The 57,017-nt window shown below is 69.5% G+C and carries 48 protein-coding genes and 1 pseudogene (1 of these 49 cut by a window edge); 13 read left to right on the top strand and 36 right to left on the bottom strand.

The window, feature by feature from the left end:
• Both ACZ4RZ_RS14855 and ACZ4RZ_RS14850 read left to right on the top strand, forming a co-directional pair.
• On the top strand, window positions 1-726 hold the 3' portion of the coding sequence (locus tag ACZ4RZ_RS14855) for a 5'-3' exonuclease (RefSeq protein WP_467745057.1). Its footprint begins 204 nt before the window's first position; the window shows 726 of its 930 coding nt (coding positions 205-930); its start codon lies off the left edge, out of view; its stop codon occupies window positions 724-726.
• A gap of 125 nt (window positions 727-851) precedes the next feature.
• Window positions 852-1,688: a siderophore-interacting protein gene (locus tag ACZ4RZ_RS14850; protein ID WP_467744710.1), complete on the top strand. Its 837-nt coding sequence runs from the start codon at window positions 852-854 to the stop codon at window positions 1,686-1,688.
• Between the two features lie 142 nt (window positions 1,689-1,830).
• On the opposite strand, the gene ACZ4RZ_RS14845 is transcribed toward ACZ4RZ_RS14850, so the two are convergent.
• The 3 genes from ACZ4RZ_RS14845 to ACZ4RZ_RS14835 form a co-directional block, all read right to left on the bottom strand.
• Window positions 1,831-2,607 carry an ABC transporter permease gene (locus tag ACZ4RZ_RS14845; RefSeq protein WP_467744708.1) on the bottom strand — a complete coding sequence of 259 codons (777 nt, stop codon included), beginning with the start codon at window positions 2,605-2,607 and terminating at the stop codon, window positions 1,831-1,833.
• Window positions 2,604-3,617, bottom strand: coding sequence for an ATP-binding cassette domain-containing protein (locus tag ACZ4RZ_RS14840; RefSeq protein ID WP_467744706.1), 1,014 nt, complete (start codon window positions 3,615-3,617; stop codon window positions 2,604-2,606). Before ACZ4RZ_RS14840 ends, ACZ4RZ_RS14845 begins: the two co-directional genes overlap by 4 nt.
• Window positions 3,618-3,804: 187 nt before the next feature.
• Window positions 3,805-4,455, bottom strand: coding sequence for a PadR family transcriptional regulator (locus ACZ4RZ_RS14835; RefSeq protein ID WP_467744705.1), 651 nt, complete (start codon window positions 4,453-4,455; stop codon window positions 3,805-3,807).
• A 246-nt stretch (window positions 4,456-4,701) separates the two neighbouring features.
• Between ACZ4RZ_RS14835 and ACZ4RZ_RS14830 the strand changes: the two genes are divergently transcribed.
• Complete coding sequence (locus ACZ4RZ_RS14830; RefSeq protein ID WP_467744703.1) at window positions 4,702-6,240, top strand: amino acid permease; 1,539 nt, start codon at window positions 4,702-4,704, stop codon at window positions 6,238-6,240.
• Between the two features lie 29 nt (window positions 6,241-6,269).
• Window positions 6,270-7,220, top strand: coding sequence for an RluA family pseudouridine synthase (locus ACZ4RZ_RS14825; protein WP_467744701.1), 951 nt, complete (start codon window positions 6,270-6,272; stop codon window positions 7,218-7,220).
• Window positions 7,221-7,421: 201 nt separating this feature from the next.
• Here ACZ4RZ_RS14825 and ACZ4RZ_RS14820 read toward each other — a convergent pair whose 3' ends face one another.
• The 6 genes from ACZ4RZ_RS14820 to ACZ4RZ_RS14795 form a co-directional block, all read right to left on the bottom strand.
• On the bottom strand, window positions 7,422-8,891 hold the full coding sequence (locus tag ACZ4RZ_RS14820) for a cytochrome P450 (RefSeq protein ID WP_467744699.1): 1,470 nt from the start codon (window positions 8,889-8,891) through the stop codon (window positions 7,422-7,424).
• A gap of 73 nt (window positions 8,892-8,964) precedes the next feature.
• Window positions 8,965-9,585, bottom strand: a complete 621-nt coding sequence (locus ACZ4RZ_RS14815) for a GTP-binding protein (protein ID WP_467744698.1) — start codon at window positions 9,583-9,585, stop codon at window positions 8,965-8,967.
• Window positions 9,566-9,991: a DUF742 domain-containing protein gene (locus tag ACZ4RZ_RS14810; protein ID WP_467744697.1), complete on the bottom strand. Its 426-nt coding sequence runs from the start codon at window positions 9,989-9,991 to the stop codon at window positions 9,566-9,568. The genes ACZ4RZ_RS14815 and ACZ4RZ_RS14810 overlap by 20 nt, the downstream gene beginning before the upstream one ends.
• Window positions 9,988-10,395: a roadblock/LC7 domain-containing protein gene (locus tag ACZ4RZ_RS14805; protein ID WP_467744696.1), complete on the bottom strand. Its 408-nt coding sequence runs from the start codon at window positions 10,393-10,395 to the stop codon at window positions 9,988-9,990. The genes ACZ4RZ_RS14810 and ACZ4RZ_RS14805 overlap by 4 nt, the downstream gene beginning before the upstream one ends.
• Entirely contained in the window at window positions 10,392-11,984 is a 1,593-nt protein-coding gene (locus ACZ4RZ_RS14800; protein ID WP_467744694.1) for an ATP-binding protein, read from the bottom strand. Before ACZ4RZ_RS14800 ends, ACZ4RZ_RS14805 begins: the two co-directional genes overlap by 4 nt.
• Window positions 11,985-12,371: 387 nt before the next feature.
• Complete coding sequence (locus ACZ4RZ_RS14795) at window positions 12,372-12,998, bottom strand: TetR/AcrR family transcriptional regulator (protein WP_467744692.1); 627 nt, start codon at window positions 12,996-12,998, stop codon at window positions 12,372-12,374.
• 222 nt (window positions 12,999-13,220) lie between these two features.
• Between ACZ4RZ_RS14795 and ACZ4RZ_RS14790 the strand changes: the two genes are divergently transcribed.
• From ACZ4RZ_RS14790 to atzF, 4 genes are all read left to right on the top strand, one after another.
• A complete protein-coding gene (locus tag ACZ4RZ_RS14790; RefSeq protein WP_467744690.1) occupies window positions 13,221-14,045 on the top strand; it encodes an urea amidolyase associated protein UAAP1 in 825 nt (274 codons plus the stop codon).
• On the top strand, window positions 14,042-14,641 hold the full coding sequence (locus tag ACZ4RZ_RS14785) for an urea amidolyase associated protein UAAP2 (protein ID WP_467744688.1): 600 nt from the start codon (window positions 14,042-14,044) through the stop codon (window positions 14,639-14,641). The genes ACZ4RZ_RS14790 and ACZ4RZ_RS14785 overlap by 4 nt, the downstream gene beginning before the upstream one ends.
• Window positions 14,638-18,165, top strand: coding sequence for a 5-oxoprolinase/urea amidolyase family protein (locus ACZ4RZ_RS14780; protein ID WP_467744686.1), 3,528 nt, complete (start codon window positions 14,638-14,640; stop codon window positions 18,163-18,165). Before ACZ4RZ_RS14785 ends, ACZ4RZ_RS14780 begins: the two co-directional genes overlap by 4 nt.
• Before the next feature lie 102 nt (window positions 18,166-18,267).
• The gene (gene atzF / locus ACZ4RZ_RS14775) at window positions 18,268-19,944 is read left to right on the top strand and encodes an allophanate hydrolase (RefSeq protein WP_467744684.1); all 1,677 of its coding nucleotides are present in this window, start codon (window positions 18,268-18,270) and stop codon (window positions 19,942-19,944) included.
• Between the two features lie 105 nt (window positions 19,945-20,049).
• On the opposite strand, the gene ACZ4RZ_RS14770 is transcribed toward atzF, so the two are convergent.
• From ACZ4RZ_RS14770 to ACZ4RZ_RS14705, 14 genes are all read right to left on the bottom strand, one after another.
• The gene (locus ACZ4RZ_RS14770; protein WP_467744682.1) at window positions 20,050-22,911 is read right to left on the bottom strand and encodes a DEAD/DEAH box helicase; all 2,862 of its coding nucleotides are present in this window, start codon (window positions 22,909-22,911) and stop codon (window positions 20,050-20,052) included.
• Window positions 22,912-22,951: 40 nt separating this feature from the next.
• Window positions 22,952-23,842, bottom strand: a complete 891-nt coding sequence (locus ACZ4RZ_RS14765; protein WP_467744680.1) for a diacylglycerol kinase — start codon at window positions 23,840-23,842, stop codon at window positions 22,952-22,954.
• Between the two features lie 31 nt (window positions 23,843-23,873).
• Window positions 23,874-24,779 carry a twin-arginine translocase subunit TatC gene (gene tatC / locus ACZ4RZ_RS14760; RefSeq protein ID WP_467744678.1) on the bottom strand — a complete coding sequence of 302 codons (906 nt, stop codon included), beginning with the start codon at window positions 24,777-24,779 and terminating at the stop codon, window positions 23,874-23,876.
• 92 nt (window positions 24,780-24,871) lie between these two features.
• Window positions 24,872-25,156, bottom strand: coding sequence for a Sec-independent protein translocase subunit TatA (gene tatA, locus ACZ4RZ_RS14755; RefSeq protein ID WP_101406111.1), 285 nt, complete (start codon window positions 25,154-25,156; stop codon window positions 24,872-24,874).
• A gap of 238 nt (window positions 25,157-25,394) precedes the next feature.
• A complete protein-coding gene (locus ACZ4RZ_RS14750) occupies window positions 25,395-25,589 on the bottom strand; it encodes a hypothetical protein (protein WP_369245378.1) in 195 nt (64 codons plus the stop codon).
• 10 nt (window positions 25,590-25,599) lie between these two features.
• Window positions 25,600-25,926 (bottom strand): hypothetical protein, encoded by a 327-nt coding sequence (locus ACZ4RZ_RS14745; protein WP_467744675.1) that lies wholly within the window; start codon window positions 25,924-25,926, stop codon window positions 25,600-25,602.
• Window positions 25,927-25,946: 20 nt separating this feature from the next.
• A complete protein-coding gene (locus ACZ4RZ_RS14740) occupies window positions 25,947-26,972 on the bottom strand; it encodes a helix-turn-helix transcriptional regulator (RefSeq protein WP_467744674.1) in 1,026 nt (341 codons plus the stop codon).
• A gap of 16 nt (window positions 26,973-26,988) precedes the next feature.
• Window positions 26,989-27,942, bottom strand: a complete 954-nt coding sequence (locus ACZ4RZ_RS14735; protein ID WP_467744673.1) for a helix-turn-helix transcriptional regulator — start codon at window positions 27,940-27,942, stop codon at window positions 26,989-26,991.
• A gap of 199 nt (window positions 27,943-28,141) precedes the next feature.
• Entirely contained in the window at window positions 28,142-28,513 is a 372-nt protein-coding gene (locus tag ACZ4RZ_RS14730; protein WP_467744672.1) for an FKBP-type peptidyl-prolyl cis-trans isomerase, read from the bottom strand.
• Between the two features lie 55 nt (window positions 28,514-28,568).
• Complete coding sequence (locus ACZ4RZ_RS14725; protein ID WP_467744670.1) at window positions 28,569-29,552, bottom strand: FKBP-type peptidyl-prolyl cis-trans isomerase; 984 nt, start codon at window positions 29,550-29,552, stop codon at window positions 28,569-28,571.
• Window positions 29,553-29,700: 148 nt separating this feature from the next.
• On the bottom strand, window positions 29,701-30,369 hold the full coding sequence (locus ACZ4RZ_RS14720; protein WP_467744669.1) for a hypothetical protein: 669 nt from the start codon (window positions 30,367-30,369) through the stop codon (window positions 29,701-29,703).
• A 14-nt stretch (window positions 30,370-30,383) separates the two neighbouring features.
• Window positions 30,384-30,959, bottom strand: coding sequence for a matrixin family metalloprotease (locus tag ACZ4RZ_RS14715; RefSeq protein ID WP_467744667.1), 576 nt, complete (start codon window positions 30,957-30,959; stop codon window positions 30,384-30,386).
• Window positions 30,960-31,489: 530 nt separating this feature from the next.
• The gene (gene pafA, locus ACZ4RZ_RS14710; RefSeq protein ID WP_340382033.1) at window positions 31,490-32,851 is read right to left on the bottom strand and encodes a Pup--protein ligase; all 1,362 of its coding nucleotides are present in this window, start codon (window positions 32,849-32,851) and stop codon (window positions 31,490-31,492) included.
• Window positions 32,852-32,860: 9 nt separating this feature from the next.
• On the bottom strand, window positions 32,861-34,120 hold the full coding sequence (locus tag ACZ4RZ_RS14705) for an MFS transporter (RefSeq protein ID WP_467744665.1): 1,260 nt from the start codon (window positions 34,118-34,120) through the stop codon (window positions 32,861-32,863).
• Between the two features lie 120 nt (window positions 34,121-34,240).
• Here ACZ4RZ_RS14705 and ACZ4RZ_RS14700 point away from each other — a divergent pair, with 120 nt between their 5' ends.
• The gene (locus tag ACZ4RZ_RS14700; protein WP_467744663.1) at window positions 34,241-35,269 is read left to right on the top strand and encodes a LacI family DNA-binding transcriptional regulator; all 1,029 of its coding nucleotides are present in this window, start codon (window positions 34,241-34,243) and stop codon (window positions 35,267-35,269) included.
• A 538-nt stretch (window positions 35,270-35,807) separates the two neighbouring features.
• On the opposite strand, the gene prcA is transcribed toward ACZ4RZ_RS14700, so the two are convergent.
• The 6 genes and pseudogenes from prcA to arc form a co-directional block, all read right to left on the bottom strand.
• Window positions 35,808-36,554 carry a proteasome subunit alpha gene (prcA, locus tag ACZ4RZ_RS14695; protein ID WP_467744661.1) on the bottom strand — a complete coding sequence of 249 codons (747 nt, stop codon included), beginning with the start codon at window positions 36,552-36,554 and terminating at the stop codon, window positions 35,808-35,810.
• A 57-nt stretch (window positions 36,555-36,611) separates the two neighbouring features.
• Window positions 36,612-37,457: a proteasome subunit beta gene (gene prcB / locus ACZ4RZ_RS14690; RefSeq protein ID WP_467744659.1), complete on the bottom strand. Its 846-nt coding sequence runs from the start codon at window positions 37,455-37,457 to the stop codon at window positions 36,612-36,614.
• Window positions 37,409-37,678 (bottom strand): annotated as a pseudogene (locus ACZ4RZ_RS14685) (endonuclease VII domain-containing protein); the annotation flags it as partial. The pseudogene ACZ4RZ_RS14685 and the gene prcB, both read right to left, overlap by 49 nt.
• Window positions 37,679-37,814: 136 nt before the next feature.
• Window positions 37,815-38,033, bottom strand: a complete 219-nt coding sequence (locus ACZ4RZ_RS14680; protein WP_060902297.1) for a ubiquitin-like protein Pup — start codon at window positions 38,031-38,033, stop codon at window positions 37,815-37,817.
• Between the two features lie 155 nt (window positions 38,034-38,188).
• Window positions 38,189-39,700, bottom strand: a complete 1,512-nt coding sequence (dop, locus tag ACZ4RZ_RS14675; RefSeq protein ID WP_369245387.1) for a depupylase/deamidase Dop — start codon at window positions 39,698-39,700, stop codon at window positions 38,189-38,191.
• Window positions 39,701-39,934: 234 nt separating this feature from the next.
• A complete protein-coding gene (arc, locus tag ACZ4RZ_RS14670) occupies window positions 39,935-41,701 on the bottom strand; it encodes a proteasome ATPase (protein ID WP_467744656.1) in 1,767 nt (588 codons plus the stop codon).
• Window positions 41,702-41,954: 253 nt separating this feature from the next.
• Here arc and ACZ4RZ_RS14665 point away from each other — a divergent pair, with 253 nt between their 5' ends.
• A complete protein-coding gene (locus ACZ4RZ_RS14665) occupies window positions 41,955-42,260 on the top strand; it encodes a ferredoxin (RefSeq protein ID WP_467744654.1) in 306 nt (101 codons plus the stop codon).
• A gap of 95 nt (window positions 42,261-42,355) precedes the next feature.
• On the opposite strand, the gene ACZ4RZ_RS14660 is transcribed toward ACZ4RZ_RS14665, so the two are convergent.
• From ACZ4RZ_RS14660 to ACZ4RZ_RS14650, 3 genes are all read right to left on the bottom strand, one after another.
• On the bottom strand, window positions 42,356-42,928 hold the full coding sequence (locus tag ACZ4RZ_RS14660) for a hypothetical protein (RefSeq protein ID WP_467744652.1): 573 nt from the start codon (window positions 42,926-42,928) through the stop codon (window positions 42,356-42,358).
• A 202-nt stretch (window positions 42,929-43,130) separates the two neighbouring features.
• Complete coding sequence (locus tag ACZ4RZ_RS14655) at window positions 43,131-44,033, bottom strand: tRNA (adenine-N1)-methyltransferase (RefSeq protein ID WP_028801621.1); 903 nt, start codon at window positions 44,031-44,033, stop codon at window positions 43,131-43,133.
• Window positions 44,034-44,071: 38 nt separating this feature from the next.
• Window positions 44,072-45,631 (bottom strand): site-2 protease family protein, encoded by a 1,560-nt coding sequence (locus ACZ4RZ_RS14650; RefSeq protein ID WP_467744650.1) that lies wholly within the window; start codon window positions 45,629-45,631, stop codon window positions 44,072-44,074.
• Window positions 45,632-45,805: 174 nt separating this feature from the next.
• Between ACZ4RZ_RS14650 and ACZ4RZ_RS14645 the strand changes: the two genes are divergently transcribed.
• Window positions 45,806-46,825 carry a RecB family exonuclease gene (locus tag ACZ4RZ_RS14645; protein ID WP_467744649.1) on the top strand — a complete coding sequence of 340 codons (1,020 nt, stop codon included), beginning with the start codon at window positions 45,806-45,808 and terminating at the stop codon, window positions 46,823-46,825.
• 14 nt (window positions 46,826-46,839) lie between these two features.
• Window positions 46,840-47,511, top strand: coding sequence for a response regulator (locus tag ACZ4RZ_RS14640; RefSeq protein ID WP_010988071.1), 672 nt, complete (start codon window positions 46,840-46,842; stop codon window positions 47,509-47,511).
• 71 nt (window positions 47,512-47,582) lie between these two features.
• Here the strand turns inward: ACZ4RZ_RS14640 and ACZ4RZ_RS14635 are convergent, their stop codons facing one another.
• From ACZ4RZ_RS14635 to metH, 4 genes are all read right to left on the bottom strand, one after another.
• Entirely contained in the window at window positions 47,583-49,166 is a 1,584-nt protein-coding gene (locus ACZ4RZ_RS14635; protein WP_467745055.1) for an ABC transporter substrate-binding protein, read from the bottom strand.
• A gap of 66 nt (window positions 49,167-49,232) precedes the next feature.
• Window positions 49,233-50,834: an ABC transporter substrate-binding protein gene (locus ACZ4RZ_RS14630; RefSeq protein ID WP_467744647.1), complete on the bottom strand. Its 1,602-nt coding sequence runs from the start codon at window positions 50,832-50,834 to the stop codon at window positions 49,233-49,235.
• 422 nt (window positions 50,835-51,256) lie between these two features.
• On the bottom strand, window positions 51,257-51,958 hold the full coding sequence (locus ACZ4RZ_RS14625; RefSeq protein WP_467744645.1) for an HAD family hydrolase: 702 nt from the start codon (window positions 51,956-51,958) through the stop codon (window positions 51,257-51,259).
• Window positions 51,959-52,166: 208 nt separating this feature from the next.
• Entirely contained in the window at window positions 52,167-55,694 is a 3,528-nt protein-coding gene (gene metH / locus ACZ4RZ_RS14620) for a methionine synthase (protein ID WP_467744644.1), read from the bottom strand.
• Window positions 55,695-55,962: 268 nt separating this feature from the next.
• Between metH and ACZ4RZ_RS14615 the strand changes: the two genes are divergently transcribed.
• Window positions 55,963-56,727: an IclR family transcriptional regulator gene (locus ACZ4RZ_RS14615; protein WP_467744642.1), complete on the top strand. Its 765-nt coding sequence runs from the start codon at window positions 55,963-55,965 to the stop codon at window positions 56,725-56,727.
• Window positions 56,728-57,017: the final 290 nt, after the last annotated feature.

Raw genomic sequence — 57,017 nt, 5'->3', positions numbered from 1 at the left:
CAGTGGCGGGTCGACCTGATCCCCTCCTACAAGGCGCACCGGGTGGCCGAGGAGCACGAGGTGGGTCCGGACGAGGAGGAGGTGCCGGACACGCTCTCGCCGCAGGTGCCGATCATCGAGGACGTCCTGGACGCGCTCGGCATCGCGCGCGTGGGGGTCGAGGGATACGAGGCGGACGATGTGATCGGCACGTTCACCGGGCGGGCCACGGGCCCGGTCGACATCGTCACCGGCGACCGCGACCTCCACCAACTCGTGGACGACAAGCGGGGGGTGCGCGTCCTGTATCCCCTCAAGGGCGTCGGCACCCTCCAGCTCACCGATGAGGCCTGGCTGCGCGAGAAGTACGGCGTGGACGGCCCGGGTTACGCGGATCTGGCGCTGCTGCGCGGCGACCCGAGCGACGGTCTGCCCGGCGTGCCCGGCATCGGCGAGAAGACGGCCGCCAAGTTGCTCGCCGAATTCGGCGACCTGGCCGGAATCATGGCCGCGGTCGACGATCCGAAGGCCAAGCTGACTCCTTCCCAGCGCAAGCGCCTCGACGAGTCGCGGCCGTACGTCGCGGTCGCGCCCAAGGTCGTCAAGGTTGCCGGTGACGTCCCCCTGCCGGACGTGGACCCGGCACTGCCGCACGCGCCGCGCGATCCGGCCGCGTTGGACGAACTCGCCGTACGCTGGGGCTTGGGCGGCTCGCTGCAGCGGTTGCTCGCGACCTTGCAGACATAGTTGCTCTCGACCCTGCAGACATAGCTGAACTCTTCAGGCACAGGCAGTACCGCTGCACGCATAGGTCGCGCAGAGCGAGGGGTGCTAACTTAGGTAAGCCTAAGCATGTAATCCTGGAGGTTGTCATGGCAGAGCGCCCGGCACGCAAGCCCCGGAAGCCCCACTCCGCGCAGGTGGTGCGGACCGAGCGACTGACCCCGCACATGCAGCGGGTCGTGCTGGGCGGCGACGGCCTGGCCGAATTCACCGCGGGCAGCAGCACCGACCACTATGTGAAGCTGTTGTTCGGCGCCGAGGGTGTCACCTATCCCGAACCCTTCGACATGCAGCGCATTCGCGAGGAGTTCCCGCGTGACCAGTGGCCCGTGACACGGACGTACACCGTGCGTGCCTGGCACCCCGAGGTGCGCGAGTTGACTTTGGACTTCGTGATTCACGGCGACGAGGGTCTGGCCGGTCCGTGGGCCGCCCGGGTCCAGCCGGGCGAGGTCGTACGGTTCATGGGCCCCGGTGGTGCGTACGCGCCCGACGCGAGCGCCGACTGGCATCTGCTGGCCGGTGACGAGAGCGCGCTGCCCGCGATCGCGGCCGCCCTGGAGGCGCTGCCCGACGGCGCGGTGGCCCATGCCTTCGTCGAGGTCTCCGGCCCCGAGGAGGAGCAGAAGATCGACTCCGACGTGGACGTCGTCTGGCTGCGCCGCGGGGACCGGCCCCTCGGCGAGGCCCTGGTCGAGGCCGTACGCGCCCTCGCGTTCCCCGAGGGCCGGGTGCACGCGTTCGTGCACGGCGAGGCCGGCTTCGTGAAGGAGCTGCGCCAACTGCTGCGAGTCGAGCGCGAGATCCCGCGCGAGGACCTGTCGATCTCCGGCTACTGGCGCCTCGGGCACAACGAGGACGGCTGGCAGGCGACGAAGCGGGATTGGAACGCGCAGGTGGAGGCAGAGCAGGAGGCGTCCGTGTAAGCGCTCGGAGACACGAGTGACAGGAGGCGGCCACCTGCTCGGTGACCGCCTCCTGTCAACGGCCCGGTGGCCGTCTCCTGGTCAACCGCCTGGTGACCGCCTCCTCGTCGACCGCCCCGTAGCCGCCTCGTGATCAACCGCCTTACACCGACCGCTGGTACGACCGGAACGTACGGATCGACAGCCACACCGCCGCCATCGCGAGAGCGAGCAGCGCGCCGCCCCGGCTGAAGACGTCACCCCAGTCGGGGTGGGCGGACAGCGCCGAACGGCCCGCCACCATCGCCCAGTTGAGCGGGTTGAAGTCGGCGATGTGCCGCATCCAGCCGGGCATCTGGGACGGGGCCATGAAGGCCGAGGACAGGAACGTCAGCGGCAGCAGCAGGAAGGTGTTGATGCCGATGATGGACTCCCGCTCCCGGACCAGCATGCCCAACGCGTTGGAGAGCGCCCCGAAGATCGTGCCGAGCAGCACCGAGGCGACGATCAGGATCGCGACCCCGCCGATCCCGCCCGGGTAATCGGCGCCGCCGAGCTGTCCGAGCAGCACGATGATGACCGACTGCAACGCGGTGACCAGGCCGTTGTTGACGACATTGCCATTCATCAGGGCCACCCGGCTGACGGGCGTGGTCAGGAACCGGTCGAGCGTGCCCCGCTGGATCTCGTCGAGCGTGGTCATGCCCGCCCACATGTTGGAGCTGAGCGCGCTCATCACGACGACGCCGGGCACGAGGTAGTCGAGATACGAGGTGGTGCCGAAGCCGCCGATCTCGACGACCTTCTTGAAGAGGTTGCCGAACAGGAACAGCCAGACCACCGGCTGGATCAGGGTGATCAGCATGAACGCGGGCTGCCGTACGAACACCATGAGTTGACGCTGGGTCATGTACCAGGTCTGGGAGACGGCGGTACTCATCGGGCACCTCCGGTGAGGACAAGGCTGTCGGCGCCTTCCGCTTCGGCCTCGGAGTAACGGCGGCCCGCATAGCGGAGATAGACGTCGTCGAGTGAGGGGCGGGCCACGGTGGCAGCGACGACGCCGACCCCGGCGCGCTCGAGCGCCCCGAGCAGAGCGGGCACCGCGGAGGCCCCGTCGTCGGCGCGGACGCTGATGCGGCGACCGTCGAACAGTGCCTCGTGCACGCCGGGCAGCCGGGTGAGGGCGCCAGCCAGCAGCGTACGACCGGCTTCGCCGACCGCGTCGCGCAGCTCCAAGTGGACGGCGTCGCCGCGGAGTTCGCCCTTGAGGGCATCCGGCGTGCCCTCGACCACGACACGGCCGCGGTCGACGATCGCGATGCGCTCGGCGAGCCGGTCCGCCTCTTCGAGGTAGTGCGTGGTGAGCAGGATCGTCAGGCCCTCGTCGCCGGCGAGGCGGGCGATCTCGTCCCACATCGCGGTGCGCGCCTCGGGGTCGAGACCGGTGGTCGGCTCGTCGAGGAAGAGCACCTCGGGGCGGTGGACCAGGCCGAGCGCCACGTCCAGGCGTCGGCGCATGCCCCCGGAGTAGCCCTTGACCTGGCGCTTCGCGGCGCCGGCGAGCTCGAAGCGGTCCAGCAGCCCGTCCACCCGGCGGTTCAGTCCGGCGCCCTTCAATCCGTAGAGCCTGCCCTGGAGTTGGAGGTTTTCCCGGCCGGTCGCCACCGGGTCGGCGCCCGAGCTCTGGGCGACCACGCCGATCGCGCGGCGCACCCGGTCCGGGTGACGCAGCACGTCGTGGCCCGCGACGGTGGCGGTGCCCGAATCGGGGCGGGCCAGGGTGGTGAGGATCTTGACGGTAGTGGACTTGCCGGCGCCGTTCGGACCGAGCAGTCCGAAGACGGTGCCTGGCTCGACGGTGACGTCCATGCCGCTGAGCGCGGTGACGTCACCGGGGTAGGTCTTGATCAGCTGACGCGCCTCGACCGCGGGCGCACGGGTACTCATGACGACTGCTCTCCTGTGTGAGCGGTGATCTCGGGCAGGGCCGAACCGATCCGCGTGAAGAGCGCCGGGCTATCCTGGGTGTGCCGCACCTCGATCGCCTGGAACTGCCTCACGGCGGGTTCAGTTCGGGGTTCGAGACCCTGGCGGGGCTGCTGCAACAGCTCTGCCGGGGTCTTTCTCTGTTCGGCTACGGTCTCTCGACGTCGCCGTCCTCCAGATTCCGGTATTCCTCGGGGACCTCCCCCGTCTCGTTGAAGGTCCGCCACTCCTTGACTCCGGGAAACGTGCCCGCGGCGACCTCCGCCAGGAAGCCGCGGACCCACGCGGCCTCCGCCTCGATCATGTGCAGCTTGAACTCGGACTCGATCAGGAAGAGCCGGGGCAGCGTCTCGTAGAGCTTCTCCATGCCGCCGCGCAGGCTCGCGGCCCGCACCTCCAGCATGTTGAGCCGCTCCGCCAGCAGGCGGGCCACCTCGTCGGGGTGGAGCACGCCCATCAGTGAGAGCGCGGCCTCGAAGATCGGATACTCCTGCGCCGGGACGGCGAGCAGGTCCGACAGCCACTCCGTGGCCTCTTCACGTCCGGTGTCCGTGATGCCGTAGAGGGTGCGCTCGGGGCGGTTGCCCTGCCGCTGCACCTCGGCGACTTCGACGAAACCGTGCTTCTCCAAGTTCTGGACGACGGTGTAGAGCGAGCCGTAGTTGATCTTCAGGCTGGCATCCTTGCCGCGCCGGCGCAGGGTCTGGGCGATCTCGTACGGGTGCATCGACCGCTCGGTGAGCAGCACCATGACCGCGAGTGCCAGCGGATTGCTCAGCTTCCGGCGCTTCGTCGCCACGATGACCTCACCTCGCCCCCGAATATCCGTGGCCGAACATATCGCGTATCCGAAGCGAGAGTCAATACACACGATGTATCGCGTCCGAGCGGAGATGGCAAGGGCGTGAGGACTTAGGCCCGCCGTCGACATGGCCGCGTCACGCGAGCGAAACAGGGTCTCCCTAATTTCTGTCACCCGACAGGAATCCCGTTCGGATCCGACGCAGATCCCGCCCACCCTTCCGCGCCGAAGGCAGGTGCCGCCGTGACCACCACCGCCCCCTCCGACGTACGCCCCGACCCGCCGGAGTCCTCCGGCGAGCGCTCCCTGGCAGAGTTCGGCTACCGCCAGGAGCTGCACCGCAGCCTCGGCCGGTACGCCTCGTTCGCCGCCGGGTTCTCCTTCATCTCCGTCCTCACGACCGTCTTCCAGTTCTTCGCCTTCGGGTACGCGTTCGGCGGCCCGGTCTTCTTCTGGACCTGGCCGGCCGTGCTGGTGGGCCAGTTGATGGTCGCCGCGTGCTTCGCGGAGCTGGCCGCGCGCTATCCGCTCTCGGGCGCGATCTACCAGTGGTCGTCCCGTCTGTCGAACCTCTCATTCGGCTGGTTCGCCGGGTGGATCATGGTGATCGGGCAGATCGTGGTGGTCGCGGCGGCGGCGTTGGCACTGCAGATGGTGCTGCCGGCGATCTGGTCCGGCTTCCAGCTGGTGGGCGGCGATCCGGCGCCGACGAGTCCCGACGGGGCGGCCAACGCGGCCGTGCTCGGCGTGATTCTGCTGGTCCTGACCACACTCGTGAATGTCGTCGACAACCGTGTGATGTCCGTGATCAACCGGATCGGCGTCACCGCCGAGATCATCGGCGCGGTCCTGATCATCGTGCTGCTGCTCACGCACTCCGAGCGCTCCCCCGGCATCACCTTCCACACCGGCGAGGGCAGCACCGGCCTCTTCGGGGCACTGATGGTGGGGTCGTTCATGGCCGCGTACGTGATGATCGGCTTCGACAGCGCCGGCGAGATGAGCGAGGAGACCCACAGCCCGCGCCGTACCGCGCCCCGTACGATCCTCACCGCGCTCGGCGCGGCGGGCCTGCTCGGCGGGCTGATCGTCCTCGGCGGACTGCTGGCAGCGCCCAGCCTCACGGACGGGCACCTGGGTGTCGACGGCCTGAGCTACGTCCTGACCAGCAGCCTCGGTGACGGGGTCGGGCGTGCGCTGCTCGCCGATGTGGTCGTGGCCATCGCGGTGGCGACGCTGGCGATCCAGACGGCCGCCTGCCGCATGCTCTTCTCGATGGCCCGCGACAACCAGCTCCCCTTCTCCCGCCGCCTCGCCAAGGTCAACCCGCGCACCGGTATGCCGAGCGCGCCCGCCCTGGTCGTCGGCATCCTCTCCGCCGCCCTGCTGCTCCTCAACTTCGCCTCCCCGGACGCGTTCCTGGCGATCGGCACCACCTGCATCGTGATGCTGTACCTGGCGTACGCGATGGTGACCGGGCCGCTGCTGGTGCGCCGCCTGCGCGGCGAGTTCCCCGGCGCGGACGGCGTCGACGAGGAGGGCCGTCCGCTCTTCTCCCTCGGCCGCTGGGGCGTCCCGGTCAACGCGCTCGCCCTCCTCTACGGCCTCTTCATGACCGTCAATCTCGCCTGGCCCCGCGCCGCGGTGTACGACCCGGCGGGCGGGCACTGGTACTTCCAGTGGTTCACCCTGCTCTTCCTCGGCGTGACGCTGGTCGCGGGCGCGGGGTACCGGGCGTACCGGGCGCGGGCGACGGTGGCGGAGGCACCTGCGTACGCCTGACAGGGACCGGGCCTCGTACGCTTGACCAGGTGAGACGCAAGCCCCGGATCCCGCCCTCCCCCCTGCCGCAGCGCCACGGGGTCGATCCCGTGCGGATCAAGCTGCCGCAGGGCGGGGCCTGGGCCACCGTGCGCGAGCATCTGCTGGAGCGGCTCGCGGCGGGGGCCGGGGTGATCGACCGGATGATCGGCGAGGGGCTGATCGTCGGGGAGGACGGGCGGCCGCTGAGCGCCGACGCGGCGTATGTGCCGGGGATGTTCGTGTGGTTCCACCGGGAGCTGCCGGACGAGGAGCGGGTGCCGTTCGCGCTCGACGTCGTGTACCGCGACGAGCACATCGTCGTGGCGGACAAGCCGCACTTCCTCGCCACCACCCCGCGCGGCAGCCATGTCGCGGAGACCGCCCTCGCCCGGCTGCGGCGGGAGCTGGACCTCCCGACGCTGGGCGCCGCGCACCGCCTGGACCGACTCACCGCCGGACTCGTGCTGTTCACCGTGCGGCCCGAGGAACGCGGTGCGTACCAGTCGCTGTTCCGCGACAAGCTCGTCGGCAAGGAGTACGAGGCCGTGGCCGCGTACGACGCGGAGCTGGACCTGCCGCGTACCATCCGCAGCCGGATCGTGAAGGAGCGCGGGGTGCTGGCCGCCCGGGAGGTGACGGGCGAGCCCAACGCGGTCAGCCGGGTCGAGCTGCGCGAGCACCGCGACGGAGTGGGGCGTTACCGGCTGACGCCCAGCACCGGGCAGACCCATCAACTCCGGGTGCACATGAACGCGTTGGGCTTGCCCATCCTCGGCGATCCGCTCTACCCGGTGGTGACGGGCCCCGTGCCGGCCGGCGACTTCCGGCGCCCGCTGCAACTGCTGGCGCGGGTACTGGAGTTCACCGATCCGGTCACGGGGCATGCGCACCGGTTCGTCAGCGCACGGGAGTTGGAGGCCTGGGCCTCGTACGACGAGTGGGCTTCCCGCGACGCGTAGGCACCCTCTGACCGCTGGCGCTCTCCGACGCGTAGGCCCCCTCTGACACGCAGGCACTCTCCGCCGGTAGGCATCCCATGACGCGTATGCGCCGCACGCGCGCCGGGGCCGCGACGGGTCCCACCGCAGGCCGCGACAGATCCCACCGAAGGCCGCGACAGATCCCGCCGCAGGGGCCCGCGGCCCTCTCCGCCCAGCCTCTCAGTAACCGCGCCACCAGCGCAGGAAGCGCTGCCAGGCGCCGAGGCGGCGGGCGGGCTCCGGTGTCGACGCGGGCTGGGGGGCCACCGGCTGCGGTGCGGGCGCGACCGGCTCGGCCTTCTCCGTCGTGACCTGCCAGTTCGGCCGCTGGCGCGGCACCGCGTTGACGGCGGGACGCTGCATCACGTCCTGCGGTGGCTTCGGCGCGAACCGCACGGGCATCTCCACCAGGTGGCGCGACGACAGCGACGCCCGCCAGCGCAACTCGCTCTCCGCACAGTCGAGTTCGACATCCGGCAGGCGCAACAGCAGCGCGTCGACGCCGACATCGGCGATGGCACGGCCGATGTCCTGACCGGGGCACTCGTGCGGGCCGCCGCCGAAGGCGAGGTGGGAGCGGTTGCCCTGCATGTTGGCGGCGAGGTCGGGTCGGACCCGCGGATCGACGTTGCCCGGCGCGATCGCGAAGAGCAGTCCGTCACCCTTGCGGATGCGCCGACCGCCCAACTCCGTTTCCTGCTTGGCGAAGTAGCCGAGGACGGCGCTGAACGGCGGCTCGTCCCACAGGGACTGCTCGACCGCCTCGGGGACCGTCATCTGGCCGCCGTTCAGCTGCGCGCGGAAGCGCGGGTCGGTGAGCACCATGCGCAGCACGTTGGCGATGAGGTTGGCCGTGGCCTCGTACGCGGCGAGCAGGACGAGGCGCAGATGCTGGGCGACCTCGTCGTCGGTGAGCCCGGCCGGGTGGTTGATGAGGTGGCTGGTGAAGTCGTCCTCCGGCCTGGCGCGGCGCCGGGTGGTGAGCTGCATCAGCACACCCATGACGTACTCGTTGCTGGCGATCGCGGTCTCGGTGCCCTTGAGCAGGTCGCGGGTGGCGTGCACCATGCGGTCGTTGTAGTCCTCGGGCATGCCGAGGATCTCGCAGAGCACGGCCATGGGCAGGTGCTCGGCGAACTGGCCGACCAGGTCGGCCTTGCCGATCTCGCAGATCTGATTGACGAGGCGCTGCGTCGAGCGGTTGATGTGGCGCCGCAGGCTGCGGAAGTCGATGGTCGTCATGGCGCCGGTGACCGCCCCGCGCAGCCGCAGATGTTCGTCGCCCTCGGCGTGCGAGCAGATGGGCTGCCAGGCGATGAGGGGCATCAGCGGGTTGTCGGGCGCCACCGTGCCGTCCTGGACCGCGGTCCACAGGCGGCTGTCGCGCGCGAAGTGCGAGGGGGTGCTCACCATGTGCAGGTTCTCGCCGTGGCCGAGCACCACCCAGATCGGCACGTCTTCATGGAGCAGCACGGGCGCCACGGCGCCGTGTTCGGCACGGAGTTTCTCGTACAGGGCTCCCAGGTCCTCCGCCTCGGGTCCGTACAGGCGGTGCAGTCCGCCGGGACCGAGGCCGTGGGCGGGGCAGCCGGGTGGCGGGCCGAGCGTGGGGTCGTCCGTACCGGTCGGGGAGTGGGATTCAGGCGTCACGGTGATCGCTCCGAAACTGAAATGGATCCGGTTTATGGGGAGTTGGCGTATGTGCTGCTGTCGGTACGGGGGCTCAGGCCCGCGTCTGGGACATGGCCAGCGAGTGCAGGAAGCGCATCAACGTCATCAGGACGTCCCGGCTGGAGGCCCTGCGGCGCGCGTCGCACTTCACGATGGGGATGTCCTCGGACAGGTCGAGCGCGGTCCGCAGGTCCTCGATCGGGTAGCGGGGCGCGTCCGGGAAGTCGTTTATGGCGATGACGAACGGCACACCGCGCTCCTCCAGGCGGCCGATCACGTCGAAGCTGACCTCCAGGCGGCGGGTATCGATCAGCACGACCGCGCCGAGCGCACCCTCGAAGAGGCCGTTCCACAGAAACCAGAAGCGCTCCTGCCCGGGCGTACCGAACAGATAGAGCACCAGCTGTTCGGTGATGGAGATGCGGCCGAAGTCCATGGCGACGGTGGTGGCCGTCTTGGTCTCGGAGCCGTAGTTGTCGTCGACTCCGATGCCGGCCTGCGTCATGGTCTCTTCGGTGGTCAGCGGCCTGATCTCGCTGACGGAGCCCACCATGGTCGTCTTGCCGACCCCGAAGCCGCCCACGATCACGATCTTCACCGCCGCCTGTGTGGTGTGCGGCAGATGGTCCTCGGCGCGAGGGCCCGTGATGGTGTCAGAGCTTTTGAAGTCCATGCATCACCGCTTCGAGGAGGGAACGGTCGGGGAGCGCCTGACGGACGATCGGGGCGCGCGCCTGTACCAGTTCAGCCGCCAGCAGCTCGGTGAGCAGGACGGTCACCACGCTGAACGGCAGGTTGAGATAGGCCGAGAGCTCGGCCGCGGACAGAGGGGCCTTGCAGAGCCGCAGCAGCGCCGACTGCTCCGGCTGGGTGGCGGGCGGCGGCGCGTCGGCGCGCGCCACGATTAACGTCACCAGGTCGATGTCGGCCCGGTCACCGCCCTCTGCTCCGCCCGTGAGGAGGTACAGGCGTTCGAGATCCTTCGGGTTGTCCTGGCCCGCCGGAGCGGGAGCCGCTTTGGGAGGCTCCGGGGGTCCTTCTTCCTTGGGGTAGCGCCGCCGGCGTTGCGGAGGAGTCATACGGTCTGCCCGTTGCGCCGCGGCGGACTCGTCAGATGGGCGCCGATCCGTACGACGAGGTCACGCATGCGGTTGCTCATCAGCCCGGGCTCCGCGGTCTGGTTGGCGAGCACCGCGAGATAGGCGTTGGGTCCGGCGGACATCAGATAGAAGTAGCCACCGTTGATCTCGATGATGACCATGCGCATCCGGCCGTCACTGCGGGGGATCTCGCTCGCGACGGCTCCGGCCAGGCTCTGCAGGCCCGCGCAGGCCGCGGCGACGCGGTCGGCGGCGTCCGGATCACCGCCGTGGCGGGCGATGCGCAGGCCGTCGGCGGAGAGCACCACGATCTGCTGGACGCCCGGTACGCCGTCGGCGAGCTCCTTGAGCATCCAGTCGAAGTTGGCTCGCTGCTGGATCACTTGAGGTCCCCCTCGTCGTCGGCCTCGGCAGGGGCCGGCTCGTTGTTCCTGGTGAATGCGGTCGGGTCCGGGTCGCCCTTGAGTCCGTTCATGAACGCCTCGACCCACAGACCCGGTTCGGGTTCCTTCTCCTCCGGCACGGGCTCGGGTGACCACGCGGAGGCCGCTGCGGCCTTGGCCTCGGCGGCCTCCGCCTCGGCCCGGGCGGCCTCGGCGTACCGCTGGCTGAGCGGGACCTTGACCCGGCTGCGGCGCTGCGGCAGCCCGTTGGCCGTCCATTCGGTGACCGTGGGGACGTCGTCCTCCATGGCCCCGCCCGTCGGGGAGGGGATCCGGGGTCCGGTGGTCGGGCGGCGCTTCTTGGGCTTGCGCGCCGGACCCTCGACGCCGCCGGTGTCGACACCCGTCACGGAGGGCGCGCCGACGCCGTGCGCGAGACCGGGGGCCGGGCCGGTGGTGAGCATGTCGCGGGGCGCGATGAGGACGGCGCGGACGCCGCCGTACGCGGACTGCCGCAGCGAGATCTGCATGTTGTACATCTGCGCGAGTCGGCCGACGACCGCCATGCCGAGTCGCGGGGCCTGGCCCATGACGTTCGGGTCGACGCCGGCCGCGGCCAGTCGGAGCAGCTCCTCGATCTTGCCGCGGGCTTCGTCGCTGAGGCTGACGCCGCCGTCCTCGATCTCGATGGCGACGCCGGTCTGCACCTCGATGGCGGTGACGTGCACCTTGGTGTGCGGCGGCGAGTAGCGCGTGGCGTTGTCGAGGAGCTCGGCCAGCGCGTGGATGAGCGGTTCGACGGATACGCCCTTGACGGCGACGTCGACGACGTTGTGCAGCTCGATGCGGCGGTACTCGAGGATCCGGGACATCGCGCCGCGCAACACGCTGAACAGCGGTACGGGCTGGGGCCATTGGCGTCCGGGACGGCCGCCGCCGAGGACCGCGATGGAGTCGGCGAGGCGGCCGATCAGCGCGGTGCCGTGGTCGATGCGCAGGAGGTCGTCGAAGACCTCGGGGTTGCGCCCGTGATCCTCCTCCATCTCGCGTAGTTCGTTGTTCTGCTGGTGGACGATGGCCTGGACGCGCCGGGCGATGTTGACGAAGGAGCGCTGCGCCGCGTCGCGCATCGACTCCTCGGTGTCGATGGTCTTGAGCAGTGTCTTCAGCAGATCGCGCTGCGACTCGGGGATTGCGCGGTGGTCCGGGTTGTCACGGCCCAGGGTGCGAATCACCTCTGCGGGGGAATCGCCGCCGCGCAGCTGGTCGAGCGCGGCGGGCAGGACGTTCTCGTGCAGGTACACGATGTCCTGGTCCTGGGCGGCGATGCGCTGTTCCAAGGAATCGGTGCGTCGCGCGAGTTCGGCGCGCAGCTCGCGGGCGATGCGGCCGCGGCGTACGGCTTCGGCGCCGATCGCGACGACCAGGAGCGTGGCGATGCCGCCGCACCAGCCGACGGCGGCCCGGGCCGGGTCGGTCACGACGGCGACGGCGGCTCCGGTCGCCGCGGCCATCAGTATGGCCGGCAGCAACAGCACGCGCGCGTAGGGAAGTTCACGGCCACCGGGAGGCGATTGAACACTCACCATGTATGCCCTCTGAGACAAATCGGCTGGGGGTCGGGGAAGATTGTGGGGGAAACGGCGTGGTCAAACTGAATCTTCGGAACTTTTGGGAACAAGCGCACGAATACACCTCAACTCGGTGCGCCGCGGGCGAGCTTAGTCCGACCGGATCATCGCTGTGTCATATTCCGCAAGCACCTGAAAACGCCCTCGGGGCAGGAGTACCCTCGGCCCATTTGCACGCTGAGGCTTTGTTCGCACACGGTGCGTGACGGCGTACAGGCATACGAAAGCCACCCCCCGGAGGAGTGAGAACTCCCGGAACTCCGGCTTGGATTGCGGCTTGGATTGCGGCTTGGGTTCTGCTCGGATACTGCTCTGATGCTGCTCGGAAACCGCTCGGATTCCGGCTCAGACTCCGGCGATGCGCAGCGCCGCGTCCGCCGTGGCCTCGGCGAACGCCGACACCGGCCGTTCCGGATCGGAGCGGTGCACGAGTATGACTCCTTCGATCAGCCCGAACAGCAGATCCGTGCGCAGTTCCAGCTCACTCTTGGCGAGCGCGCCCCCCGCCGACGTCGCGGCGAGCAACTGGCGGTAGGCGTCCTTGAGTTCGGCCCGTACGGCATGGAAGCCCGCGAAGCGTTCGGCGCGCACCTCGGGCAGCAGATAGAGCCCGCCGAGGTTGTGCGGGCCGCCGCAGAGCAGCTCCACATCCGTACGGCACAGCTCCCACAGTCGGCTCTCCGCCGGGGTCGCGTCGTCCGCGAGGAGCTCGCGGGCGAAGGTCAGGGAAGGCGTGACCGTGGACTCCAGGAGCTCGGCGAGCAGCTCTTCCTTGCCGGAGACGTAGTGGTACATGGACGCCTGGCGCATGCCGGCCCGCTCGGCGACGGCACGGGTGGTCGTCGCGGCGTAGCCGCGCGTGGTGAACAACTCGGCGGCGGCGTCGAGCAGTTCGGCGCGCGGGGAGAGCCCGCTGTCCGGCCGCTGTGCGGCAGCCCGCGGTCTGCCGACCTTTCGCCCACCGGTTCCCATGCGTTCGATCCTAGCCGCGGGTCCCGCGTGGCTGATCGCGCCCACGCGGCGGAGCCGCACGAGGTCGCAGCCCCGCGCCCCTCACGAGGCGCGCCCCGGCGACCCCCGTGAGGGATCGGTAACCGCACGGCAACGCACGAGCAACGGCTCCGACCCCCCGGGCTCCTAATTTCTGTCGGGCGACAGAAATGACCCGAGCCGTCAACAGCCGGAGGTCCCGCGATGGCGACAGCGACCACTTACGGAGCCCGCGACCACGCCCGATCCCAGGAAGGCACCCGCGCCGAGGCCATGCCCGTCGTCCCCGCCGGCGCCTGGCCCACGCCCCCCTGCGAGGCCGGCCACCTGGTGTGGGCGGAGACGGTGGCGGGCGGCAACTACACGCACAAGGTGCTGGCCCGCGGCACCGAGCTGCGGCTGACGGACCTGCGCGGCGACGCGTGTGCGCACCTCCTGCTGTACGTCGCCGACCGGCCCTGGGAGCGCCTGAACGTGGCGGACACGGTCAAGGTCCAGTGGAACGCCTACCTGGGCGAGGGTCAGCTGCTCCTGTCCGACCAGGGCCGGGTGCTGGCCTCGGTGATCGCCGACACCTCCGGGCGGCACGATGCACTGTGCGGCACCTCCACGCTCGTACGGAACACCGAGCGGTACGGGGACGGGACGCCGCAGTCCCCCTCCCCGGCCGGCCGCGAGCTGTTCAAGCTGGCCGCCGCCAAGAACGGGCTCGAACCGCGTGATCTGCCGCCGTCGCTCGCCTTCTTCCAGGGCGTGGAGGTCCGCGACGACGGCTCGCTGGACTTCACCGGCTCGGCCGGGCCCGGCGGCAGCGTGACCCTGCGCGCCGAGCAGGAGGTCACCGTACTGATCGCGAACGTGCCGCACCCGGCCGATCCCCGGCCGGAGTACATGAGCACCCCGCTGGAGGTGCTCGCCTGGCGCTCGGAGGCGACCAAGCCGGGCGACCCGCTGTGGGAGGCGACGCCCGAGGGCCGCCGCGCCTTCCTCAACACCGCCGAATTCCTTGCCGCGAGGGGGATCGCATGACCCGCACCGTTGTTCCGGCCCGGGCCGCCTGGTCGGCCGTCGTCCGCACCGGCGAGACGCTCACCGTCACCGATCTGCACGGCAACCAGGCCGTGGACTTCCTCGTGTACGACGCCCACGACACCGCCGTCCGCTACAGCGCACCCGACACGATCCACGCGCAGGGCAACCTCTTCCTGACCACCGGCAGTGTGCTCATGTCCAACGAGCACACCCCGCTGATGACCGTCCTGGCGGACGAGGTCGGCCGGCACGACACGGTCGGCGGCGCCTGCTCCAAGGAGTCGAACACACTGCGGTACGGGCACCACACCTGGTCCCAGCACGCCTGCGTGGACAACTTCCTCGCGGAGGGCGCCAAGTACGGCCTCGGCAAACGGGATCTCGTCTCGAACATCAACTGGTACATGAACGTGCCGGTCGAGAAGGACGGCACCCTCGGCATCGTCGACGGCATCTCGGCCCCGGGGCTCAGGCTCACCCTGCGCGCCGAGCGCGATGTGATCGTGCTCGTCTCCAACTGCCCGCAGATCAACAACCCTTGCAACGGCTTCGAGCCGACCGCCGTGGAGATGACCATCGGGGCGCCGGAATGACCTTTGACACGCTGCTCGTCGCCAACCGGGGCGAGATCGCGGTGCGGATCATCCGGACGGCCCGCGAACTCGGCCTGCGCACGGTCGCCGTGTACTCCGACCCCGACCGCTCCGCACCCCATGTCCGGCTCGCCGACGAGGCGGTACGGCTGGGACCCGCGCCCGCGAAGGAGTCGTACCTCGACGCCGACCTCGTCCTGAAGGCGGCCAAGGACACCGGTGCCGGGGCGATCCACCCCGGGTACGGCTTCCTGTCCGAGGACGCGGCGTTCGCGCGGCGCTGCGAGGACGCCGGGATCGTGTTCGTGGGGCCGACGCCGGAACAGCTGGAGCTGTTCGGCGCGAAGCACACGGCGCGGGCGGCTGCGGAAGCGGCGGGGGTGCCGCTGGCACCGGGTACGGGTCTCCTCCCCGGCCTTCCGGAAGCTCTGAAAGCCGCCGACCGCATCGGCTATCCCGTCATGCTCAAGGCCACCGGCGGTGGCGGCGGCATCGGTATGTCGGCATGTCGCTCAGCCGATGAGTTGACCGAGGCCTGGGAGCGGGTGCAGCGCGTCGCCGCGGCCTCCTTCTCCTCGGCGGGGGTCTTCCTGGAGCGCCTGGTCGAGCACGCCCGCCATGTCGAGGTGCAGGTCTTCGGCGACGGCCGGGGCCGTGTCGTCACCTTTGGCGACCGCGACTGCTCGCTCCAGCGCCGCAACCAGAAGGTGCTGGAGGAGGCCCCGGCCCCGGGACTGCCCGCGCGGGTCCGCGAGCAACTCGCCTCGTCGGCACGCGACTTGTGTGCCTCCGTGGACTACCGGTCGGCCGGAACGGTGGAGTTCGTCTACGACGCCGCTCGCGAGGAGGCCTACTTCCTGGAGGTCAACACCCGGCTCCAGGTGGAGCATCCGGTCACCGAGGAGATCTACGGAGTCGATCTCGTCGCCTGGATGCTGCGGCTGGCGCACGGCGAATCGGATGTCGTACGGGACCCGGGGGCACCCCGCGGTCACGCCGTCGAGGCCCGCGTGTACGCCGAGGACCCCTCGCGCGAACACCGGCCGAGCGCGGGCCTGTTGACGCGGGTCGAGTTTCCCGGCGGCGTCCGCGTGGACGGCTGGGTCGAGACCGGCACCGAGGTGACCACGTCGTACGACCCGATGCTCGCGAAGGTCATCGCGTACGGCCGGGACCGGGCGCACGCCCTGGAACGCCTCGACGAAGCGCTGGCCAGGACCCGGGTCGACGGCATCGAGACGAACCTGGGGCTGGTGCGGGCGGCGCTCGCGGAGGAGTCCTTCCGGACGGCGACGCACTCGACGGCGACGCTGGCCGGGATCACCGACCCGACGGCGCGCATCGAGGTCGTCGCCGGCGGAACCCTCACCACCGTGCAGGACTGGCCCGGCCGCACCGGCTACTGGCAGGTGGGCGTGCCGCCGTGCGGCCCGATGGACGACCTGTCCTTCCGGCTCGGCAACCGGGCGCTCGGCAACCACGAGGGCGCGCCGGGACTCGAATGCACCTTGCGGGGACCGACGCTGCGGTTCACTCACACCACGACCGTGTGCGTCACCGGTGCTCCCGCGCCGGTCACGGTGGACGGCTCGCCAGTAGCCCAGTGGGAGCCGGTGACGGTTCCCGCGGGAGCCGTACTGGAAGTGGGCGCGCCCGCCGAGCACGGCCTGCGCACCTATGTGCTGTTCGCGGGTGGCGGCCTGGACGTGCCGGCGTTCCTCGGCAGCGCGGCCACGTTCACGCTGGGCCGGTTCGGCGGCCACGGGGGGCGGGCGCTGCGGACGGGGGACGTGCTGCACGGCGGGTCGGTGACGGATCACGAGGCGCCCGTGCCCGTGGGCGATCGGCCCGTGTTCGCGTCCGAATGGCGGGTCGGCGCCCTGGAAGGCCCGCACGCCGCACCTGAGTTCTTCACCGAGGACGACATCCACGACTTCTACGCCGCCGACTGGAAGGTCCACTTCAACTCGGCGCGCACGGGGGTACGGCTGGTCGGGCCGAAGCCCCGGTGGGCGCGTACGGACGGCGGTGAGGCGGGCCTGCACCCGTCCAACATCCACGACACGCCCTACTCGGTGGGCGCGGTCGACTACACCGGCGACATGCCGGTGCTGCTCGGCCCGGACGGTCCCTCGCTCGGCGGCTTCGTCTGCCCGGCGACGGTCGTCAGCACGGAGCGCTGGAAACTCGGGCAGTTCCGTCCAGGTGACACGGTGCGGTTCGCGCCGCTCGCCGAGGACGGCTCGGCGCGGCCCGCGATCGTGGACGGCGGGGTGCTCGCACACGACGGCGACGTGACCTTCCGCCGCAGCGGCGACGACAACCTGCTGGTCGAGTTCGGCCCCATGCAGCTGGACCTGGCCCTGCGGATGCGTGTCCACGCGCTGATGGAGGCGGTCACAGAGGCGGATCTCGACGGCGTCACGGACCTGACGCCCGGCATTCGGTCCCTGCAGATCCAGACGGATCCGCGCAGGCTCCCGCAGCGCGTACTCCTCGCCACCGTCAGGGCGATCGCCGCGGCGCTCCCTCCTTCCGACCAGCTGGTGGTCCCCTCCCGCACAGTCCACCTCCCGCTCTCCTGGGACGACCCGGCCACCCGCGAGGCGATCGCCCGCTACATGGCGGGCGTCCGCGACGACGCGCCCTGGTGCCCGTGGAACATCGAGTTCATCCGCCGCGTGAACGGCCTGGACTCGGTGGAGGACGTGTACCGCACGGTCTTCGACGCGGAGTACCTCGTACTGGGCCTGGGCGACGTGTACCTGGGCGCGCCGGTGGCGACACCGCTGGACCCGCGCCACCGCCTGGTCACCACCAAGTACAACCCGGCGCGCACCTGGACCGCCGAGAACTCGGTCGGCATCGGCGGCGCGTACCTCTGCGTCTACGGCATGGAGGGCCCCGGCGGCTACCAGTTCGTCGGCCGTACGACCCAGGTCTGGTCGGGCTGGCAGCAGCGCGGCGCTTTCGAGCCGGGCTCGCCGTGGCTGCTGCGCTTCTTCGACCGCATCAAGTGGTACCCGGTGGAGCCCGAGGAACTGTTGCAGCTGCGGGCCGACATCACCTCGGGCCGCTTCGTCCCCCGGATCGAGGAGGGCGAGTTCTCACTCGCCGAGTACGAGGCCTTCCTCGCCGAGAACGCCGGCTCCATCGCGGAGTTCCGGTCCCGGCAGGGCGCCGCCTTCTCGACGGAACGGGATGCCTGGGAGGCGGCGGGCGAGTTCGCACGGGCGGAGGCGGCGACCGCTCCGGCCGCGACCCCCCTGGAGGTCTCGGTGCCCGAGGGCGGCCGCCTGATCGAGGCCGAATTCGCGGCGTCGGTATGGCAGCTGAACGTCCGAACGGGCGACGCGGTGACCACCGGTCAACCTCTCCTCGCCCTGGAAGCGATGAAAATGGAATCCAGGGTGCCCGCGCCCATGAACGGCATCGTCCACAAAATCCTGACCAAGCCGGGCGACCAGGTGGAGGCGGGCACGGCGTTGGTGGTTCTGGCGCCGGCGGGTCCAACAGTGCCGTGAAACACGCCGGTCGTCTGTGAGCAGGCGTTCCGCACGGCGGAACGGGTGGGCACAGGCGACCACGGCCCGCAGTCGACAATGCACCCCAGGCAAGGAGCACCGATGTCGTCCCCCACTCTCACCCGAGTCCGAAGGGCGTACGCCCGCATCGAGGCCACCGACCGCCCCGAGATCTGGATCGACCTACGCCCCCGGGCGGAGGTCGAGCAGGAAGCCCGAGCCATCGACGCCCGCGTCGCCGCGGGCGAGCCCCTCCCCCTCGCCGGCAAGCTCTTCGCCGCGAAGGGCAACATCGACGTGGCGGGCCTGCCCACCACCGCCGGATGCCCGGCCTACGCGTACACCCCGGAGGGCGACGCTCCCGTGGTCGCCCGCCTCCGCGCGGCAGGCGCGATCGTGCTGGGCACCACGAACCTGGACCAGTTCGCGACGGGCCTGGTCGGCACCCGCTCCCCCCACGGCGCCGTACGCAACGCCCTCGACCCGACCAGAATCAGCGGCGGCTCCAGCTCGGGATCGGCCGTAGCCACCGCACTCGGCATCGTCGACTTCGCCCTCGGTACGGACACCGCCGGCTCGGGCCGCGTCCCCGCCGCCTTCAACGGCATCGTCGGCCTGAAGCCGACCCGCGGCCTGGTCCCGACGACCGGCGTCGTCCCGGCCTGCGCCTCACTGGACTGCGTGACCGTGTTCGCCCGTACGCTCCCGGAGGCCGAGCAGGCCCTCGCGTTCATGACGTCCCCGTCCGGCCGCGACCTCCCGGCGCTCCCCCAGCGGGCCCCTGGACCATGGCGCATCGCCGTGGCGCCGACCGCACAGCTCGGAGAGCTGGACGAGGGCTGGGCGGAGGCGTACGAGGCGGCGGTGGCCCAGCTGGCGGCGGCGGGCGCGGAGGTGCGCTTCCTCGACCTCACCCCGTTCACCGAGGCCGCCGCGATGCTCTACGAGGGCGCGTTCGTCGCCGAGCGCTACACGGCCGTGGGGAGCTTTATCGACAAGTTGATCGGCGAAGGGGGTGCGGGGCTCGACCCGACCGTCGCCGGAATCATCACCCGCGCCCGGGACATCCCGGCCCACCAGCTGTACGCGGACCAGGACCGGCTGGCCGAGCTCCGCGCCCGGGCACTCGCCCAACTCGGTGACGCGGACGCGCTGTTGCTGCCGACAGCGCCGGGCCACCCCACGCTCGCCGAGGTCGCCGCCGACCCGGTGGGCGCCAACGCCCGCCTGGGCCGATTCACCAACTCCACGAACCTCTTCGACCTGGCCGCGGTCGCCGTCCCCGGCGGCACCGTGGACGGGCTGCCCTTCGGCGTGACGCTGATCGGCCCCGCGTTCACGGACGAGCGCCTGGCCCGGATCGCCCGGCTGCTCCAGCCGCGGCTGCGGATCGCCGTCGTCGGCGCACATCTGTCGGGCCAGCCGCTCAACCCCCAACTCCTCGCCTTGGGAGCGGAGTGGGAGCGTACGACCACGACGGCACCCGCCTACCGTCTGCACGCCTTGTCCACCACGCCCCCCAAGCCGGGCCTGGTCCACGTGGGCACCGGAGGCAGCGCCGTCGAGGCGGAGGTGTGGCGGCTGCCCGCCGAAGGCCTCGGGCGCCTGCTCGCCGACCTGCCCCGGCCGATGGCGCTGGGCCGGGTCGAGCTGGCCGACGGCACACACGTACCCGGCTTCCTGTGCGAGCCAGGCGCGCTCGAAGGGGCCGAGGACATCACGGAGTACGGCGGCTGGCGCGGTTACCTCCGGGCGCGGCCCGCGCAACCGGGGCTCTAGCCGCTCGCGCGACCCCGCGCACAGCCCCGTACATGACATGCCCCTGTGCACAAAGGCGCGCCGCCTCCCGGACATCAAGGAGACGGCGCGCCACGTGCCCTTGGTTCAGCCCACCGACGAGTAGGCCACCACCCCGCGCAACAACGCGTCGACGGCCCTGCGCGCGTTCTTCGCGACCGTGGAGCTCTGGCCGCCGGAGACGGGCGCGGCGGCCGCGATCTGGCCCAGTACGTCGATGACCTGCTTGCACCAGCGCACGAAGTCACCTGCGGGCATCTCGGCCTCGCGCAGCACCTCGTCGAGGCCCTTGCCGGAGGCCCACTCGTACGCGGCCCAGGCGAAGCCGAGATCCGGTTCGCGCTGACCGACGCCCTCGGTCTGGGTGATCCGGAAGTCCTCCTCCAGCGCGTCGAGGCGACCCCAGATGCGGACCATCTCGCCGAGCGCGGCCTTGGCCTTGCCGGACGGCACCTTGGGTGCCATGGCGTCGTCGGCGACCCGGGACTCGAACACCAACGCCGAGACGCAGGCGGCGAGTTCGGCGGGGCTGAGCCCCTCCCAGACCCCGGCGCGCAGGCATTCGCTGGCGAGCAGGTCGAGTTCGCCGTAGAGCCGGGCGAGCCGCTTGCCGTGTTCGGTGACCTCGTCGCCGCGCAGGTAGTCCAGCTCGGTGAGGAGGGCGACGATCCGGTCGAAGGTGCGGGCGATGGTGTTCGTCCGGCCCTCGATGCGGCGCTCCAGCTGCGTGGTGTCGCGCTGCAGCCGGTGGTAGCGCTCTGCCCAACGGGCGTGGTCCTCACGGTCGTTGCACCCGTGGCAGGGGTGGGCCCGGATCACCGTGCGCAGCCGGGCGATCTCGCGGTCGTCGGCCGCCTCGGACCGCTTCTTGCGGTGCCGGTCCGGGACGATGTGCCCGGCCTTGGTGCGCAACGCGGACGCCAGGTCGCGACGCGACTGCGGCGAGCGCGGGTTGAAGGACTTGGGGATCCGCATCCGGTCCAGCGCTTCGACCGGCACCGGGAAGTCCATCGAGGCCAGCCGCTTCACCTGGCGCTCGACGGTGAGCACCAGCGGGCGCGGGCCGTCGTGCTGCTCGAAGCCCCGGTGGCCGTTCGACCGGCCCGCGGGCAGCCCGGGGTCCAGCACCAGCGCGAGTCCCGCGTACTTTCCGGTCGGAACGTGGATCACATCACCGGGCTTGAGCTTCTCCAGGGCGACGGCCGCCTCGGCACGACGCTGCGACGCGCCCTGCCGCGCCAGCTCGGTCTCGCGGTCCTTGAGCTCGCGGCGCAGCCGCATGTACCCGTCGAAGTCGCCCAAGTGGCAGGTCATGGACTCCTTGTAGCCCTCGAGACCTTCCTCGTTGCGCTGCACCTGCCGGGAGATCCCGACGACCGACTTGTCGGCCTGGAACTGCGCGAAGGACGTCTCAAGCAGTTCGCGCGAGCGATGCCGCCCGAACTGGTCGACCAGGTTCACCGCCATGTTGTACGACGGCTTGAAGCTGGAGCGCAGCGGATAGGTGCGCGTGCCCGCGAGTCCCGCCAGGTGTTCGGGGCTGAAGCCGCGCTGCCACAGCACGACCGCGTGGCCCTCGACATCGATACCGCGGCGCCCGGCGCGGCCGGTCAGCTGGGTGTACTCGCCGGGGGTGATGTCGGCGTGCTGCTCGCCGTTCCACTTGACGAGCTTCTCCAACACCACCGAGCGGGCAGGCATGTTGATGCCCAGCGCGAGGGTCTCCGTCGCGAAGACGGCCTTGACCAGGCCGCGTACGAAGAGTTCCTCGACGACCTCCTTGAACGTCGGCAGCATGCCCGCGTGGTGGGCCGCGATGCCGCGCTCCAGGCCCTCCAGCCACTCGTAGTAGCCCAGGACGTGCAGGTCCTCGGTCGGGATGGAGGCGGTGCGCTCCTCGACGAGTTCGCGCACCCTGGTCCGCGCCTCGTCGTCGTTCAGCCTGAGGCCCGCGTACAGGCACTGCTGGACGGCGGCCTCGCAGGCCGCGCGGCTGAAGATGAACGTGATGGCGGGCAGCAGCCCTTCGGCGTCGAGCCGCTCGATGACCTCGGGGCGGCCCGGCGTCCACATGCGGGAGCGCTGTCTGCGCTCCCGCTCGCGGTCGGCCTCGCGCATGGCGCGGCCCCGTCTGCGGTCCTGGTACGACGGGCGGCTGGCCTCCATGCGCGCCATGCGCGTGAGGTCGGGGTTGACGGCCTTCTTCTGGCCCTCGCCCTCCTCGAAGAGGTCGTACATCCTGCGCCCCGCCAGCACGTGCTGGAACAGCGGCACGGGCCGGTGCTCGGAGACGATCACCTGGGTGTCGCCGCGCACGGTGTCCAGCCAGTCGCCGAACTCCTCCGCGTTCGACACGGTCGCCGAGAGCGACACCAGGGTCACCGACTCCGGCAGGTGGATGATCACTTCCTCCCAGACGGCGCCGCGGAAGCGGTCGGAGAGGTAGTGCACCTCGTCCATGACCACATAGCCGAGTCCGAGGAGGGTCTGCGAGCCCGCGTACAGCATGTTGCGCAGCACCTCGGTGGTCATCACGACCACCGGGGCTTCGGAGTTGACGCTGTTGTCGCCGGTGAGCAGGCCGACCTTGTCCGCGCCGTAACGGCGGCACAGATCGGCGTACTTCTGGTTCGAGAGTGCCTTGATCGGCGTCGTGTAGAAGCACTTCTTGCCCTGCTGGAGGGCGAGGTGGACGGCGAACTCGCCGACCACCGTCTTGCCCGAGCCGGTGGGCGCGGCCACCAGGACGCCCTTGCCCCCTTCAAGAGCTTCACAGGCGTCGATCTGGTAAGGGTCGAGGCCGAAGTCGTACATCTCGCGGAAGGAGGCGAGCGCGGTGGCCTGCTCGACAGCGCGCTGTCGTGCTGCCGCGTACCGCTCGGCCGGTGAGAGGTCCTCTGTCATCGTGCTTTCGAGACTACCGGGAGGCACTGACAACAGGACGATCAATATCGGGATCCGATGCTGTGAGACCCGGAGTCCCCGCAGCTCAGGGAACCGCCACCCGCACCGCCGCCGGTATGCAGCGCACGGTGAGCGGCAGCGGCCCGAGCGGCTCACCGTCCGCGTACCCGGTGATGCCCTCCGCCACGAGTTCGACCTTGGCGGCCCGGTGCACGGTGACCTTGGGGTGGTCGAGGTGGGTGCCCTTGTAGACCCTCGGGAACACCGTGAGCAGCGTCGTACGGCTGCAGTCCCCGACGACCGTGATGTCGAACAGCCCGTCACCGAGGTCCGCGTCCGCGCAGATCTTCATGCCGCCGCCGTACGACGATCCGTTACCGACGGCCACGAGCGTCGCCTCGATCTCCTGCACCTCGCCGTCGTCGAGCGTGATCCGGTACGGGAAGGGCTTGAAAGCGGCCAGTTCGGCGAGCATGGCGAGGTCGTACTTGAAGCGCCCTGTGGGCCATCTCATGCGATTGCCGCGGTCGTTGACCCGGGAGTCGAATCCGGAGGCGAGGACGGTGCCGAACCAGGTGTCGCCCACACGCCCCAGGTCGACGTCGCGCAGCCGCGCCCCCTTGAGGGCCTCGGCGATCCCCCGCCCCGCGGCCGCGGGGTCGCGTACGGGCAGGCCAAGCGCCCTCGCGAAGTCGTTCCCCGTGCCGACGGCGACGAGGCCGAGCGGGGTGCGGGTCCCGGCGACGGCCTGCAGGGCCAGGTTCGCCATGCCGTCGCCACCGACGGCGATGAGGGCGCCGGTGCCGCCCTCGACAGCGGCACGCGCGCGCGTGAGGGCGTCTTCCGCGTTCTCCCCGAGGATCGTGCGGACGGAGAATCCCGCCGCCCGCAAAGCCGAAGCGGCCGGCTGCGCCGCGCGGGCGCCCCGGCCGCGTCCCGCGGTGGGATTGACGAAGAGGGTGATCTCGCTGGTCACGACCCTGACACTACGAGATCCGAGCGCTTCGTCAGGTCACGTCGTCATAACCGTTGACCCGGTCCGAGCTCGCCTGCTCCGGCAGTGCCCGGCTGGCCGACACGGTCTCGACCTCGCCGATGTCCTCGGGCGTGAGGTCGAGGTCGGAGGCCTCGTCGTCGGCCGGGCCCTCGGCATCGCGGCGCCGCTTGCGGCGGTCGTTGAGGAGCGAGAAGGCGACGGCACCGAAGTACAGGATCCAGATGGGTCCGGCGAGCGCCAGCATGGTCAGCGGGTCCGTGCTGGGCGTGGCAACGGCGGCGAACACTGTGATGCCCATGATCATGCCGCGCCACCAGCCGAGCATGCGCTTACCGGTGAGGATGCCCGTGAGGTTGAGCATGATCAGCAGCAGCGGCAGCTCGAAGGAGAGGCCGAAGACAAGCACCATGCGCAGGACGAGGTCGAGCAGATCGTCCAGCGGCAGCAGGTTGTTGACGTCCTTCGGCGTGAAGCCGATCAGGACCTTCGCCGTGGTGGGGAGCACCCGGTAGGCGAAGTAGGCGCCGCCGAGGAACAGCGGTGCGCCGGTGCCGACGAACGCGTAGGCGTACTTCCGCTCGTGCCGGTGCAGGCCGGGGGCGACGAAGGCCCACAGCTGGTACAGCCAGACCGGAGAGGCCAGCACTACACCGGCCATCAGGGACACCTTCAGTGCCAGTGTGAACGGCGTGAGCAGACCGTTGATGGTGATCTGCGCGCACTGCTGGGTCTTCTGATGCGAGTTCGCCAGCTGCTCGAAGGTCTGGGAACAGCCGACCGAGTCCAGCACCGGCTTGGTGATGATGTTGATGATGTCGTTGTAGAAGAAGGCGGCCACGGTCGTGACGACAACGATGGCCAGCATCGCCTTCGCGAGCCGGTTGCGGAGCTCACGAAGGTGATCCGCGAGGGGCATCCTCCCCTCGGGATCCTTCTCCTCTTTGCGGGCAGACTTGAGCAACCCACGTCCTCATCTCGTGCGGCAGGCCGGAGGTGTCCGGCCCTGCGTCAGCGCTTGGTGGTGTCCGTCGGCTCGGTGACCGGGCGCGAGCTGGTCACGTCACCGGGGGCGGCCTGGATGGTGCGCTGAGCCGGGGGCTGCTCGTCGGTGCTGGGCGGGCCCGCCGGGGCGGGCGTGCTGCCCTCGTCCTTCATCGCCTTGGCCTCGCTCTTGAGGATCCGCGCGGACTTGCCGAGGGAGCGAGCCATGTCCGGAAGCTTCTTCGCGCCGAACAGCAGGATGATGACGACGAGGATGAGAATGATCTCGGGAGCTCCGAGCCTTCCGAACATAAGTCTTTACCTTCTCACCGAGGCTGCATGGTCGGGGTGCTGTCCGATCGGCCGGACATGTGTCCGATCGTCGTGTTGACAGCGATCGTAACGCTCAGGGGTAAACGCGGGGCAATCCCTGTGCGTACTCCCAGTTCGCGACTCGCGCCTCGTTCTCCGGGCCGCGACCAGCAGCGTACCTGCCGTTGCCGCGAAGGTGACAGGGCGAAAGCCACTCAAGGCGCAACGCGCTCACGACTCACAGGGCATCCACAGAGCTCGCCGTGCTCACGGCCGCCCGCTCCAGATCCTCCGCGGCCCTGCTGATGCGGCGCGCGGAGTCGGAAACCTGTCGGCCCAAACGCTCCGCCTCCAGAAAGACACGCACGGCGAGCACGCCGAGTACGGCGATTCCCAGGAATCCCACAGCGATCGCAAACATCGGCCAGAACATGACGTCGACCCTAGAGGGTGGAGTGCAGGCGCAGGGTCCGCACCCCGCCGCCGGTGAGCAGCTCGACGATGCGCTCACCCGCGGGCTTGCGCACGGCGGCGCCGCACTCCGGGCAGGTGAAGGAGTAGAAGGTGGTGCGGCTGGAGGCTCCGATGGCGAGGCGCAGGGCGCTCGCCTTGAGCTCGAAGCCGGACCGGCAGTCGGGGCAGGCGGCCTTGAACATCACATCGACCACCCTTCTCATGCCGGTGAAGGCCGTCACCACCGACATCTCCGGGGCACCCGACGGCACACCGGTCGTCCCGGACGTGCCGGTCCGCTCCGGCGCACCGGACATCCCAGACATCGACGACGTGCTCAAAGGCCCTGCTCCTGCCTGTCGTACGGCCCGTCCTGATCCCCGTGCGGCCCGTCGAGCCCGTCGTAGGCGGCGAGCGCCTCGCGGGCCGCCTGCCGGGCGCTGTCCGCGAGGCCCTGCGGCGACACGATCCGGCCGTCGCCGCCGAGGCGCAGCGCCAGCCGGCGCAGCGACGCGGGATCGGGGGTCCGCAGAGTGATACGCAGCCCGCCGTCCGGCAGCTCATCCGCGCTGTCGTGCGGGTAGTACTCGGCGACCCAGCGCCCGCCCGGTCCGACCTCGACGACCACCTCGGGGTCCTCGACGGCCGGCTGCACCAGCCCCTCGGAGAGGTCCCGCAGCTCGATCTCGGGCGGCGCGGACGGCTCGTCCAGGATGCGGATCTCGGCGACCCGGTCGAGCCGGAAGGTGCGGCGCGCCTCGGAGCGGCGGCACCAGGCCTCCACGTACGTGTGCCCGACGCTGACCAGGCGGATCGGGTCGATCTCGCGCTCGGTGAGCTCGTCGCGCGAGGGCGAGTAGTAGCGGATCCACAGCCGGCGCCGCTCGGAGATCGCCCGGTCGACGTCCGCGAAGACCCCGCCCTCGGACTCGAAGGTCACCGAAAGCCGGGAGCTGGCGCCCGCCGCCTCGCCCGAGGCGGTCTCCACCTTGGCGGTGGCGCGCAGCAGCGCCTGCCGGTCGCCCTCGCGAAGGCCGGGCAGCGTGGACACCGCGCGGGCGGCCACCAGCAGCGCGGTCGCCTCGTCGGCGGCGATGCGCAGGGGCTCCGCGACATCGTCCGGGTTGTGCCACCAGATCCGGTCGCCGTCGGTGTCGATGTCGAGCAGATCACCGCCGCGGAAGCTGGTGCCGCACAGCGGCAGCACGTCGAGGTCGGAGATCAGCTCGTCCTCGGTGATCCCGAAGGCCCGGGCGACGTCGCCGACGCGCGCGCCGGGCCGCTCGCGCAGATAGGTCACCAGGGAGAGCATTCGCCGGGTCTGGTCGATCGCGTTCGTGGGCCTGGCCGGTTTTCCTACCACTTTCTTACGTTCCCCCTCAGCCCTTGGCCACGGCGCGCAGCCGGTCCACGACGTCGGCCCGCAGCTCGGCGGGCTCCAGGACCACCACGTCGGGCCCGAACTCCACAAGCCAGGCGTCCAGGCCGTGCCCGTACGGAATCTCCAACTCGTCCCAGCCGTCGCCCAGTTCCCGTACGGAGACGGCCTTGGCCCGCAGCGGGTAGCCCGAGCCGCTGCGCAGCCGGATCCGCGCGGAGCGGTCGGCGATCTCCCCCGCCCAGCCCGCGACGGTCTCGCGCACGGTGACGACGTCGGGCACCTCGGCCGTGTACCGCCCGGCGCGGGTGCGGACCTTGCCGGTGATCCGGGAGAGCCTGAAGACGCGCTCGGCGCCGCGGTCGCGGTCCCAGCCGGCCAGGTACCAGTGGCCGCGCCAGCACTCCAGGGCCCACGGCTCGACGTGCCGGGTCTCGGGGTGCGCGGCGGTGGCCTTGCGGTAGTCGAAGATGACGGGGCGGCGGTCGCGGCAGGCGAGCATCAGCGGTTCGAAGGCCGCCTCGTGCACGGGGATGTGCGGCTCCAGGGCGCCATGGGCCTCGTACGGGTCCACGTCCTCGGGCAGGCCCGCGGCGCGCAGCTTCTGCAGGGCACCGCTCGCCGCGCCGGCGAGGCGGGCCTGCTGCCAGACCTTGGCGGCGAGACCGAGAGCGGCGGCCTCCTCGGCGTCGAGCGTGATGGGTGGCAGCCGGTTGCTGTCGCGGCGGGCGAGATAGCCGACCTCGCCGTCGAGGTTCTCCACCGTCTCGATGACCAGGCCGAGTTCGCGCAGATCGTCCTTGTCGCGCTCGAACATCCGGTTGAAGGAGTCGTCCGAGCCCGCCTCCAGATAGGCCTCGATGGACTCTCGCAGCTCGCGCTTGCTGAGCGGCCGCCGCGTCCCGAGCAGACACAGCGCCAGGTTCATCAGCCGCTCGGCCTTGGCAATGGCCATCGACGCCCTTCCCTATGGTGCTTCCGACCGATGACCGTACCGCTCCGGAGTGTCGCGGCAAAAGCCGAGGGCCCATGCCCGGACAGGCATGGGCCCCAGGTGATCGAGTCCGGTCAGACCCTGATCACACGGCGTACGAGGATCGGACCGAAGTCCGGCCCTCATGAGGATCGGACCGGAACCCGATCGCGGCGACGGATCAGACCGAGACCAGGTCGCAGACGAAGATCAGCGTCTCGCCGGGGGCGATACGGCCGCCGGCGCCGCGGTCGCCGTACGCGAGGTGCGCGGGGATGATCAGCTGGCGGCGGCCGCCGACCTTCATGCCCTGCACGCCCTGGTCCCAGCCGCTGATGACCTGGCCGACGCCGAGCTGGAACTCGAGCGGGGTACCGCGGTTCCAGGAGGCGTCGAACTCCTCGCCGGTGGAGAAGGCTACGCCCACGTAGTGGACCTTGACGAAGTCGCCGGCCTTGGCGACCGAGCCGTCGCCTTCCCAGATGTCCTTGATCTCGAGGTCCGCCGGGGGCTCGCCGCCCGGGAAGTCGATCTCGGGCTTGTCGATGCTCACTTCATTACTCCTTGTTGCACGGCCTGCGTCCCGGACAGTCTCACAGACTCTGTGGTCAGACCGTGCCGAGGATATCGACCACGAAGACGAGAGTGTTCTTGGCCAGCTCGCTGCTGGGGTTGGCGCCGTAGCCGAGGGACGGCGGGATCACCAGCAGGACGCGGTCGCCCACGTTCTTGCCGACGAGGCCCTTGTCCCAGCCGGCCACCACGGAGCCGGTGCCGATCTGGAAGGCGGTGGCGCCACCGTGGTCCCAGGAGGAGTCGAACTGCTTGCCGTCCTCCCACTTCACCCCGGTGTACTGGGCGATGAGGCCCTGGCCGGCCTCCACCTTCTTGCCGGTGCCCTTGATCAGCACCTGCTCCTTGAGGTCCTTGGGCGCCTTGGTGTCCTTGGGGATGGTGATGGTCGCCGCCTTGGGCGCCGGGGCCGACACCGTGGGCATGCCGGGGTCGGGTGCCGCCTGCGTCCCCTTGACATAGGCCTTGGCGTCGACGCCGGCGGAGCCGACCGCGTCGACCACCCAGATCAGCACATCCTTGGCGGTGATGCCGGAGGAGGTGTTCAGTCCCGCGCCGATCAGGTCGCCCGCGGTGCCCTGCACCAGGATCCGGCTGCCCGTCTTCTGCCCCTTCACGGCGTCCAGGACCTTGGCGGGCAGCTGCTGGCTCTGCTTGCCGATCTGGTCGACGGACTGCTGCCGCGGCGTAGTGGAGCCGGCGGTCGCCGAAGCCCAGGTGCCGCCCAGTGCCTGGTTGCTCCCCCACTTCTCGACGGTCCAGTCCAGGCGGACGAAGTCGGAGGCCTTGATCACGGCTCCGCTGCCCGTCGAGACCGTCTTGACCACGGTCTTGTCGGACGGCTTCCCGCTCTTGGGCACGGAGATCTCGGGCTTGGCCCCGAACTCCCCCTTGACCTGAGCGACGCCCGCCGACGCCTCGCTGTCACTCTTGTCGTCCGATCCGCACGACGCGGCGGTGAACAACAGGGCGGGAACGGCCAGCAGCGCCACGGCACGTCGTTTCACGTTGTAGTTCATCAGTCCAACTGGGAGTCGGGGGTGGGGGCAATGGCCGCCACTCTACGACCTACGTGCGCCCCGTACGGTCTGACGCGAGACACGCCGTCGCCCGGACCGGTGACCGGTCCGGGCGACTGTCAGCCCTGAGCGACCCTCGGACGGACCGTCAGGAGGCCGTCTTCGCCGACAGCGGGCGGAGCTTGCGAAGGAACTCCGTCCGGTTCATCCGGTCGGCGGGCCCCCCGTCGTACGCACCGCGCGCGTAGGTGGCGTCGACGACCGTGTCGCCGGCTTCCCGGTAGAGGAAGTTGGGTGTGATGGCCGGTCCGCTCTCCGAGTCCACGGCCGTGTACTCGCTGCCGAAGACGACCAGCGAAGTGCCCTTCGCGAACGTCTTCTTGGCCGGGGCCTCCTCGATCGCGTACTGGACCCCGTCGGCGGTGCCGCCCATGGACCGTACGACGACCTCGGCGCCCTTCTTCAGCGCGCCCTTGTGGACCGTGTCGACCCTGACGACGACGGGCGTGTACACGACCTCGAACTTCGTTCCGTCGTCGAGCACGTCCGTGGCGTGCACATCGGGACGCCGGTCCACGACCGTGCCCTCGAAGACGTTCTCGTTCATCGGGAACGCGATCGCGGCCTCGGGGCTGCTGTCGACGGCGTACGGGTGTCCCTCGATGACCCGCACGGCCTTGGTGCCGGACTTCCTCGCCGTGCCGTCGTGCTGCCCACCGGTGGACCCGGCGCACGCCGAAGCGCCGAGGGCGAGCAGGGCGAGAGCGGCCGAGGCACGCACCAGGGCGCGCGGCCTCACTGTGCGAACTGCACTCATTTCTGCTTCCCCCGTCAGTAGATGGCCCGGACGCCGGCTATGTCGTCGCTGTTCAGAGCACGCCGGGTCCCGGTGTTGATGGTCGTCATGACGGACCCCTTCTCCGCGGACGTGTACGCGGAGCCGTCCGTGCACGGGTCCGGCCACGGGTGGGCGAGGCCGGTGAAGTGACCGACTTCGTGCACGACGACGGTCTGCACGTCCGCCTTGCCCCGGCCGATGTCCTGACTGGCGTTCACCCAGCTGAAGCGGTTGGAGAGGTACAGCGTCCCGCCGTTGTGCGTGCTGCCCGACACCTGGGTGGCTGCGTATCCGGGCGCGCTGCCCATGAGGCTGGTGTAGCTGTAGGAGGCGCGGAAGGCGTAGATCAGCCAGCCGCCGGTGTAGACGGGCGAGTTGTAACGCAGCGCGGACGCACTGCGGTTCCACTGCTTGAGGCCGCCGTTGAGGCCGTTCCTCAGCCCGCTGGGGAACGTGGTGTTGGCGCCGATGGTCTTCGCGGTGGAGGCGCTGTTCCACTTCGTCATGCCACTGCGGCAGTACGCCGAGGCGGGCGAGGCGGTCACTCCCACCAGGGCTGTCGCGATCACGGTTCCCGCTGTGGCGAGAACGAGCGCCGAGCGTCCCTTTGTCTTGACAGAGCGCAAAATGAGCCCCCGGTTTGTGTTGATGCTTCGAGCGCGGAAAGTCCCTGGCCAGGGGAGTCCGCAGCGATATCGACGAGCTGGTCATGGCCATGCCGACCGCTCGAAGCTAACAGCTGGCAAAGGAGGCGGACCCGGATTTCCCGCCGGGACAGCACGCCCGACCGGGGCCCGATCGCCCCGAATTCCGGTGCGTCGCGCACGGCCGCCCGATTGCGTGTGATAAAGGATCATCGACGAACAGCGACCGTTTCACAGTGATTTGTGACGACAGATGGCCGCGGATGCTCCTAGGAATGAATGATTCCGCCCATACTGCCCCACACGGGGAACCGTGACATCTCTCTCACCGCTCCGGACACACCGTGGGCGACAGCCGGCGCCACGGCAGCAAAGACGCCCGGTGCCCGGAGGTGTCACCACCTCCGGGCACCGGGCGTGCAGGGCCGGCCCGCCCACGAGCGGGCCGGTTCCGGTCACATACCGGCGATCAGCTTCTCCACCCGGTCGTCGACGGAACGGAACGGGTCCTTGCACAACACGGTGCGCTGCGCCTGGTCGTTCAGCTTCAGATGGACCCAGTCGACGGTGAAGTCGCGGCGCTGCTCCTGAGCGCGCCGGATGAAGTCGCCGCGCAGCCGCGCCCGAGTGGTCTGGGGCGGCACGGACTTGCCCTCGAAGATCTTCAGGTCGTTGCAGATCCGGGTGGCCTGCCCCTTCCTCTCCAGCAGGTAGTACAGGCCACGGCGACGGTGGATGTCGTGGTAGGCGAGGTCTATCTGCGCGACCCGCGGGTGCGACATCGTCATGTTGTGCTTGGCGCGGTACCGCTCGATGAGCTTGTACTTCATGACCCAGTCGATCTCGGTGCCGATCCGGTCGAGGTCCTCGGCCTCGATCGCGTCGAGCGTGCGGCCCCACAGCTCGAGGACCTGCTCGACGGTGCCGGTGCGGATGCCGCGGCGCTCGCAGAAGTCCACGGCCTTCTCGTAGTATTCGCGCTGCACTTCGAGGGCGGAGGCCTCCCGGCCGCTGGCCAGGCGCACCTTGCGGCGGCCCGTGATGTCGTGGCTGACCTCGCGGATCGCCCGGATCGGGTTCTCCAGGGTGAGGTCGCGCATGACCGTGCCCGCCTCGATCATGCGCAGTACCAGGTCGGTGGCGCCGACCTTGAGGAGCATGGTCGTCTCGGACATGTTCGAGTCGCCGACGATGACGTGCAGCCGGCGGTAGCGCTCGGCGTCGGCGTGCGGCTCGTCCCGCGTGTTGATGATGGGCCGGGAGCGGGTCGTCGCGGAGCTGACGCCCTCCCAGATGTGCTCGGCGCGCTGGCTGACGCAGTACACGGCGCCGCGCGGCGTCTGCAGCACCTTGCCGGCACCGCACAGGAGCTGCCTGGTGACGAGGAACGGAATGAGGATGTCCGCGAGTCGGGAGAACTCCCCGTGCCGGGCCACCAGATAGTTCTCGTGGCACCCGTAGGAGTTGCCCGCCGAGTCGGTGTTGTTCTTGAACAGGTAGACGTCGCCCGCGATTCCTTCCTCGTGCAGGCGTCGTTCGGCGTCCACCAGGAGTCCTTCGAGAATGCGCTCGCCGGCCTTGTCGTGGGTGACCAGTTCCGTCACGTTGTCACATTCGGGTGTCGCGTATTCCGGATGTGATCCCACGTCGAGATAGAGGCGGGCACCGTTCCGCAGAAAGACATTGCTGCTGCGGCCCCATGACACGACACGGCGGAAGAGGTACCGCGCCACCTCGTCGGGAGACAGGCGGCGCTGTCCCCTGAACGTACACGTGACGCCGTACTCGTTCTCCAGCCCGAAAATGCGGCGGTCCATGACTGAACATTACGCCCGATCCCCTGAGCTGAAACGGGGTTCGACGGCACGGTTTGGATCATTTTCCGATGAAGCCGCAACCACCGCACCCTTCCCGGGAGCTGCGAGGACCCGCCCCGTGGCCAGCAGAACCACCAGTGCGGCGGAGCCCGCGGCCCCCGGCACGGCGAAGCCCCACACCGCCCCGCCCCACTCGACTACAGGGCCCGCGACGCCCGTTCCGACGGACGCTCCCACGGTGAACGTCGTCACAAGCCAGGAGAACGCCTCGGTGACGGTGCCGCGCGGCGCGTGCCGGTCGACGAGGACGAAGGCACAGGCGATGCACGGCGCCAGGAAGACTCCGGCGAGCGTGGTGAGCGCCGTCATGGCGACCGGGCCGGGCACCAGCGTCAGCGGCACGTAACACACCGCCAGAAGCGCGACGAGCACCCGCAGTCGCCGCTCGGGCGCGCCGCCCCACTGCCGCATGCCGTACACCGTGCCACCGATGAGCGCGCCGAGGCCGATGCCCGCCATCAGCCAGCCGTACACCGCGTCCCCGCCGTGACTGTCGGCGTACGACACCGCGGCGACCGTGATGGAGCCCAGCGCGATCCCCACGAAAAGGAACGCGCCGAGCAGGGCCAGCAGCCCGGCCGAGCGCAGCGCGCCGAGCCAGTGGGCCTCGCGCGGGGCCGAGCGCCACGCGCGCGAGGGCGGCGAGACGACTACGGAGAGGGCGCCCAGGACACCGATGACGTTCAGGACGAGCAGCGCGGCCTGCGCGGACCAGAGCCACACACACAGCGTCACGAGCAGCGGCCCGACCGTGAACATGACTTCCTGGGCCACCGCGTCCATGGCGTAGGCGGTGTGCACCTGGTCCTCCTTGCGGAGGACGGAGGGCCACAGCGCACGCAGGCCGCCCTCCAGGGGCGGGGTGAAGAGCCCGGCGACGGCCATCGACACGTACGCCGGCGGCAGTGGGTCCGTACCCGCGAATGCGAAGACGGTCATCCCCAGGGCCGAGACGAGCGCGGCCGGCAGCTGGACGCGCGGCTGCCCGTAGAGGTCCACGAGCCGCCCGAGCAGCGGCTGGCCCACGGCATTGGCCACCCCGTAGACGGCGGCCAGTGCGCCGGCCAGGCTGTACGTGCCGCCCTCCGCGCGAATGAAGAGCACGACGGCGATGGCGGCGGTGGCGTTGGGCAACCGCCCTATGAGCGTGCCGACGAGCAGCCGTGCGGCGTGCCTCGCCCTGAGGATCTCCAGGTATCCCGCAGCCATGTCCCGCCTTCTCTCGGAAGCACCCCAGCCGACCCGGCGACTCAAGTTTTACGTATAACGCCCTCTGTCATACGTACCATGTGCGCAGTCCGCGAGTCCAGACGAGGGAGCAGGTCGACGGTGGCACGAGGTAGCGCGCGCCCTACGAGCCGGGACGTCGCCCAGGCCGCCGGGGTGTCCCAGGCCGCCGTCTCGCTGGTGCTCGGCGAGAAGTGGCGCGGCCGGGTCTCCGAGGCCACGGCGGAGCGCGTCCGGGAGGCCGCCCAGGAGCTCGGCTACCGCCCGAACCTGGCCGCCCGCAACCTGCGCCTGGGCCGCACCCGTACGGTCCTCCTGGTGGTCCCCGCGCTCACCACGGAGTTCTTCGCGGGCGTCTACACGGGCGCGGCCCGCGTCGCCGCCGAGCACGGCTTCGGCGTGGTCCTGTACCCCTCCCCCGAGGGCATCGGCCCCGCCCGCAACCCGTTCGGATCGGCGACGGCCGCCCTCGACGGCGTGATCGCCTCCTCCATGGCCGCGGACGCCCTCACAGCGATCCGCGGCGACCAGCTCCCCCTGGTCATGCTCGACAGCGACCCGGAGGGCAGCCTGGGCGCGGCCACGGTCAATCTCGACATCAGGGACGGCGTACGGCAGGTCGCCGAGCACCTCCTCACCCTGGGGCACCGGCGCTTCCTGCACCTGGCCGCCGACATCGCCTCCTGGACCTTCGAGGTGCGGGCCCGCGAACTCGCCACCCGCCTCGCCGGCGTCCCGGGCACAGACCTCCGCACGGCCCGCGCCCCCATCTCCATCGACGACGCCCTCGCCGCCGCGGCAGGCGCCCTGTCCGCACCCGGCCCCCGCCCCACCGCCCTGGTCTGCGACGACGACAAGCTCGCGGCCGGCGCCTACAAGGCAGCCCGCCGCCTGGGCCTGCACATCCCCGCCGACATCTCCATCACCGGCCTGGACGACCTGGCCCTGGCCCGAGCCATCGACCCCGAACTGACCACCGTCCGCCTCGACGCCGAGCTCTTCGGCGAACGCGGCATGCAAGCCCTCCTGGCCGTCCTGGACGCCCGCACACCCCCACAGGGCGACATCCCGGTCGAACTGGTCGTACGGGGCTCCACGGCCCCACCACGCCCCCCTCGGCCCCGCGACTAGGGCGTGCCTCTTAGGTCGGGTGGTCAGTTGATCGGACACGCCTGTCCGATCAGCGCTCCAGCCGCTTAATACTCCAGCCGCATTCGTGACCTGTCATGGGTGAGGCGGTGAGGGCGGGCAGGTTGGCGGGGGCGTTTACGGCTGGAAGTACTCCGACATCAGGCGGCTGACCCATTCCGGCTGCTTGATGTTCACCGCGCGGAACTCCGGGTGTTGCGCTGCTTGTATGCCTCGGACCGGGGACGGTGGTGGGTCCCCGGCCCCCACACACCCGAGGTCGGCGACGCACGGAAGGGGCCGTGCCGGTACATCGAATGCCTGCATCCGGACGGATCCCAAAGAGACAGCACCCTTGCGACCACAGCCGATCCGTTCGGATGCGGGCGGATGTACCGGCGCGGCCCCGACCCGCAACGGCGGCACACGAACCCACCCACCCACCGGCAGGCACCCCCGGCCCGCAGCCAACCCCGAAACGCCACGCGCGCCCCGGCCGATGCAAGGCCGGGGCGCACGATGGGCAAGGCGAAGGCGACGGTCACTCCTCGTCGTCGGAGTCCTCGGCCTCCGTGGCGGTTTCCGCGCCACCCGCCTCCAGCAGGCGGTCCAGCTGCCGCCCGCCGATCCGCTTGAACTTCCGCTGCTGCGGCCGCGTCCGGTCCAGCACCGCAACCTCCAGGCGCTCCGCGGGAATCTCCCGCTCACCACCGTTCGGCTCCCGCGACAGCGACTGCACGGCCAGCTTCAGCGCCTCCGCCAGCGACATCCCGTCCTGGTGCCGCTGATCCAGATAGCTACTGATCTGCTCGGCATTGCCGCCGACCGCGACCGAACCGTGCTCATCCACGATCGACCCGTCGTGCGGCAGCCGGTAGATCTGGTCACCCTCGGGGGTCTCCCCCACCTCGGCGACGACCAGCTCCACCTCGTACGGCTTCTCGGCCGCCGAGGAGAAAATCGTGCCCAGAGTCTGGGCGTACACATTGGCGAGACCCCGAGCGGTCACGTCATCACGGTCATAGGTGTAACCACGGAGATCGGCGTAACGCACACCACCGATCCGCAGGTTCTCGTACTCGTTGTATTTACCGGCGGCCGCAAAGCCGATCCGGTCATAGATCTCGCTGAACTTGTGCAGTGCACGGGACGGGTTCTCACCGACGAACACGATGCCGTCGGCATACTGCAGCACGACCAGGCTGCGGCCGCGGGCGATGCCCTTGCGGGCGTACTCGGCCCGGTCGGCCATGGCCTGCTGGGGTGAGACATAGAACGGCGTCGACACCGGTTATCCGTCCCTTTCTGTCGAAGTCACTGGATCACCTTGGTAAAAGGGCCGGACTCAGAGCAGCGCGGCCCGCGGACCGTCGGGCTGCTCAAGGCGCCGCTCCAGGATCGAGCGGGCGATCTCGGAGGACTCCTCGTCCGTGACACGACGGAATCCCTCTTCGGTGATCACGGTGACGATCGGGTAGATCCGGCGGGCGACATCGGGGCCACCGGTCGCCGAGTCGTCGTCGGCCGCGTCATACAGGGCCTGGACGACGAGGGTCGTGGCCTGTTGTTCGGTCAGGTCGTTGCTGTAGAGCTTCTTCATGGCGCCGCGTGCGAAGAGCGAGCCGGAGCCCGTGGCCGCGTAGCCGTGCTCCTCGGAGCGGCCGCCGGTGACGTCGTAGGAGAAGATGCGGCCCTTGCCGCGGTCCACGTCGAACCCGGCGAAGAGCGGCACCACGGCGAGGCCCTGCATGGCCATGCCGAGGTTGGAACGGATCATCGTGGAGAGGCGGTTCGCCTTGCCCTCCAGGGAGAGCGTGGCGCCCTCCACCTTCTCGAAGTGCTCCAGCTCCAGCTGGAAGAGCTTCACCATCTCGACGGCCAGGCCCGCCGTACCCGCGATGCCCACCGCCGAGTACTCGTCGGCCGGGAAGACCTTCTCGATGTCGCGCTGAGCGATGACATTCCCCATGGTGGCCCGCCGGTCACCGGCGAGCACCACGCCATCGGGGAACGTGACGGCGACGATGGTCGTGCCGTGCGGGGCCTCGATCACGCCCTGGACGGGCGGCAGCTGCCGCTTGCCCGGGAGCATTTCCGGCTGGTGCTCGGACAGGAAGTCCATGAAGGACGACGACCCAGGCGTCAGGAAGGCAGCCGGTAGACGCCCGGTGCTACGAGTGTTGGCTTCCACGAGGATCCTTCCAATCAGGCGGCAGCCCGACGATGAGCGTCGGGATCTTCTCCCAACTTGCCGATGGCCGAATTGCAGTTGCAGCACAGTACGCCACGGACCCTACCCGTCTCGTGGCAGTGATCCACATGATCTGCAGGAGCTTTCAGGCAGATCACGCGGAGCCGCATTTGCGAGGCGTCACGTTCGGCTTCGGTGATGCCGAACGGGCGCTTCAGGTGTGGTCTCGCCGCAGGTGCGCGCGAAGGCTGCTCGGGGCTTGTAGTCCTTGCACCGCGAGCAGCGCTTCACGCCCACTTCTTCCGACACTCAAAGCCCCCGTCGCACCTGAACCTTCGAATCGAAGGAAAAGGCGACCTATTGCCCACCCTTCTGGACGAAGCTTCGAACGAAGTCCTCTGCGTTCTCCTCCAGGACATCGTCGATCTCGTCCAAAACCGAGTCGACGTCGTCGCTCAGCTTCTCCTGGCGCTCCTTGAGGTCGTCGGATACCTGCGCGTCTTGCGCCTGCTCCTCGACCTCCTCGGTGGAACGCGTTGCCTTCTGCTGTCCGCCGCCGGTGTCCTTGGTCGCCATAACCCTCACCCCGCTCGGTTCGACGTTCTTGATCAGACCCTACAAGCAGGGTCCGACATCGGCCCCGCAGTTGCTACAACGTACGGGGGCCACCTCGATGATTCCCGGACGTCGCCCTTTTCCACCCCGAACGCCCCTTGCGCTCGGCAGGCCGCTCAGCCGCCCGACAGAACCCTGACCAGGTCCTCGGCCGTACGGCAGCGGTCGAGGAGCTCCTTGACGTGATTACGCGTTCCGCGAAGCGGCTCCAGGGTTGGAACGCGCTGGAGCGAGTCCCGGCCGGGCAGATCGAAGATCACCGAGTCCCAGGAAGCCGCCGCCACGTCGTCCGCGTACTGCTCCAGGCAGCGCCCGCGGAAGTACGCGCGCGTGTCCTCCGGCGGCTTGGTGCGGGCCCGGTCGACGTCCGCCTCGTCCAGGAGGCGCTTCATCTTGCCGCGCGCCGCGAGACGGTTGTAGAGGCCCTTCTCGGCCCGTACATCGGCGTACTGGAGGTCGACCAGGTGCAGCCGGGCGGCGTCCCAGTCGAGGCTGTCACGGCGCCGGTAGCCTTCCATGAGCTCCCGCTTGGCGACCCAGTCGAGCTCTCCGGAGAGGCTCATCGGATCGTTCTCCAGGCGGTTCAGGGTGTCCTCCCAGCGCAGCAGGACGTCCTTGGTCTGCTCGTCGGCGTCGGCCCCGAACCGTTCCTCCACGTACTTGCGCGAGAGCTCGAAGTACTCCATCTGGAGTTGCACAGCCGTCAGCGTGCGCCCACTACGGAGCGTGACGAGTCGCTTCAGCGTGGGGTCGTGAGAGACCTGGTGCAGGGTGCGTACGGGCTGGTCGACGGCCAGGTCGACAGCGATGAAGCCGTCCTCGATCATGGACAGGACCAGCGCCGTGGTGCCCAGCTTCAGATAGGTCGAGATCTCGGAGAGGTTCGCGTCGCCGATGATCACGTGCAGCCGGCGGTACTTCTCGGCGTCCGCGTGCGGCTCGTCACGCGTGTTGATGATCGGGCGCTTCAGGGTGGTCTCCAGGCCCACCTCGACCTCGAAGTAGTCGGCGCGCTGGCTGAGCTGGAAGCCGTGCTCGTGCCCGTCCTGACCGATACCGACGCGGCCCGCTCCGGTGACGACCTGGCGTGAGACGAAGAACGGCGTGAGGTGGCGCACGATGTCCGAGAAGGGGGTCTCCCGCTTCATCAGGTAGTTCTCGTGCGTGCCGTACGAGGCGCCCTTGTTGTCGGTGTTGTTCTTGTAGAGGTGGATCGGCTGGGCGCCGGGGAGCTGGGCCGCGCGCTCCGCGGCCTCCGCCATGATGCGCTCGCCGGCCTTGTCCCACAGGACGGCGTCCCACGGGTTGGTGACCTCCGGGGCGCTGTACTCCGGGTGTGCGTGGTCGACGTACAGTCGCGCGCCATTGGTGAGGATGACATTGGCGAGGCCGATGTCCTCGTCGGTGAGCTGGCTGGCGTCGGCGGCCTCGCGGGCGAGGTCGAAGCCTCGCGCGTCCCGCAGCGGGTTCTCCTCCTCGAAGTCCCAGCGGGCGCGGCGCGCCCGGTGCATCGCCGCCGCGTACGCGTTGACGATCTGGGACGAGGTGAGCATGGCATTGGCGTTGGGGTGGCCGGGGACGGAGATCCCGTACTCCGTCTCGATGCCCATTACTCGCCGTACGGTCATGCGGCCCTCCTTGCCCGGCGGCGCCCTCGGTCGGGGACGCTGCTCAAGTACCGCTGGTGCTCCGGTGCGTGTGCGGTGCCCGTCCCCGCAACGCGCGACTCGGCGGTACGAAAGAGCCTAGAACGCCTTTGCGCTGGTGGGGAGATCATTTGCGTCATTGCTCTGCTCCAGCCGTGACCCGGAAAACAGTCGGCTGCGGGTACCCGGTGAGGGCACCCGCAGCCGCCCTGTCTTTTACAGGTACTGACCGGTGTTCGCCACCGTGTCGATGGAGCGTCCGGTGTCCGCGCCCTGCTTTCCGGTCACCAGGGTACGGATGTACACGATCCGTTCGCCCTTCTTGCCGGAGATGCGGGCCCAGTCGTCCGGGTTGGTGGTGTTCGGCAGGTCCTCGTTCTCCTTGAACTCATCCACGCAGGCCTGGAGGAGGTGGGAGACCCGAAGGCCCTTCTGGTTCTGTTCGAGGAAGGCCTTGATGGCCGCCTTCTTGGCGCGGCCGACGATGTTCTCGATCATGGCGCCGGAGTTGAAGTCCTTGAAGTACAGGACTTCCTTGTCACCGTTGGCGTAGGTGACCTCAAGGAAGCGGTTCTCCTCGGACTCGGCGTACATCTGCTCCACGGCGTTCTGGATCATGCCGTGGACAGTGGCCGACCGGTCTCCGCCGTGCTCTCCGAGGTCGTCGGAGTGCAGCGGGAGGCGCTCGGTGAGGTACTTCGCGAAGATGTCCTTCGCAGCCTCGGCATCCGGGCGCTCGATCTTGATCTTCACATCGAGGCGTCCGGGGCGCAGGATCGCGGGGTCGATCATGTCCTCACGGTTCGAGGCACCGATCACGACCACGTTCTCCAGGCCCTCCACGCCGTCGATCTCGGCGAGCAGCTGGGGGACGATGGTGTTCTCCACGTCCGAGCTGACGCCCGATCCACGGGTGCGGAACAGGGACTCCATCTCGTCGAAGAAGACGATGACGGGGGTGCCCTCGCTGGCCTTCTCACGCGCACGCTGGAAGACCAGGCGGATCTGCCGCTCGGTCTCACCGACGTACTTGTTCAGGAGCTCGGGGCCCTTGATGTTGAGGAAGAAGCTCTTGCCCGCGGCCTGGCCGGTCACCTCGGCGACCTTCTTGGCCAGCGAGTTGGCGACCGCCTTGGCGATGAGCGTCTTGCCGCATCCGGGAGGCCCGTACAGCAGCACACCCTTGGGCGGCCGCAGTTCGTGCTCCTTGAAGAGGTCGGGGTAGAGGTAAGGGAGCTCGACCGCGTCGCGGATCATCTCGATCTGGTTGCCCAGGCCGCCGATCTGCTCGTAGCCGATGTCCGGGACCTCTTCGAGGACGAGCTCCTCGACCTCGCTCTTCGGAACAACTTCGTAGACATAGCCGGAACGGGGTTCAAGAAGCAGGGCGTCGCCGGGGCGGATGGTGACGTCCAGCAGCGGCTCGGCGAGCCGTACCACCCGTTCCTCGTCGGTGTGCCCCACCACGAGGGCGCGCTCGCCGTCCTCGAGGATCTCCTTGAGGGTGACGATGTCGCCGACGCTCTCGTACTCCATGGCCTCGACCACGTTGAGGGCTTCGTTGAGCATCACTTCCTGGCCACGCCTGAGCTCCTCGAGCTCCACGCTGGGGCTGACGTTCACCCGGAGCTTGCGGCCCCCGGTGAAGATGTCCGCCGTGCCGTCCTCGTTCGCCATGAGGAAAACACCGAAGCCTGCCGGCGGCTGTGCGAGCCGGTCGACCTCTTCCTTGAGGGCCACGATCTGGTCGCGGGCCTCACGGAGCGTGTTGGCGAGCCGCTCGTTCTGTGCGGATACGCCGGCCAGGTTGGTCTGCAGCTCGACGATCCGCTCTTCGAGAATCCTCGTGTGACGCGGAGAGTCGGCGAGCTTGCGTCGCAGGACGGCGATCTCCTGCTCAAGGTAGGCAATCTGCCCGGCGGGGTCATCGGACCCTCGTCCCGGGCGGATGCCGCGGTTCATGTCGTCGTCGTGGGCTGCCACGGTCCTCACCTCCTCCAAGGGGAGCTGGACGCTTCCAGACCCTACCTGGGTGGGTGTCGATTGAAACCCCTAGATCACAAAGACTGTCGGGGTGTGTCCGATCTTCACCCTTGCGCTCTCCCTCACGCCAGGGGAATACCCATCCAACATGATTGGGAAGCGGACGGAGGTAGGGTCGAAGTGTTCAACACCCGTCAGAGCTGGCCCGATTCCCCAGTCTTCGGATCGCTCGGCGCAGGAAATGGCAGGAGAAATGACCGTGCAGCAGGAGGCCGCAGTCGACGGCGAGGCACTCGAGGTCTGGATCGATCAGGATCTCTGTACCGGCGACGGGATCTGCGCCCAGTATGCGCCCGAGGTCTTTGAGCTGGACATCGACGGTCTGGCCTATGTGAAGAGCCCCGGCGACGAGCTGTTGCAGGCCCCGGGCGCCACAACGCCCGTACCGCTACCGCTTCTGCGCGATGTGACGGACTCCGCGAAGGAATGCCCGGGCGACTGCATCCATGTGCGTCGGGTTTCGGACAAGGTCGAGGTCTACGGCCCTGACGCGGAGTGACTTGAAAGGTACTCCGCGTCACTGACTGTCTGTTTCCTCACACCCTCCGCTGCGCGGAGGGTGTTTTCCTATGTTCCGGACGTCCGAAGGTGTGCTCACACACTCCGTGCTTCGGAGGGGGTCGAGCGGACGAACACGTCGCCCTTCCACTGCCACTTGGCGCGGTCCTTCACGTCCGGACAGCAACTCGGTACGTCGGACGAGGAGTAGCCGAGCAACGTGGCGGTGACGGCTGCGTCGCGCAGCGCGAAGTCCGTGACGCTCAGGCGGTCCTTGGGATCGACCAGAGTCGCGACGACGCGGGGTTTCCTCGCGCCTTCGGCCTGAGTGAGAACGTAGACGCCGTTGGGCGGGGTGCCCGAGCCCGCGTCGCAGCGGACGACGGCCACGGTCTCCGGGCGGCCGTCGCCGTCGAGGTCTCCGGAGGCCTTCTTCTGTACGAGGACCTTGGTGGGCCCGCACTCGATCGGGAAGTCGACACCGGCGGGGTCGGGAGCCGCAACGGCCGCCGCCGACTTCGCCTGGGGGCCGGGCTGGGCCGCCCGCGCCGGGTCGGGCTGCAGGACGGAGGACAGCGCGACGACTCCGGCGATGGCGGTGGCCGTGGCGACCCACTGGATGGGGCTGGTGTGCGTGTGTGCCAGTTCCGGGACGGCGGATTGCTGCACTAGGAGTGTCTCCTGTGAGGGCTGTGCCGGTGGGGGTGTCCCGCATGGTGCCACACGTCACAGTGCGGCGGAACGGCGGGGTCCGGACTTCTGGCGCCGCGTCAACAGAAAAGGGCTGCGGCCGAGTTCCCGGGCGATTTCGGGAACTCGGCCACATTTGTGGTGCGTTGGGTACGTCGGCGACATGTGCGCGCCGGATGCGTCAGCGGGCGGCGCCGCCGTCGGCGTTGGGGCCGGCGTAGTCCTCGCCGTACGCGCCCTTGGCGGGGCGGCGGCGGCGCATGGGCGGCTCGACGCCGTCCGCGAGGCGGCGGGCGGTGAGCAGGAAGCCGGTGTGGCCGATCATCCGGTGGTCCGGACGGACGGCCAGGCCTTCGATGTGCCAGTTGCGGATCATCGACTCCCAGGCGGTCGGCTCGTTGAAGCAGCCGATCTCGCGGATGGACTCGACGGTCCGCGCGAGCTGCGTGGTGGTCGCGACGTAGCAGCACAGGATGCCGCCCGGGACGAGCGCCTTGGAGACGGCCTCCAGGCACTCCCACGGGGCGAGCATGTCGAGGATGACACGGTCGACGTCGGTGTCGCTCAGGTTGTCCTGGAGGTCGCCGACGGTGAGCTGCCAGGCGGGGTGCGGGCCGCCGAAGTAGCGCTCCACGTTCTGCTGGGCGATCTCTGCGAAGTCCTCGCGGCGCTCGTAGGAGTGCAGCATTCCCTGGTCACCGATGGCGCGCAGCAGGAAGCTGCTGAGCGAGCCGGAGCCGACGCCCGCCTCCACGACGCGTGCGCCGGGGAAGATGTCGGCGAAGGCCAGGATCTGCCCCGCGTCCTTGGGGTAGACCACGGCGGCGCCGCGGGGCATGGACAGGACGTAGTCGGGGAGCAGGGGGCGCAGCGCGAGATAGGCGACGTTCCCCGTGGTGCGGACAACGCTGCCCTCGGGAGCGCCGATCAGCTCGTCGTGCGGGAAGGAACCCTTGTGGGTGTGGAAGTTCTTCCCCGCTTCGAGCGTGAACGTGTAGTGGCGGCCCTTGGGGTCGGTCAGCTGAACCTGGTCCCCGACCTTGAAGGGCCCGCGCCTGCGGGCGGCACCGGTCGGTTCGGACATGTGACCAGCCTACCGGCAGCCGAAGGGGCCGCCGACCACTAGGAGGGGCGGGCCATCGCCTTCACGAAAGCGCGCTCCACGTCGGCCGCGGACAGGACTCCGTAGATCTCGCCGGACTCCTCCACCACCAGGTACTCGGTGGCCGGCGTCGCGCGCAGGACGTCCAGGAGGTCCTCGCCCGCGAGCTCGGCGGAGACGCGCATGCCGTCGGTGAGGTCCTGGGCGAGGCCGCTCACCGCGACCCAGGGGCGGCGGTGCTCCGGTACGCCGACGATGGCGGCCTCCCGGACGAGCGAGAGCGGTTCGCCGTCGGCGTCGACCACGACCAGGGCGCGGGCGCCGGCGTCGTTGGCGCGGCGCAGGGCCTCCGAGAGCGGGGTGTCCGTCTCGACCGGGACCGCGCGCCGGGTGAGCGAGCGGGCGCGCAGCTCCGGCAGGTGTTCGCGCAGCCGGGCCATCCGGAGGCTGTTGCCGGCGCCGGTCCAGATGATCGCGGCGAGGATGGCGGCCAGCAGGGCGTCCGTGACGGTGTCCATGCCGCCGATGTTGTCCGGGGTGTCGCCGAGTGCTCCGGACTGGGTGAGCAGGGGCAGCCCGATCAGTACGGAGACGGCGAGGGCGCGGCCGACCCAGGCGGCGGCGATCGTCCCGCTCATCGGCCTGCCGGTGATCTTCCAGACGACGGCGCGGAGCATACGGCCGCCGTCGAGGGGCAGTCCGGGCAGCAGGTTGAAGGCGGCCACGATGAGGTTGGAGATCATCAGGCCGGCCAGCAGGACGCCCGGCACGGTGCCCGGTTCGACGGTCTGCATGGCGAGATAGAAGAGGCCGGACAGGATGAGCGAGAGCAGCGGGCCGACGAAGGCCAGCACGAACTCTCGGCCCGGGGTCTCGGCCTCCTTCTCGATCTCCGAGACGCCGCCGAAGAACTGCAGTTGGATCCGGCGCACCGGCAGCTTGAAGCGCAGGGCGGCGACGGTGTGGGCCAGCTCGTGGACGAGTACGGAGGCGTAGAAGGCCACCGCGAAGAAGAGGGAGACCAGGTAACGTGCGGCGCCGAGGTCCGGCAGCACACGGTCCAGCTGACCGCCGAACACCCAGGTGATCAGCGCGGCCACGAGGAACCAGCTGGGCGCTACATATACGGGTACGCCGAAGGGCCGCCCCATGAGCAGCCCACCACCGGGCTCCCTGCCGCGCCGCGGCGGCCGTCCCTTGCCGCTGCCGGAATGGGCCAGGGTCCGCGCGGACTCGGGTCCCGGCGGCTGGGGGGCGGCCTGCACCAGGGTGTCCTCGGCGGCACCGGTGTCGGAGGGGGAGCCGTCCGGGCGACCCGTGTGCGCCTCGGGTTCGTTCGAGGCGTCGGTGGCGGTCTCGGCCTCTCCCCCGGACCGGGCCTCGTCCGAGGCGTCGGGGTCGGCATCGGACCGGGGCTCGGGTTCACCGGTGGGCGCCGGCCCGGTGGGGCGATCGTGCCGGGCCGGTCCGGGGCGCGCGGTGTCCGCGGCCGGGCCCGTGGAGCCCTGGGGCCCCTGGTGGCGCTCGGTCGCTTCATCGGTACCGGACCGCGGCTGCCCGCTCCCGCCGCTCTCGTCCACGATGTCCCCTCGTTCGAAGCGTCTCCCGCCCCGATCATGCGGAGCAGGAGGGTCTGTGGTCGATGGTATGCGGCCGTCGTGATGCGTTCCGCCCCGGCACCCCCTCCGTTTTCCCCGCCGTCGCCCGGCCTGCGGCTGGGTCACTGTCAGTGGCGGGCCGTAAGGTCTGTCGTCATGGAGACCAGCACCGAGGGTGTCGCGGAGACGGGCAGCGACGACAGCAGCGGGCCGGCCGTACCGGCTGAGCGGACAGAAGCCGTGGCGACCGAGCCGACCGGAGCCGTCGCGACAGAGCCGACCGAAGCTGCCGAGGCCATAGCGGCTGCGCCGGCCGCCGCACCCGCCGTGCCGCCAGCGTCCCTGTCCCCCTCGCGTGCCAGTGACTTCATGCAGTGCCCGTTGCTCTACCGGTTCCGGGTGATCGACAAGCTGCCCGAGAAGCCGAGCGAGGCGGCGACGCGCGGCACGCTGGTGCACGCGGTCCTGGAGCGGCTCTTCGACGCGCCGGCGACGGAACGGACGGCGCCGCGCGCCAAGTCCTTGATCCCCGGGCAGTGGGACCGGCTGCGGGAGACGAAGCCGGAGGTCGTGGAGCTGTTCGCCGACGACCCGGAGGGCGAGCGGCTGGCGCGCTGGCTGACCGAGGCCGAGCAGCTGGTGGAGCGCTGGTTCACGCTGGAGGACCCGACCCGGCTCGAACCGGCCGAGCGGGAGCTGTTCGTCGAGGCGCGGCTCGACTCCGGGCTCAAGCTGCGCGGCATCATCGACCGCGTCGACGTGGCGCCGACGGGCGAGGTCCGGATCGTCGACTACAAGACGGGCAAGGCTCCACGGCCCGAGTACGCCGAAGGCGCCCTGTTCCAGATGAAGTTCTACGCCCTCGTGGTGTGGCGGCTGAAGCGGGTGGTCCCGCGCCGGCTCCAGCTCGTCTATCTCGGCAGCGGTGACGTGCTGACGTACGACCCGGTGATCGCGGACCTGGAGCGGGTCGAGCGCAAGCTGCTCGCCCTGTGGGACGCGATCCGGCAGGCCACCGAGACCGGCGACTGGCGGCCCCGGCCCACCAAGCTGTGCGGCTGGTGCGACCACCAAGCGGTCTGTCCTGAATTCGGCGGTACTCCCCCGCCGTATCCGCTGCCGGTCAGGGCGCCGGAGTCCGGTGGTGCCACGCAGGGCAGAATGGGGCCGGACTAGCGAAGGAGACTTACGTGGCCATCCGCGTCCTACTGGTCGACGACCAGCCGCTGCTGCGTACCGGCTTCCGGATGATCCTGGAAGCGGAGCAGGACCTTGCGGTCGTCGGCGAGGCCGGCGACGGTCTCCAGGCACTCGACCAAGTACGTGCCCTGCAACCCGATGTGGTTCTGATGGACATCCGTATGCCGCGGATGGACGGTGTCGAGGCGACCCGGCAGATCACCGGCCCCGGCCGGGACGGGCCGGCGAAGGTGCTCGTCCTGACCACCTTCGACCTCGACGAGTACGTGGTGGAGGCGCTGCGCGCGGGCGCCAGCGGCTTCCTCCTCAAGGACGCGCCCGCCAATGAGCTGGTGCAGGCGATCCGGGTGGTCGCAGCGGGCGAGGCGATGCTCGCGCCGAGCATCACGCGCAGGCTGCTCGACAAGTACGCGGGCCATCTGCCGTCCGGCGACGAGCCGGTTCCGGACACGCTGCACACGTTGACCGAGCGTGAGGTCGAGGTGCTGAAGCTGGTGGCGCGCGGGCTGTCGAACGCGGAGATCGCGGCCGACCTGTTCGTCAGCGAGACCACGGTCAAGACGCATGTGGGCCACGTCCTGACCAAGCTGGGGCTGCGCGACCGGGTGCAGGCCGCGGTGTACGCGTACGAGAGCGGGTTGGTGCGCCCCGGCGCGCAGTAGCCCACCACAGCGCACACGCCGAGGGCGCCCCCTTCGAGAAGGGGGCGCCCTCGGCGTACGTACAACGGTGGTCAGCCCTTGCTGATCTCCCAGAAGCGGAACACGGTCGAGGCGTCGAGGCAGTACTCCAGGCCGTAGACGTTGTCGCGGACGACGGCGTACTGCTTGGCCTGCCAGAGCGGGATGACCGGCAGTTCGTCGGCCACGAGGTCCTGGAGCGTGCCGTAGTCGGCGTCCGTCGAGGAGCGGTCGCTCTCGGCGGCCGTCTTGGGGATGAGCCGGCCGGTGATCGTGCTGTTGGCGAAGTTGTTGCTCAGCACGTTGCCCTTGCCGAAGAAGGGGGCCGTGAAGTTGTCCGGGTCCGGGTAGTCGGGCACCCAACCCTTCACGTACACACCGTACTTGCCCTTGGCGATGTCCTTCTCGTACTGGTCGAAGGCGACGGACTTCACGGTCGCGTCGAACAGCCCGCTGGCGTTGAGCTGCTTGGCGATCGCCTTGAACTCCGCGTCGGTGGACGGGCCGTAGCGCGACGGCGTCGACCAGAGGGTCAGCTTCACCTTGCCGGTGATGCCCTCGGTGCGCAGCGCGGCCTCGGCCTTGGACTTCGAGGGGCGGGCGCCGTAGGTGTCGAAGAAGGACGTGTTGTGGCCGGTGATGCCGGCCGGGATGATCGAGTAGAGCGGCGTCGCCGTATCTTTGTAGACGTCGTTGACCAGGGCCTCGCGGTCGAGCAGATAGGCGATGGCCTTGCGCACGCCGAGCTTGCCGGCGACCGGGTCGTCCATGTTGAAGACCAGGTGCTGCACCTCGGCGCTGCTGCCCTCGACGACGTTGATGCCCAGGCCGGTGGAGGCGTCGTTCTCGATGTCGGCGATGTCGTCGGCGGCGAGGCCTCGGTAGGCGACGTCGATCTGGTTGCTGAGCAGCGCGTTCTTCAGGCCGGCCTGGTCGCCGTGGAAGAACTTCAGCGTCACGCCGGAGTTCTGCACCTTGGCGGTGCCCGTGTAGCTGTCGTTGACCGAGAAGACGGCCTGGTCCTTGCTGAAGGAGTCCAGCTTGTACGGGCCCGAGCCGACCGCTTCGTCGTCCTTGCGCAGTCCATCGGCGGAGTACTGCTGGTGGTCCACGATCGAGCCGGCACCGGAGGCGATCTTGCTCGGGAAGGTGGCGTCGGCGTACTTGAGGTGGAAGACGACGGTCTTGTCGTCCGGTGCATCCACCGTGTCGAGCATGGGGAACATGATCGCGGGACCGGAGTCGTCGTCGATCTTCAGCATGCGGTCGAAGGAGAACTTCACGTCCTTCGAGGTGAGCGCGTCACCATTGCTGAACTTCAGCCCGTCCTGCAGCGTGCACTTGTACACCTTGGTCCCGGTGTCCGTGAAGGCGCACTCCTTGGCGGCCTCGGGCTCCGGCTCGGTGGCGCCCTTGGGGAAGCTCAGCAACGACTGGAAGACGTTGTTGAACAACAGCCAGGAACCGGGGTCGTAGCCGGACGCCGGGTCGGTGGCCAACACGTCGTCGGACATCCCCATGACCACGGAAGAGTCTCCGCCCCCGGAGTCGCCCGTCTCGGAGCCGCATCCGGTGAGCAGGCCGGAGGCCAGCCCCGCCACGATCGGCAGGACTGGCCACTGCTTGCGCATGTTCACGTGCATGTGCCTTGTCGTCGGGTCTCGAACCCCGGGGCCGTCCCGGCCCCGGGGCGGGGAGATCGGTCAGCCGATGCCGCGGCCGAGCTCCCACAGCTGGAGGGTCGAGGAGGAGTTGAGCGCCCACTCGGCACCGGTGATGTCGTCCCGCGCGGCGATGTACTGCTTGCCCTGCCACAGCGGCAGCAGCGGGACGTCGTTGGCCACGACGTTCTGGATGTCGTTGAGGCTCTTCGACGCGGTGAGGCGGTCGGCCTCACGCCGGGACTCCGGGATCAGGTTGTTGATGATCTGCTTGTTCGTGTACGGCGACTTGAGGAAGTTGTCCTTGTCGAGGAACGGCGCGAGGTAGTTGTCGGCGTCCGGGAAGTCGGGGAACCAGCCCATGCCCCAGACGTCGTAGTCGCCCGCCCGCTCGGCCGGGACGAACTTGTCCCAGGTCGTGCCCGTGATGCTGACGTCGAACAGACCACTGTCGTTGAGCTGCTTCTTCAGCACCTCGAACTCCTGCTTGGTGGCAGCGCCGTAGTGGTCGGTCGTGTAGTGCAGAGTGACCTTGACCGGGGTGGTGATGTTGGCGCCCGCCAGCAGCGACTTGGCCCTGCTGACGCTCGGGTCCCCGTACTTGTTGAAGAACGAGTTGGAGTGGCCGGTGATGGTGGCCGGGACCATCGAGTAGAGCGGCTCGGCCTGCGAGCCGTACACCTTGGCGATGAGTTCGCCGCGGTTGACGATCTGTGCCATGGCCTGGCGGACGGCCCGGGTCTTCACCGTCGGGGCGTCGGTGTTGAAGGCCAGGTAGCGGATCTCCAGGCCGGGCATCTCGACCAGGTCGATGTTGCTGTCCGTGGCACTGCCGAGCTTGTTGATCTGGTCCGGCGTCATCGAGCGGGTCATCAGGTCGATGTCGCCCTTTTCGAGGGCGGTGCCCATGGCGGCGGCGCTCTCGAAGGAGCGGATCTCGACCTTGGAGTTCTTCACCTTCAACTGACCCTGGTAGTTCGGGTTCTTGGTGAAGACGGCCTTGACGATCGTGTCGTCCTTGACCTCGGACTCAAGGGTGTACGGGCCGGAGCCGTCCACGGCGAAGCCGTCGCGGAGCTTGCCCTTCTCGTAGTCCTTGGGGTTCACGATGCCGGCGACCGGGGTCGACAGCTTGAACGGGAAGGTGGCGTCCGCGGTCTTGAGGTGGAAGATCACCTCGCGGTCGCCCTGTGTCTCGACGGTGTCGACGGTGGACAGCAGGGCGAACACCCCACTGTCGGCCTTGAGCGACATCGCGCGGTCGATCGAGAACTTGACGTCCTTCGCGGAAACGGGATCGCCGTTCGAGAACTTCAGGTCCTTGCGCAGCGTGCAGGCGTAGCGCTCGTTGCCGGTGTCGGTGAAGCCGCACCTCTCGGCGGCCTCGGGCTCCGGCTCACCGTCGCCACGCGGTTGGACCATCAGGGTCTGCACGGTCTGGCGGAGAATGTTCCAGGTACCGACGTCGTAGGCGTATGCCGGGTCGAGGGGAGCCGGCGCATCCTTCGACGCTGTGAACCGGTCCGTGGTGCCGACAACGATGGCATCGCCGCTGTTGCTCCCGCTGTCCGACCCGCCACAGGCGGCGAGCACGGGGGCGAGCAGGCCGACCACGGCCGGCAGCACCAAAGTCTTGCGGTTCATGCTCGAGTTTCTCCAGAGCTGTCGAGTCCGTGTACCCGGCATGCAGGGGTGTCGCTGCGGATCACGGGGGTTGTGGCGATGTTCTCGCGATGAGATTAGTCCGCACCACCAGGACGGCTCACAGGGACTGGAGTTGAGTTTCCATCACGCTGCGAAACCGGGCGCGGACGCACCGATAACCCGACAGCGGAAGGATTCGTACAGCGTTCCACCAATCGGGACACAAGGACACGCCCATCACCCCCGAAAGGGGGGTAACTGCACACGTCGACCCCAATGTCGACCGGCTGTCGAGTGATGAACGTCACACTCTCAACTGGGTTGGCGAGTACCGGAATTCGGCCATCCGGCGGCGATCGAATTCCCTGCGGCAACCCTCTCCCGCTTTTCCGCGCATTCGGCTATGCACGCTGGGTGAACGCCTAGCGCATTTCCGTCATCAAGCCGCGTAGAAAAGACAGGTCGACCTCTTCGAGAGACGTCACGACCGTGCGCCGTGCGGCCGGGGCGATGGGCGCGACCGAGGGTACGGCGACCACCTGGCAGCCCGCGGCCTCGGCGGCGGCGACGCCCGTCGCGGTGTCCTCGATGACGGCGCACCTGGCCGGACGCGCGCCGAGCCCGGAGGCCGCGAGCAGATACGGGTCGGGGAACGGCTTGGTCCGCTCCACCTCGTCGCCCGCGACGGTCAGGGCGAAGTAGTGGGGGCCGATCGAGCTCAGGATGCGGTCGATGATCCGCCGGTGCGAGGCGGAGACCAGGGCGGTGGGGATCTCGTGCGCCGCCAGCTCGGCGAGGAGTCTGGCCGCGCCCGGCATCAGCGGCAGCGAGCGGCCGATACGGTCCTCGAAACCGTCGTTGAGCAGCACGGTCAGCTCGGCGAGCGGGATGTCGGCTCCGGTGGCCTCGATGAGGAATCCGGCACTGCGGGTCATGGGACCGCCGACCACCACATGGCGCCAGGACTCGTCGAGGACGTGGCCGAGGGACCTGAATACCTCGACCTCGACGTCCCACCAGAAGCCCTCGGTGTCCACCAGGGTGCCGTCCATGTCGAGGAGTACGGCCTCCAGGGCAGAGCCTTCGGCCGTACGGGTACCGAGCGCGGGGACCGTACTGGTCATCCGGGCGCACCTCCTTGAGGGACGATCAGGCCGGTTGCCCTTTTTTCACAAAGGGACAACCGGCCTGCAGTGGACCGACCAGTGTACGACTTATCCGATCAGCGCGCGTGCCAGTACTTCTCAGGGCGCGTCGCGATGCGTCTCAGAGCACGTCGACGTACTTTCTCGGCGCCGTCGGCGTACTTCTCATCGTCCGTCGCCGTACGTGTCAGCGCGCGTTGAAGTACTTCGCCTCGGGGTGGTGGATCACGATCGCGTCCGTGGACTGCTCCGGATGGAGCTGGAACTCCTCGGACAGGTGGACGCCGATGCGCTCCGGCTCGAGGAGGCGGGCGATCTTGGCCCGGTCCTCCAGATTGGGGCAGGCGCCGTAGCCGAGCGAGAAGCGGGCGCCGCGGTACTTCAGGTCGAACATGTCCTCGATGGCGGCCGGGTCCTCGCCGGCGAAGCCCAGCTCCGAACGCACGCGCGCGTGCCAGTACTCGGCCAGCGCCTCCGCCAACTGCACCGAAAGGCCGTGCAGTTCGAGGTAGTCGCGGTACGAGTTCGACTCGAAGAGCTTGGCGGTCTCCTCGCCGATCCGGGAGCCGACGGTGACGACCTGGAGGCCGACGACGTCCCGCTCGCCGGACTCCTCCGGCCGGAAGAAGTCGGCCAGGCAGAGCCGACGGCCGCGGCGCTGGCGCGGGAAGGTGAAGCGGGTGCGCTCGTTGCCCTCTTCGTCCAGGATGATCAGGTCGTCGTCCTTGGACACGCACGGGAAGTAGCCGTAGACCACGGCCGCCTCCAGCAGATTCTCCGTCTGGAGCTTCTCCAGCAGCCCGCGCAGCCGCGGCCGGCCCTCGGTCTCGACCAGTTCCTCGTACGTCGGCCCGTCGCCCGTGCGGGCCTGCTTGAGCCCCCACTGCCCCTTGAACAGCGCGCCCTCGTCCAGCCAGGAGGCGTACTCCTTGAGCTGGATGCCCTTGATGACGCGGGTGTCCCAGAACGGCGGCTTGGGCACGGGGTTGTCGACGGCGACGTCGGAACGGACGTGGCCCTCCTCGGGGCGCTCCTCGACCACCGTGTCGGCCGAGGCGCGCACCCGGCGCTGCTTGAGCTCGGGGAGCACCGCTCCGGGCACCCCGCGCTTGACCCCGATCAGCGCGTCCATCAGACGCAGGCCCTCGAAGGCGTCCCGGGCGTAGCGGACTTCGCCCTGGTAGATCTCGTACAGGTCCTGCTCGACGTACGCCCGGGTCAGCGCCGCCCCGCCGAGGATGACGGGGTAGTCCGCCGAGAGGCCGCGCTGGTTCAGCTCCTCCAGGTTCTCCTTCATGATCACCGTGGACTTGACCAGGAGCCCGGACATGCCGATGACGTCGGCCCGGTGCTCCTCGGCGGCTTCCAGGATCGCGGAGACCGGCTGCTTGATACCGAGGTTGACGACGTTGTAGCCGTTGTTGGACAGGATGATGTCGACGAGGTTCTTGCCGATGTCGTGGACGTCACCGCGCACGGTGGCGAGCACGATGGTGCCCTTGCCCTCGGCGTCCGACTTCTCCATGTGCGGTTCGAGGTAGGCGACGGCCGCCTTCATGACCTCGGCGGACTGGAGCACGAACGGCAGCTGCATCTGGCCGGAGCCGAAGAGCTCGCCGACGACCTTCATGCCGTCGAGGAGCGTCTCGTTGACGATGTCGAGCGCGGGGCGGTCCTGGAGCGCCGCGTCGAGGTCCGCCTCCAGACCGTTCTTCTCACCATCGATGATCCGCCGCTTCAGCCGCTCGTCCAGCGGCAGCGCGGCCAGTTCCTCGGCCTTGCCCGCCTTCAGCGACTTGGTGGTGGCGCCCTCGAACAGGGCCATCAGCTTCTGCAGCGGGTCGTAGTCCTCGGAGCGACGGTCGTAGATGAGGTCCAGAGCCGTCTGCACCTGCTCCTCGTCGAAGCGGGCGATCGGCAGGATCTTCGAGGCGTGCACGATCGCCGAGTCCAGGCCCGCCTTGACGCACTCGTCGAGGAAGACCGAGTTGAGCAGGATGCGGGCGGCCGGGTTGAGACCGAAGGAGATGTTCGACAGGCCGAGCGTGGTCTGCACGTCCGGGCGGCGGCGCTTCAGTTCGCGGATCGCCTCGATCGTCGCGATGCCGTCCTTGCGGGACTCCTCCTGCCCCGTGCAGATGGTGAAGGTCAACGTGTCGATGAGGATGTCCGACTCGTGGATGCCCCAGTTCGTCGTCAGGTCCTCGATCAGCCGCTCGGCGATGGCGACCTTGGTCTCGACGGTGCGGGCCTGGCCCTCCTCGTCGATGGTCAGCGCGATCAGCGCGGCGCCGTGCTCCTGCGCCAGGCGGGTGACCTTGGCGAAGCGCGACTGCGGGCCGTCGCCGTCCTCGTAGTTGACCGAGTTGATGACCGCCCGGCCGCCGAGCTTCTCCAGGCCCGCCCGGATGACGTCGACCTCGGTGGAGTCGAGGACGATCGGCAGCGTGGAGGCGGTGGCGAAGCGTCCGGCCAGCTCCTCCATGTCGGCCACGCCGTCGCGGCCCACGTAGTCGACGCACAGGTCGAGCATGTGCGCGCCCTCGCGGATCTGGTCGCGGGCCATCTCCACGCAGTCGTCCCAGCGGCCGCCCAGCATGGCCTCGCGGAACTTCTTGGATCCGTTGGCGTTGGTCCGCTCACCGATCGCCATGTAGGCGGTGTCCTGGCGGAACGGGACGGTCTGATAGAGGGAGGCGGCGCCGGGCTCGGGCTGCGGGTGCCGCTCGGGGGGCGTGACCCCGTTGACGCGCTCGACGACCTGGCGCAGGTGCTCGGGCGTCGTACCGCAGCAGCCGCCGATGAGCGAGAGGCCGTAGTCGCGTACGAAGTTCTCCTGGGCGTCGGCCAGCCCCACCGCGTCGAGCGGGAAGTGGGCGCCGTCCTTGGTGAGGACCGGCAGACCGGCGTTCGGCATGCACAGCAAGGGGATGCGGGAGTGGCGGGTGAGATAGCGCAGGTGCTCGCTCATCTCCGCCGGGCCCGTCGAGCAGTTCAGGCCGATCATGTCGATGCCGAGCGGTTCGAGGGCGGTCAGCGCGGCGCCGATCTCGGAGCCGAGGAGCATCGTGCCGGTCGTCTCGAAGGCCATGGAGACGAGCAGGGGGATGTCGACGCCGGTCGCCTCCATGGCGCGCCGGGCGCCCAGGACCGAGGACTTCGTCTGGAGCAGGTCCTGGGTGGTCTCGACGATCAGGGCGTCCGCGCCGCCGGCGATCAGGCCCTCGGCGTTCGCCTGGAATCCGTCGCGCAGGGTTCCGTAGCCGACGTGGCCGAGGGTCGGCAGCTTCGTGCCGGGACCGATGGAGCCCAGGACCCAGCGCTGACGGCCGTCACGGGCGCCGAACTCGTCCGCGACCTCGCGGGCGATACGGGCCCCCGCCTCGGAGAGCTCGAAGACACGGTCGGCGATGTCGTACTCGGCCATCGCGGAGTGGTTCGACCCGAACGTGTTCGTCTCGACGCAGTCGACGCCCACCTCGAAGTACGCCTCGTGCACGGAGCGGACGATGTCGGGGCGGGTGAGGTTCAGGATCTCGTTGCAGCCTTCGAGGTTCTCGAAGTCCTCCAGCGTCGGATCCTGCGCCTGGAGCATCGTGCCCATCGCGCCGTCGGCCACCACCACACGGGTGGCGAGGGCCTGGCGGAGTGCGTCGATGCGCCTCCGGCTCTCGGCAAGCTCGGACGAAAGGGACGGGTTCGGCAACGAGGCCATGAAGGTGCTCCCTGGAGTGCGACGGCTGTCGGCTTTGCGCTTCCCATGGAAGGCGCACGCCGCCAGGGTAGCCCGGAGCACGCGGAAGGGTCAGGGGCGTCCACGGGGCGGACGGGCGTGGCGTGTGCGACGGCGGTGTGAAGACGTGTGCGACACATGACGACCACCCATTAGCGGGACGCTGGCAACGACCGGTAGTGTTCGACATTGCCGAACGGCGGCACCGAGTCGCGCGCCGGCGGTCGAAGGGGACGGAGGCAGCACGGGGATGGCACGGAACATCCAGTCGCTCGAACGGGCGGCGGCGATGCTGCGGCTGCTCGCGGGCGGGGAGCGGCGGCTCGGCCTGTCGGACATCGCCTCCTCGCTGGGCCTGGCCAAGGGTACGGCCCACGGCATACTGCGCACCCTTCAACAGGAGGGCTTCGTCGAGCAGGACACCGCCTCGGGGCGGTATCAGCTGGGCGCCGAGCTGCTGCGGCTGGGGACGACGTACCTGGATGTGCACGAGCTGCGGGCGCGCGCCCTGGTGTGGACCGACGACCTGGCCCGTTCCAGCGGTGAGAGCGTCTATCTCGGTGTACTGCACCAGCAGGGCGTCCTGATCGTGCACCACGTGTTCCGACCCGACGACAGCCGCCAGGTCCTGGAGGTCGGGGCCATGCAGCCGCTGCACTCCACGGCACTGGGCAAAGTCCTGTCGGCGTACGACCCGGTCGCGCACAGCGAGGTCGTGGAGGCCGAGCGCAAGGTGTTCACGCCTCGCACGATCAGCGAGCTCGAGGAGTTCGAAGGCGTGCTCGACCTGACGCGGGCGCGCGGGTACGCGGACGACGTCGAGGAGACCTGGACGGGGGTCGCGTCGATCGCCGCGCCCATCCACAACCAGCGGCGGATGCCGGTCGGCGCGGTGGGCATCACGGGGGCCGTGGAGCGGGTCCGCAAGAACGGGGAGCTGCGCCCCGACCTCATCGCGGCGGTACGCGACTGCGCCCGCGCGGTGTCACGGGATCTGGGCGCGGGGCGGTTCTGAACCCACGTACGCCCACGCACCTTCGTACCCACGCACCCCCACGTACGCCCATGCGCCCGCGTACGTCCACAGGCCGGCACGTCATCGACGTGCCGGCCTTTCGTATGCCCCCCGCGACCACGAAAAGTGCCCGGTCCCGCGCGGTGCGCCGCCACCTCAAGATCGATAACTCGCGGCGATCAATAACGATCCTGTTTTCGATTACCGAGCCCTTGACGAGCTGGTAACGCGGAAGCAAGACTCCCGTCCATCGGTCGACATTGTCGAACACCTAACGGCAATACGCGCTA

This window comes from Streptomyces sp. NPDC027189 (genome assembly GCF_055566975.1).
The sequence above is the reverse complement of the archived record's forward strand: the minus strand, read 5'-3'. Positions and strand labels throughout refer to the sequence as shown.

What these genes read in the sequence shown, in the direction of transcription:
- ACZ4RZ_RS14745 (WP_467744675.1), bottom strand. Translation starts at nt 25,926, where the DNA reads ATGTCCGGTGCGCCGGAGCGGACCGGCACGTCCGGGACGACCGGTGTG.
- ACZ4RZ_RS14705 (WP_467744665.1), bottom strand. Translation starts at nt 34,120, where the DNA reads ATGGCTGCGGGATACCTGGAGATCCTCAGGGCGAGGCACGCCGCACGG.
- ACZ4RZ_RS14655 (WP_028801621.1), bottom strand. Translation starts at nt 44,033, where the DNA reads ATGTCCGAACCGACCGGTGCCGCCCGCAGGCGCGGGCCCTTCAAGGTC.
- ACZ4RZ_RS14840 (WP_467744706.1), bottom strand. Translation starts at nt 3,617, where the DNA reads ATGAGTACCCGTGCGCCCGCGGTCGAGGCGCGTCAGCTGATCAAGACC.
- ACZ4RZ_RS14815 (WP_467744698.1), bottom strand. Translation starts at nt 9,585, where the DNA reads ATGGACTTCAAAAGCTCTGACACCATCACGGGCCCTCGCGCCGAGGAC.
- tatC (WP_467744678.1), bottom strand. Translation starts at nt 24,779, where the DNA reads ATGCCCCTCGCGGATCACCTTCGTGAGCTCCGCAACCGGCTCGCGAAG.
- ACZ4RZ_RS14810 (WP_467744697.1), bottom strand. Translation starts at nt 9,991, where the DNA reads ATGACTCCTCCGCAACGCCGGCGGCGCTACCCCAAGGAAGAAGGACCC.
- ACZ4RZ_RS14645 (WP_467744649.1), top strand. Translation starts at nt 45,806, where the DNA reads ATGGAGACCAGCACCGAGGGTGTCGCGGAGACGGGCAGCGACGACAGC.
- tatA (WP_101406111.1), bottom strand. Translation starts at nt 25,156, where the DNA reads ATGTTCGGAAGGCTCGGAGCTCCCGAGATCATTCTCATCCTCGTCGTC.
- ACZ4RZ_RS14725 (WP_467744670.1), bottom strand. Translation starts at nt 29,552, where the DNA reads ATGAACTACAACGTGAAACGACGTGCCGTGGCGCTGCTGGCCGTTCCC.
- dop (WP_369245387.1), bottom strand. Translation starts at nt 39,700, where the DNA reads ATGACCGTACGGCGAGTAATGGGCATCGAGACGGAGTACGGGATCTCC.
- ACZ4RZ_RS14845 (WP_467744708.1), bottom strand. Translation starts at nt 2,607, where the DNA reads ATGAGTACCGCCGTCTCCCAGACCTGGTACATGACCCAGCGTCAACTC.
- metH (WP_467744644.1), bottom strand. Translation starts at nt 55,694, where the DNA reads ATGGCCTCGTTGCCGAACCCGTCCCTTTCGTCCGAGCTTGCCGAGAGC.
- ACZ4RZ_RS14785 (WP_467744688.1), top strand. Translation starts at nt 14,042, where the DNA reads ATGACCCGCACCGTTGTTCCGGCCCGGGCCGCCTGGTCGGCCGTCGTC.
- ACZ4RZ_RS14680 (WP_060902297.1), bottom strand. Translation starts at nt 38,033, where the DNA reads ATGGCGACCAAGGACACCGGCGGCGGACAGCAGAAGGCAACGCGTTCC.
- ACZ4RZ_RS14735 (WP_467744673.1), bottom strand. Translation starts at nt 27,942, where the DNA reads ATGGCCATTGCCAAGGCCGAGCGGCTGATGAACCTGGCGCTGTGTCTG.
- ACZ4RZ_RS14720 (WP_467744669.1), bottom strand. Translation starts at nt 30,369, where the DNA reads ATGAGTGCAGTTCGCACAGTGAGGCCGCGCGCCCTGGTGCGTGCCTCG.
- ACZ4RZ_RS14800 (WP_467744694.1), bottom strand. Translation starts at nt 11,984, where the DNA reads ATGGTGAGTGTTCAATCGCCTCCCGGTGGCCGTGAACTTCCCTACGCG.
- ACZ4RZ_RS14795 (WP_467744692.1), bottom strand. Translation starts at nt 12,998, where the DNA reads ATGGGAACCGGTGGGCGAAAGGTCGGCAGACCGCGGGCTGCCGCACAG.
- ACZ4RZ_RS14630 (WP_467744647.1), bottom strand. Translation starts at nt 50,834, where the DNA reads ATGAACCGCAAGACTTTGGTGCTGCCGGCCGTGGTCGGCCTGCTCGCC.
- ACZ4RZ_RS14625 (WP_467744645.1), bottom strand. Translation starts at nt 51,958, where the DNA reads ATGACCAGTACGGTCCCCGCGCTCGGTACCCGTACGGCCGAAGGCTCT.
- ACZ4RZ_RS14665 (WP_467744654.1), top strand. Translation starts at nt 41,955, where the DNA reads ATGACCGTGCAGCAGGAGGCCGCAGTCGACGGCGAGGCACTCGAGGTC.
- ACZ4RZ_RS14615 (WP_467744642.1), top strand. Translation starts at nt 55,963, where the DNA reads ATGGCACGGAACATCCAGTCGCTCGAACGGGCGGCGGCGATGCTGCGG.
- pafA (WP_340382033.1), bottom strand. Translation starts at nt 32,851, where the DNA reads ATGGACCGCCGCATTTTCGGGCTGGAGAACGAGTACGGCGTCACGTGT.
- atzF (WP_467744684.1), top strand. Translation starts at nt 18,268, where the DNA reads ATGTCGTCCCCCACTCTCACCCGAGTCCGAAGGGCGTACGCCCGCATC.
- ACZ4RZ_RS14850 (WP_467744710.1), top strand. Translation starts at nt 852, where the DNA reads ATGGCAGAGCGCCCGGCACGCAAGCCCCGGAAGCCCCACTCCGCGCAG.
- ACZ4RZ_RS14790 (WP_467744690.1), top strand. Translation starts at nt 13,221, where the DNA reads ATGGCGACAGCGACCACTTACGGAGCCCGCGACCACGCCCGATCCCAG.
- ACZ4RZ_RS14780 (WP_467744686.1), top strand. Translation starts at nt 14,638, where the DNA reads ATGACCTTTGACACGCTGCTCGTCGCCAACCGGGGCGAGATCGCGGTG.
- ACZ4RZ_RS14750 (WP_369245378.1), bottom strand. Translation starts at nt 25,589, where the DNA reads ATGTTCTGGCCGATGTTTGCGATCGCTGTGGGATTCCTGGGAATCGCC.